Here is a 57,671-nt window from a genome sequence, read left to right as displayed (position 1 = left end):
GGCGGCGAAGCCCTCGGCGAGGATCAGGTCGGTGCCCAGCGGCAGGTGCGGGCCGTGCCACTCGACCGCGCCGACCGGCAGCACCGCGAAGTCGGCCGCGGCGGCGACCGCCGCCAGCTCCCCGCCGGGGACCCGGGCGACCGGGACCAGCCCGCCGTGGGCGAGCCAGGCGGCCACGTGGTCGCCGGCCGGTGTCGTCACGCCGTCCATCGCGCCGCCTCCCGGGTCGAGCGTCGGCCGCCCGCCAGGCGGCCGGAGACCACCATCACCACGAAGATCAGGACCACCTGGAGCATGCCGTACGCGGCGGCGGTGCCGACCTCGAACGAGTACATCCGGTTGTTGATCTCCACGGAGATGGGCGCGGTCTCCGAGGTGTAGATGAGCACCGAGGCGACGAACTCGCCGACCCCGTGCACGAAGGCGAGCAGCGCGCCGGCCAGCACGCCCGGCAGCATCAGCCGCAGGGTGACCGTGCCGAACGCCCGCCACCAGGACGCCCCGAGGTTGCGGGCGGCCTCCTCCAGCGACGGGTCGAGCTGCGCCAGGGCGGCCGAGCTGGAGCGGAAGACCAGCGGCAGGAACCGCACGAAGTACGCCAGCGGCATGATCCAGAAGGTGCCGATGAGCACCTGCCCGAAGCTGAACGCGTTGCCGGTGCTGAACGCCGAGATGAGGTTGATCGCCACCACCGTGCCAGGCAGCGCCCAGGCCAGCATGACCGCCACGTCCAGCAGGCCCCGGCCGCGGAAGTCCAGCCGGCGCACCGCGTACGCGATGAGCACGCCGACCACGACGCAGGCGACGGTGGCGATGAGGCTCATCTTGAGCGAGTTGAGGATCGGCTGGAACGCCCTCGGCTCCGCGAAGATCGTGACGAAGTTCTGCATCGTGTACTGCGCGGGGATCACCTCGGTGGTCCACGAGCCGTCCCGGGAGAACGCCACCAGGGCGATCGTCGCCACCGGCGCGAGCAGCACGGCCGTGGCCAGCAGGGACGCGGCCAGGGCGAGCCACCGGCCGAGCGGGTTGGTGATCTCCCGCCGGTGGGCGGCGACGCCCTTGGACTGGGAGCGGTAGCTGCGCCGCCCCTCGTACCAGCGCATGCCGAGCAGGAACAGCACCGAGACGACGCCGAGCACGGAGGCATAGGTCGACGCCATCGGCAGGTCGCCGTTGGTGCGGTTGATGTAGATCTGCATGGTCATCGTCTGGTCCACCCCGAACAGCAGCGGGGCGGTGTACGACGCCAGGGACGTCATGAACACCAGCAGCGACGCCGACACCAGCGCCGGGGTGAGCATCGGCAGCAGCACCGTGCGCCACACCCGCACCCGCCCGGCGCCCAGGTTGTAGGCGGCCTCCTCCACCGACGGGTCCATCCCGCCGAGGGCGGCGGAGGCGGACAGGTAGAAGTACGGGTACATGGTGAACGTGTGCACCACCAGCACCCCGGCGATGCCGCTGAACGGCAGCACCGGGTTCTCCGCGCCGAAGAGCTGCTGCAGGCCGCGCGGCAGGATGCCGGTCTCGCTGTAGAGGAGCTGGAACGAGATCGCCCCGATCAGCGGCGGCAGGGCCGCCGGCACCAGGATGATCGCCTCGATCAGCTTGCGGCCGGGGAACGAGAAGCGCTTGAGCAGGAACGCCATCGCCACGCCGACGATCCCGCAGAGCAGCACGCTGGCCGCCGAGATGATCAGCGAGGTGACCAGCGACGACCGGGCCACCCCGTCGCCGGTAAGGAAGCTGCCGTAGTTCTCCACCCCGTCCACGCCGACGCTCTCGGCGAAGGTGGCGAACATGGGCTGCACGACGTACCCGAAGAGGACCAGCGCGAGCGGGAAGACCAGCACGTACGGGAACCAGCGGGAGCCGGTGCCCCCGGCGAACCGGTCGGCCAGCCGGCGGCGCGGGCCCGGCGGCGGCGTCGGCTCCTTCGTGACCGGCGCGACGGTGGCCGGGCTCGGGGTGGCGGGGATGGTGGTCACGGACGCACCACCCACATCCGGTCCCGGTTGAGCCGCAGCCCGACCTGGTCGCCGACGGCGATGCCGGCCGGCACGTCGACGGCGGCCACCTGCATGCGCTCCCCGGCGGTGTCGACGACCAGGTTGGTGGCCATCCCGGTGAACTCCAGCTCGGCGATGCGGCCGGGCAGCGCGCCCGGCTCCGTGGTGGAGGTGAGGCCGATGTGCTCGGGGCGCACCGACACCTGGGCGGTCTCGCCCTGGCGCAGCCCGTGGTCGGCCGGGGCCGGCACGTCGATCTCGCCGCCGCCGGGCAGCCCCACCGTCACGGCCCGTTCCGTGGCGCCCTGCACGGGCAGGGTGAGCACGTTGCTGCGCCCGATGAACCGGGCGACGAAGCTCGTCGCCGGGCGGTGGTAGATCTCCTGCGGCGCGCCGATCTGCTGCACCCGGCCCGCCTGCATGACCGCGATCCGGTCCGACATGGCCATCGCCTCGGCCTGGTCGTGGGTGACGTAGATGCCGGTGGTGCCGGCCTCCTGCTGGATGCGGCGGATCTCCGTGCGGGTCTCCTCGCGCAGCTTCGCGTCGAGGTTGGACAGCGGCTCGTCGAGCAGCAGGGTCTTCGGCCGGATCACCAGGGCGCGGGCCAGGGCCACCCGCTGCTGCTGGCCGCCGGAGAGCTCGTCGATGCGCCGGTCGCCGTACCCGGCGAGGTGCACCTGGCCGAGGGCCTCCTCGACGCGCCGCCTCGACTCGGCGCGGCCGACCTTGCGGATCTTCAGCCCGTACGCGACGTTCTGCGCGACGGACAGGTGCGGGAAGAGCGCGTAGTTCTGGAACACCATGCCGGTGTCGCGCTTGTTCGGCGGACGCCGGGTGACGTCCTCCGTGCCGAACCGGATCCGGCCGGAGGTGGGGAAGTAGAACCCGGCCACCATGCGCAGGGTGGTGGTCTTGCCGCAGCCGCTCGGGCCGAGCAGGGTGAAGAACTCCCCGGCGGCGATGGTGATGTCGACGTCGGCCACGGCGGCGGTGTCGCCGCCGCGCGCGAAGCGCTTGCTCACCGACTCCAGCGTGACATCGATCATGGCGTCCTCTCCTGTATGGCTGGGTGGCTTCCGGGGCGGGCGCTGTGCAAGGAAGGGCCCCTTGTTAACGCCTGCGGTAGAGAAGGGTCCCCTTCTCACCCCGCTGGGCAGGGCCCAGGGCGCGCCGCGCCCGCCCCGGGTGCCGCCGTGGTCAGCCCTTGTTCTTGATCTGGCTGTTCCAGTGGTTGATCCACTCGGTCTCGTTCTTGCCGATCACGTCCCAGTTGACGTCCAGCGGCTTGAGGTTGAGCTCGGCCAGCCACTGCGGCTTCTCGGCGATCTCCACGGCCGGGATCTGGTAGTAGTCCTTGGCCAGGTCGGCGCGGAGCGCGTCGTCGAAGAGGAACTCCATGAACTTCTGCGCGCCGGTGGTGTTGCCGCCCTTGACCGCGGCGATGCCGTCGACGAGCACCGGGGCGCCGGAGGCCGGCATCACGTAGCCGAACGGCATGTTCGACTGGTTGGCCTGGAGCAGGATGTCCTGGAGGTTCCAGGCGCTGAGCACGCCCTGCTGGCGGGAGAGCTTGAGGTACAGGTCGGCGGGGTTGGCCGCGTACGAACCGGTGTTGGCGTCCAGCTTCTTCAGCCAGTCGTAGCCGGGCTGCGGGTTGCTGCCGTCCGGGGACTGCCGCATGATCATCGACGCGTAGATCGACCGCATGGTGCCGGACGCGGCGACGTCACGGATGACGATCTTGTCCTTCCACTCCGGCTTCAGCAGGTCGTCCCAGTCCTTCGGGGCCTGCTCCGGGGTGAGCGCCTTGTTGTTGTACATGATGACCTCGGGCAGCAGGATCTCCCCGAACCAGCGGCCCTCGGCGTCCTTGTACTTCGCGTCCATCTTGGCGGCGAACGCCGGCTGCCAGCCGGTCAGCAGGTCCTCGGACGCGCCCGCGGAGAGCCCCTGCTGGGTGCCGCCCCACCAGACGTCGGCCTGCGGGTTGGCCTTCTCGGCCCGGACCCGCTCCAGGATCTCCTGCGCGCCCAGGTTGAGGATCTCCACCTTGCCCTTGTACTCGGGGTACTTGGCGGTGAACTGGTCCACCACGAAGGTGGAGACCTTCTTGTCGCGGGCCGTGTAGATGGTGAGCTTCTCGGCGCCCGCGTCGCCGGACGCGTCGTCGCCACCGCCGCCGCAGGCGGTGCCTGCGGCGAGGACTGTGGCCAGCGCACCGGCGAGGAGAAGGCGACGTCTCATGGGGTACCTCCGAGGGGTTCGGGTCGGGTGGAGCCAGGGGGTGGGCAGCTGAGGGGCGGAGCTAGGGGGCGGGTAGCAGGGTGGGCAGCCCGGTGGCCGCCGCGGAGAGGGCGTAGCTGACCGCGCCGTGCAGCACGGCCCGGTCGCCGAGCACGGCCCGGCGGACCTCGGTGGTGCTCGGCGCGGCGGCGGCGACCAAAGCCTGGAGCCGGTCGACGGCCGGGTCGTCGAGCTGGGCGGCGGCGCCGCTGAGCAGCACCCGGCCGGGGTCGATGACGCAGACGCAGGAGACGATCAGCCGGGACCAGGCGGTCAGCACCTCGTCGAGGTACGCGGCGGCGCGCTCGTCGGCGCGCGCCAGCTCGACCAGAGCGGCCACCGGGGCGTCGGGCCGCCGGCCGGGGGCCAGGGCCACCACCCGCTCGGCGACGGCGTTCTCCGACCAGCGGGCCTCGAACGGGCCGACCCCGTCGTGGCCCCGGTCGGCCGGGTCCAGCGGCAGGAAGCCGACCTCGCCGGCCGCCCCGCCCGCGCCCCGGCGGACCTGGCCGTCGAGCACCAGCCCCGCGCCGATGCCGTCGGCGACGTGCAGCAGCAGCAGGTCGGCGACGTCGCTGCCCGCGCCGGCTGCGTGCTCACCGGCCGCCATGAGGTTGACGTCGTTGTCCACCACCACCGGCACGCCGAGGTGCCGCTGCACCGCCTCCCCTATCGGCCGGCCCTCGACGAGGCCGACCGAGGGGGCGAGCCGGACGGCGCCGCCGGAGGAGACGCCGGGCGCGGCGATGGCGACCCCGCGCAGCGCCGGCAGGCCGTCGCCGGCCAGCTCGGGCACTGACCGGCAGATGGTGTCGATGATGTCGCCGGCGAGGCGGACGGTGCGGTGGGCGACGACGGTGCCGTCGCTGTCGGCGATCTCGCAGCTGAGCCGGGACGGCTCCAGGGAGACGGCGGCGACCAGCTCGGCGCGCGGGTTGAACTCCAGCATCGCCCGGGGGCGGCCGGCGCGGGACGCCCCGGGCCCCCGCTCGATGAGGTAGCCCTCGGCGATCAGCTCGCGCACGAGTGGGGTGAGCGTGGCGGGGCTCAGGCCGGTGAGCTCGGTCAGCTCGGCGCGGGAGAGCACCCGCACCTGGCGGGCGGTGGAGATCACGGACAACCGCTTGATCTCCTTCGACCGCTCCCGGCTCACCGGGCTCGTTGGTGGCGTCACCACGTCAGTCACACTTCCTTCCTACGGCGAACGAACTATCGAGTCAAGTAACGAAAGCGTCTCGGCCCACCCGAGGAACCCTCACGAACAGGGAAAACGCCCCGCTTCGGCCCCGATGTCGGATCGGGGGCGCGCGACCGGGCCGGCACCCGGAGAGGTGGACCGGCCTGAATTTATTTCTTTTGCAAAGAAAGAAAGACCTTGCAAAGCATTGACGGGCCGCCGCGCCGGTCCCTAGCGTCACCGGGCGAAGGCCTTCCAGTGTGTACGGACACCCGCGCCGCCGCTGTACCCGGTGACGGAGTCCGCGCCGCTGCCGTACCGCCGGTGACGGCACCCCCGCCGTCGCCGTACCGCGGCGTTTCCCGCCGCTGCCCAGCCGGTGGCCCGGCACCGCCGCGGCCACCGGCTCCGCCCCACCGTCCCGCCGCCCGATCAGCGACCCCGCGTCGACGCCGCGCGTCCGACGGCGATGGCCGCTGCCCGGACCCGGGACAGTTCCGGAAGGATCCGCATGCGCATCAAGGCGTTCCTGCTACCCACGGCGCTAGCCCTGGCCCTGTCCGGGGTGCCCGCCGCCGCCCTCGCCTCCCCCGCCGACGCAGCCGCCGACCGCCACGGCGGCCGGGCGGGCGACACCGTCGACCTCGACGTCCTCTTCGTCAGCGCCCACCCCGACGACGAGGCCGGCAGCCTCGCCACCCTCGGGCAGTGGAAGGAGAAGTACGGCGCCAAGGCCGGCGTCGTCACCATCACCCGCGGCGAGGGCGGCGGCAACGCCGTCGGCCTCGAAGAAGGCCCGCCGCTCGGCATCATCCGCGAACGCGAGGAGCGCACCGCGATCGGCCGGGCCGGCGTGGAGAACCTCTACAACCTCGACCGGGTCGACTTCTGGTACACGGCGTCCGCGCCGCTGTCCGAGCGCATCTGGGGACACGACGACACGCTCGGCCAGATCGTCCGGGTGATCCGGCAGACCCGGCCCGAGATCGTCATGACCATGAACCCCTCGCCGACCCCGGGCAACCACGGCAACCACCAGCAGGCCGCCCGGTTCGCCGCCGAGGCGTTCCACGCCGCCGCCGACCCGGCCGCGTTCCCCGAGCAGCTCCGCAAGGAGGGCCTCAAGCCGTTCCGGGCCGCGAAGTTCCTGCGTACGGGCGGCACCGGCACATCGGCCGCCGGGCCCGAGTGCGCGTCCAGCTTCGTGCCGACCGTCCCCACCGACCAGGTCTTCGGGGTCTGGGAGGGCACGCCGAGCGCCACCGGCAAGACCTGGGCCGAGATCGAGGTCGACGCCCGCCGGGAGTACGTCACCCAGGGCTGGGCCGGCACCGCCGCCGCCCCCACCGACCCGACGAAGATGCGCTGCGACTTCTACACCCTGGTCGACAGCCGTGTCCCGTACGACCCGGCGGACGCCTCCCCCGAGGCGATCCTGCGCGGCTCCGTGCTGCCGAACGCGGCCGGCGGGCTGCCCCGGGGCACCGAGCTGTACCTCACCACCGACCGGTTCGACCTCGCCCCCGGCGAGACCGTCAAGGTCACCGCGCACGTGCGAGCGCCCCGGGACCGGGCACTGGCCGCGCCGCGGATCGACCTGCGGCTGCCGCAGGGCTGGACCGCCAAGGGCTCCGGCGCGCTGCGGGGCAGCGTGCCGGCGGGCAAGGAGCGGACCGCGACGTTCACCGTCACCGTCCCCGCCGGCGCCGACACCAACCAGCAGCAGCTCGTCGGCGCGACCCTGACCACCCGGCAGGGCGTCGGGCGCACCGACCGGGCCGTGCGGGTCGTCGCCGACGTGCGTGGCACCCTGGAGCCGCTGCCCGAGGTGGGCGTGTTCCGCGAGTGGGCCGGCGAGGGCGGATACCCGCAGCTCGACACGCTGATCAAGCCGGTGCTCACCATCGGCTCCGGCAAGAGCCGGTCGGTCCGCGTCGACCTGCGCAACCATGGCGAGGCCACCCGCAGCGGCACCGTCACCCTCGGCCTGCCCGCCGGCTTCACCGCCGACGCGGCGACCAAGAGCTACACCGGCCTGGCCCCCGGCGCGACCGGGGCGGTCACCTTCACCGTCACCAACACCGACGCCACCCTGCCCACCGCCAACGCGGGCGGCACCGACGGCGACTACGGCATCACCATCACCACCACCAGCGCCGCCGGCAGCACCGTGGAGACCGGCGCGCTGGAGATCGTGCCGACCACCGAGGTCCCGCAGGCCGGCCACGACCACGCGGTCGACGGCGTGGCCTCGGCCGGCGAGTACCCCGGCGAGGAGCTGGACTTCTCCCGCATCTGGGAGGGTCAGGCCACCACGCCGCAGGACGCCTCGGCGAAGGGCCGCATCGCCTGGACCGCCGACGCCCTCAAGGTGTTCGTCCAGGTCACCGACGACGTGCTCGGCCGCAAGGTCGTGCCGCAGGACTGCAAGCGGCAGCGGCGCACCGACAGCGTCGAGATCATCGTCGACCCGAAGGGGAACTCGACCGACACCTCCACGGTGTTCAAGGCCGGCATCTTCCCCGTCACCGACGACCCGGCCAACGGCGACCCGCCGTGCTGGCAGCGCGACGCCGACAACCGGCAGGGCCCGGGGGCGACGACCGCGCCGGGCATGACCGTGGTCAGCAAGGTGACCAGCCCGTACGCCGGCTACACCATCGAGGCCAGCATCCCGTTCGCGGTGCTGCCCGACGCGGTGGACCCGAACCGGATGGGCTTCAACGTCCTGGTCTACGACTCGGACACCCAGGACCTCAGCTCCCAGTCCCGGCTGGGCTGGTCCACGTTCACCGGCGTACGGGCCGACCCGTACCGCTACGGCCTGGCGACCCTGCCCGGCTACACCCCGGCGGCGCGGCAGCCCAGCGCCCCGGTCTTCCCGGACACCGCCGCGCGCAGCGTGCACAGCCCGCAGACCATCGCCCAGTCGGCGGTCGACGGGGTGGCCCCGGCCGCCGTGGCGCGGCTGCCCGAGAAGGCGCTGCGGCTGACCGACCAGCGCCGGGTCCCCGGCGGGGTGAAGGTCACCCTGCGCGCCGACCGGTCCGGCACGGCCTACCTGTACGCCTGGGACGGCTCCGCCGCCCTCGGTGACCGGACGGTCGAGCTGAAGGCGAACCGGTCGGTGACGGTCGTCGTGCCGGTCGCCTCGGGCCGGCCGACCGCCCTGCTGGCCGCGTACGAGTCGCACGGCGCGGCCGTGGCCCGCAGCCTCCCGCTGCGCTGACCCTCCTGAAAGGAGGGGCCCCTTGTTAACGCATTCTGTTGTACAAGGGGCCCCTCCTAACACCTGGGCCGGGGCGCACGGACCCACCGGGGCGCGCCTCAGCGGAGGCGGTAGACGGCCATCCGGGCGTTCGTGTAGCGCAGGTCGGCGAGCGTGCCCAGGGCCGGGGACTCCGGCGCGACCCGCCGGTCCACCACCAGCCAGCGCACGCCGTACGTGTCGCGCAGGTCGGCCAGCCCCTCGGCCGTGGGGGCGGTGAACGCGGCGTCGTTGGCGCGCAGCCGTCCGGCGTCCCAGAACGGGGCGTACGGGCCACCGGGCAGGCCCACCATCCGGGGCGCGAACGCCCACCCCTCCACCAGCACCGAGCGCTCCGTGTAGGCGCTGACCCAGAACGACCGGGCGTCGCACCAGCCGTTGACCACCGCCCGGCAGTGCGCGTTGGTGGCCACCACGTCGCCGGGCGCGCTGTGCTCCTGCACGTAGCGGGCCGCCGCCACCCGGGTCGCCGGCATCCGCTCCACCGGGTACGCCCCGCCGTTGGGGAACCGGTGCGCGGCGGCGGCGTCCAGCACCAGCCCTGGCGCGCCCGCGACCAGGGCGGCCGTGAGCAGCACCGCCCCGCCCCGGCCGGCGAGCCCCGGCCAGCGCCCGACCAGCGCCGGCCAGCACAGCCCGACCAGCAGCGCCACCGCCGCCAGCGCCGCCGTCCAGGTCAGCAGCGGCAGCACCGGCGCGTACGCCGGGGTCGACGGCGACGCCGCCGGACGCCACAGCTGGACGGCGGTGAGCAGCACGGCGAGCCCGGCCGCGCCCGCGCCGAGCAGCGCCCGGCCCCGCGCGCCCAGCGCGGCGGAGTCGACCAGCTCGGCCCAGCCCCACGCCGACAGGATCACCCCGAACGCGAAGCCGGCCCGGATGAAGTACTGGTTGCTGCTGCCCGGGTGCCCCACCAACAGATAGATCGCCGGGCCGGCGAGCGCACCGCCGAGCAGGAACACCTGCACCGGCTCCAGCCGCCAGCGGCGCAGCCGCAGCAGCGCCACCGCCCCGGCCAGCCGGAGCTGGAGGTTGAGCAGGAACGCGACGAACACCGCCACCCACAGCAGCGCGGTCGTCCCCGCCGGGCGGCCCGTCCCGACGTACGGCCGCAGCCCCGAGAACGGGTCGACCGTCACCCCGTGGCTCTCGAACGCGAACAGCACGGCGGTGGCGAACAGCTGCGCGGCCAGCGCCAGCCCGGCCGCCGCCAGCACCGCCCGGGGCAGGGTGCGCCGGAACACCAGCGACACCGCCGCGGTGAACGCCAGCGCGGCCAGCACCACCGGCACCGAGCTGGCCTTCGCCCCGGTCGAGGCCGCCAGGAACAGCGCCGCGAGCACCCACGCGCCGCGCCCCAGCGCCGGCACCGCCGAGCCCCGGGCCCGCCCGACCAGCTCGCCCAGCGCCGCCACCAGCGGCAGGAGCAACACCCAGCTGTACGTCATCGACGGGCTGCCCCACACGATGAACGTGGCCTGGGTGCCGAAGAGCTGGCGGATCCCGTTCTCGTAGCCGAACTCGCCGACGGTGAACATCAGCGCGGCGGCGGCCACCCCCGCGTACGGCCGGCCGGTGACCCGCCAGCCGACCACCGCCGCCAGCACGGCCGCGAGCGCGCAGAGCGTCGGCACGCCCAGCCGGAAGAACACCGTCGGCAGGTCCACGCCGCTGACCAGGCTGGCCGCCGCGAAGTGGGCGAAGCCGAACCAGTGGTAGTGCAGGGGCTCCCCGGCGACCTGCGGCACGTCCAGCGGCACCTGGTGGGTGGCCGCACCGGCCAGGGAGAGCTGGAACGCGAGGTCGATGTATTGTGCCTGCCCCTCGTCGGTGGGCAGTACCGGGTTGACCCGCAGGAACGACTCGTAGAGATAGAGGGTGAAGCCGGCGACGACCCCCGCGAGGGCCCAGGCCCAGCCCGTCGGCACCGGGGTGTGCCCGGTGGCCCGCGGGTGCCGGCGCAGCCGGGGCACGACGGCGAACGGCACGAGCACCGCCAGGGGCCACAGCCACAGCAGGTGGGGCAGGCCGGCTGCGGTGAACGCCGCCCACCCGGCCAGCTCCAGCACCAGGCCGACGGCCGCGCCGAACGCCACGTCCTCGACGAGGGTGTGCGGGCGGCGGCGCAGCGCGCGGAACACCAGCGTGCCGGGCAGCAGCACGGCCAGCAGCGCGTAACCGGTCCAGCGGGCCACGTCGGGCGCGGGGGTGCCGGTGGCCAGCAGCGCGGCGACGACGACGGCGTAGCCGGCGACGGCCGGGGCGTACCGCAGGGCGGCGGGACGCCGGGCGGGCCCGCTGCCGGCCGCGCCGCCGGTCGCGGGGTCGACGGTCGCGGGGTCGGCGGTCGCGTCGCGGCGGGGGCCGGCCGGGTCGGTGCCGCCGGAGGCGAGCGCGGTCACCGGAGGCTGTCGGCCAGCTCGGCGGTGCCGCCGGCCGCCGGCCCGTCGGCGTCGGCCGCGCCCGGCCCGCCGGTGTCGCTCGCCACGAAGTACGCCGGGCGGCCCTGCACGGCCGTGTAGATCCGGGCCACGTACTCGCCGAGCAGGCCGAGGCAGAGCAGCTGCACCGCGCCGAGGAAGAGGATCGCCACGTACAGCGAGGGCCAGCCGGTGACCGTGGAGCCGGCCAGCCAGGCGGCGACGGCGACGACCACCAGCACCCCGCACACGGCCACCCCGACCAGCCCCAGCCAGGTGGCCACGCGCAGCGGCGCGGCGGAGAAGCTGGTGACGCTCTCGGCGGCCAGCCCGGCCATCCGGGACAGCGGGTACTTGGTGCGGCCGGCGGCCCGTTCCTCGCGCTGGTAGGTGACCTCCCCGCTGGGGAAGCCCAGCCACGGCACCACCAGCCGCAGCACGGGGCTGCGCTCGGGCAGCTCCCGCAGGGCCTCCACGGCCGCCCGGCTGAGCAGCCGGAAGTCGCCGGCCTGGGCGGGCACCTGCTTACCGACCAGGCGACGCATCAGCCGGTAGTAGCCGGTGGCGGTCCACCGCTTGAAGCGGGTGTCGCGGCTGCGGTCGGCGCGCACCCCGTACACGATGTCGAGGCCGTCGGCGCGGGCCCGGCGCAGCATCTCGGCGACGGTCTCGGGCGGGTCCTGGAGGTCGGCGTCGAGGCTGACCACCCACCGGCCCCGGGCCCGCAGCACCCCGGCGACCAGGGCCGCCTGGTGGCCGCTGTTGCGGCGCAGCCGCAGCACCCGCAGCTGCGGCCAGCGGGCGCGCAGCCCGGCCAGGCCGGCGGGGGTGCCGTCGGTGCTGCCGTCGTCGACCACCAGCACCTCGTACGGCTCGCCGAGGGCGTCGAGGACGGCCCGCAGCCGCGGGGCGAACAGCGGCAGCACGCTCTCCTCGTTGAACATCGGCACCACGACCGACAGCGCCGGCTCCGGTCGCGTCACGGGCTCGCCTCCGTCTCGTCTGCGGCGCTCGGACAGCCGCACGCTACCAGCCGGGCCCGGCCCGCAAGGCCCGTGCGCGCCGACCTGCGACCGCCGGCCCGGGTCAGTTTCCGCAGGTCGTCGCGGGCAGCCCCGACACCGGCACCGGGGAGCGGCCGGTCGGGCGGGCCCGGCCCGCGAGCACGTTCGCCAGCGCGGTCATCGACGCGGCGCTGGAGGAGTACGTCGCCAGCAGCGTCGGCGACTTCGCCTTCGCCAGCACGTACGGGGTGTCCATCGCCACGGTCACCGCCGCGTCGGCGGCGAGGTCGCCGTTGCCGTCGCCGTACCCGACGAGGTGCACCCGGGTGCCGCCGCTCGGCACCACCTTCACCCCGGCGGCGGTGAGCGCCTGCGTCAACAGGTCGCGGGTCTTCTCCCGGCCGCCGGAGGAGGTGACCGTGACGGGGGCGGCGACCCCCTTCGTGCAGGAGCCGCGCAGCACGGTGACCGCGCCGGCGGCGAGCGCCTCGGCGGCCCTGCGGTGCTCCGGGTCGTTCAGCGTGGACATCGCCGGGGCGGGCGTGCCGGCCAGGGTGAACTTCATGGTCAGCACCCGGGTCGCCGCCTCGACCAGCCGGGCCCGGGGCAGCGAGCCGTCGCGCAGGGCGGCGAGCAGCCCGTCGTACGCCTGGGTGACGTTGGGCGGCATCAGGATCAGGTCGTTGCCGGCCTTGAGCGCCCGCACCGCCGCCTCCCCCGGCGACCAGCGCTTGGCGGGGGCCATGTTCATGCCGTCGGTGATCACCACGCCCTTGAAGCCGAGCTGGCCGCGCAGCACGCCGGTGAGGACCTTGTGGGAGAACGTCGCCGGGGTGCCCGGGTCGACGGCGGTGACGTCGAGGTGGGCGGACATCACGGCGAGGGCACCGGCGTCGATGCCGGCGGAGAACGGCGGGAACGCCGTCGAGTCGAGGACCTTGCGGCTCTGGCCGATCACCGGCAGCTCCTCGTGGGAGTCGGCGGCGCTCAGGCCGTGGCCCGGGAAGTGCTTGACGCTGGCCGCCACCCCGGCGCCCTGCAACCCGCGCACCGCGCCGGCCACCTGCGCTGAGGCGCGCTTCGGGTCCGCGCCGAACGACCGGGAGCCGATCACCGTGCTGCGGGTGACCAGCACGTCGGCGACGGGGGCGAAGTCGAGGTTGATCCCCATCGCGGCCAGCTCCTGGCCGGCGGCCCGCCAGGCGGCCTCGGTCAGCGCCGGGTCCCCGGCCGCACCGGCGGCCAGCGGGCTGGGCAGCAGGGTGACCCCGTCGGTGATCCGGGTGACCACCCCGTACTCCTGGTCGGTGCCGATCAGCAGCGGGGCCGCGCCGGCGGGCAGCTTCCCGGCCGCGTCGCGCAGCCCGGTGGTCAGCTCGCGGACCTGCTGCGGGTTGTCGACGTTGGTGGTCTCCTGGTTGCCGGAGGTCGGGTCGTCGGCGCTGAAGCCGACCAGGATGAGCCCGCCCAGCCGGTACTTCGCCACCATCTCGGCCGGGGTGTCCACCCCGGCGAGGGCCCGGTTGCCGGCGGCGGAGCCGGTGGAGACCTTCGTGGCGTTGTCGCCGTACGCGTAGGGCATGAGGACCTGGCCGACCAGGTCCTCGTCGGCGAGGGTGCCGACCAGGGCGGCGGCGCGGGCGGCCGGGTCGGCGGTCGCGGTCGGCGCGCCCGACGGGGTCGGGTCGGCCGCGGCGGGGCTGGCCGACGGGGCGGGGCGGGGCCGGTCCGGCTCCCCCGTGCACCCGGTGAGCAGCACGGCGGTCAGGGCGGCGAGCGCGACGCCGGCACGTCGCGGGGAGTTCGACACGCGGTCCATCCCACCAGTTCACCCCTTATCGGGGCAACTCGGCCCGGTCAAGCCGCCGCGCCGACACCGGGGTGACCGGCCGCATCCGGGCGGGGACGCGGCCGGGGCGGCCCTCAGCCGACGCGGGTGAGCAGCGTCACCGGCGCGCCGTCGCCCGCGTACCGGTAGGGCTCCAGCTCGGCGTCCCAGGCCGTGCCGAGCGCCTTGTCGAGCGCGTGCGCGAGGGCCTCGGGGGCCCGCGCGGCGGCCATGATGCCGCGCAGCCGGTCCTCGCCGAGCTGGATGTCGCCAGCCGCGCCGACGGTCGCCCGGAACAGGCCCCGCCCCGGAACGTACATGAAGCGTTCGCCGTCGACGCCCGCGCTCGGTTCCTCGGTCACCTCGAAACGGATCATGGGCCACTGCCGGAGGGCAGCAGCCAGCTCGGCGCCCGTCCCCGGGCGACCGGTCCACCCGCACTCGGCCCGGCGGGCGCCGGGATCGACGGGCTGGGCCGTCCACTGCAGGTTGACCGGCGCGGCAAGGACGCGCGCGATCGCCCACTCGACGTGTGAGCACACGGCGAGCGGGGTCGAGTGGACGTATACGACGCCACGCGTTGGCACGGTGACCTCCCGGAGAGCGAGGTGCGTCTTCCCCTACGACCTCGACACCCGAGTGGCTGTTGGAACACATGATGACTGGTGGGGCGGATGGTGCGCCAGGGAATCGGAAAATTCGCCGCCCCGGACGGGGGACGGAATGCCGGGCCGGCGGCCTCGGTTGTGCCCTCCGACAGTCGCGGTGACCAGCCAGGCATCGTGGTCGTGTACAGTTCTCTCGGCGGCTTGTGCCGCGCACATCTTCGGCGGGGCGAGGCTCTTCCCGGGCGTCCCCCGTCACAGCCCCCGGACGTTCCCCGTCCTCCCGTACGTCTCCAAGGAGTACCTCCGTGGCGAGCAACACCTCTAAGACCGCGCGCGCGTCAGTCCGGGCCGGCCAGGCTGGCCAGGGTGGGGCCCTCAGCGTGCTGGGCGAGTTCAAGTACCTGATCCCGCTCAACGGCGGCAAGCACGCCTACGTGCGGAACCTGACCAACGGCAAGACCGCGCACCTGCGCACCGACTCCGACGCCTTCGTCGAGGAGATCCGGGTGCTGGCCGCCGCCGGCCACGCCGCCAAGATCCGGGCCGAGCTGAACAGCCTCGCGGCCGCCCACCCCGACCACGGCTGGGACGCCACCGAGAAGCGCCTCGCCGAGGCCGGTGTCTTCGGCGGCTGAGCCCGCCGCGACACCCGCTCGACCGCTCCACCTGCGACAACCGCTTCACCTGCGCCACCGCGAACCGCCCGCCGGGCCACCCGGCGGGCGGTTCGCCGTCTGCACCCCGCTCCCGCGCCCCTCTGGGCCGCGGAGGTGAGAAGGGGACCCTTCTCTACCGCAGGCGTTAAGAAGGGGCCCTTCCTTGCACAGGGTTGGCGTGGTGTCATGGCGGGTAGTCGGTTTGTTACTGCTGGGTCACCCGGCGGTGAAGTTTCCGTGGCGGCCCGAGGGGAGGCGGCGATGCCGGAACACGTGGAGGTGCGGCTCACGGACGACGTGCGCCTGCACGTCGAGACGTCCGGGCCGGCCGACGCCGACGTCACCGCCGTCCTGCTGCACGGCTGGACGCTGGACGGGCGCAGCTGGCACCGGCAGCTCGCCGAGCTGCGCGAGCGCTTCGGCGACCGGGTCCGGGTGGTCACGTACGACGCCCGGGGGCACGGCCGGTCCGGCTGCATGGCGCTGCGCACCGCCACCCTGGCCCAGCTCGGCGACGACCTGGCCGCCGTGCTCGACGCCGTCGCGCCGGCCGGGCCGGTGGTGCTGGTCGGGCACTCGATGGGCGGCATGACGATCATGGAGTACGCGCACCGGCACCCCGGCCACTTCGCCGCCCGCACGGCGGGGCTGGTGTTCGTCTCGACCACCGCCGAGGGGCACACCCACACCGTCTACGGCCTCTCCCCCCGCATCGCCCGGCTGATCCGGCTGGCCGAGACCACGGGCGCGGGGGTGCTGGCCCGCTGCGGCGCGTGGCGTCCGCCCCGGGCGCTGCTGCGCGCCCTGCGGCCCAGCATCCGCTGGATGCTCTTCGGCGACCGCTGCGACCCGACCGACATCCGGCTGGTCACCTCGGCGGTGGCCCGGGCCACGCTGCGCTCGATCGGCGGGTTCCGGGCGTCGATCGGGGCCCAGCACCGGCTGGACACCCTCGCGGCGCTGGCCCACCTGCCGGCGGCGGCGCTGGTCGGCGACCGGGACCGGCTCACCCCGCCGCCGTGCGCCGAGTCGATCGCGGCGGCCCTGCCGGCGACGGAGCTGACGGTCTGCCCGGGCGCCGGGCACATGCTGATGATGGAGCGGCCCGAGCAGGTGAACGCGGCCCTGGCCGGGGTGCTGGGCCGGGTGCTGGCGGGCGCGCCGGAGGCGTCCGCGCCGCGCTGACCGGGGGCCCCGACGGGGCCTGGCCGGGGCCGCGGCGGCGCCGACCGGGGGCCCGCGCCGGCCGCCCGGGACGTGGGGTGGATCGCGGCGGCGGCATGGCCCCGCGAAGCCGTCAGCTGCTGGCCGTACCCTCACCCGGTCACCCCGGCGCGCCGCCGCGCCCCTGGCGCGGCCGACGCCGCCGTCTGCGAGGAGCCCGTACGTTGACCGACCGCACGACCCTGGAGCAGGAGATCGCCGCCGAGCAGCGGCACCTCGACCGGGTGTACGCCCGCCTCGCCGAGCTGCGCCGCTTTGCCGCGCAGGCCGAGAAGGACGGCTACCGCCTGGCCCGGGTGGGCAACTTCGGGGCGCTCGTCGAGCGGGACGCGATGGTCTTCCACGCCGCCCAGCGCCGGCACGTGCTCGATGCCGAGCACGAGGGGCTGGTCTTCGGCCGGCTGGACCTGCGCGAGGGGCAGGTGCTGCACGTGGGGCGGCTCGGGGTGCGCGGCGAGGACGCCGAGACCCTGGTCGTGGACTGGCGGGCCCCGGCCGCCGCCGCCTTCTACCAGGCGACGCCCGCCCAGCCGCTGGGCGTGGTGCGGCGGCGCACGATCTCCTCGTCGGCGGAGCGGGTGACCCGGATCGAGGACGACCTGCTGGATCCGGCGGCGGCCCCACCGGACATGGCGGTGGTGGGCGACGGAGGGCTGCTGGCGACCCTGTCCCGGGCCACGGGCCGGGGGATGCGGGACATCGTGGCCACGATCCAGCGCGAGCAGGACGAGGCGATCCGCTCCCCCGCCTCCGGGGTCACGATCGTCTCGGGCGGGCCGGGCACGGGCAAGACGGCGGTGGCCCTGCACCGGGCGGCGTACCTGCTCTATTCCGACCGCAGCCGCTACGCGGGCGGCGGCATCCTGGTGGTGGGCCCGTCGGCGGTGTTCGTGGAGTACATCGCCTCGGTGCTGCCGTCGCTGGGCGAGGAGACGGCGACGTTGCGCTCGCTGGGGTCGATGTTCCCGGGGATGGGCGCGACGCGCACCGACCTGCCGGAGGTGGCGGCGGTGAAGGGTTCCCTGCGGATGCGCCGGGTGCTGGAGCGGGCGGTGCGGGACGCGGTGCCGGGCGGGCCGGGCGAGTTGCGCCTGCTCTACCGGGGTGAGCTGCTGCGGCTCGACCGCCGGGAGCTCGACGGCATCCGGGACCGGGCGCTGGGCCGGGGGGCCCGCCGCAACGAGTCGCGCCGGGCGGGCTTCGACGGGGTGTTCGCGGCGCTGTGGGCGCAGGCCCGGCGGCTGGGCATCGGCCGGCTGCCGGAGCAGCGCGCGTTCGAGGACGAGATCGCCGAGCGGCCCGAGTTCCGCGAGTTCCTCAAGGCGTGGTGGCCGCGGCTGCACCCCCGGCACGTGCTGGGCTGGCTGGCCCGCCCGGACCGGCTGCGGCGATACGCCGCCGGGGTGCTGTCCCAGGCGGAGGTGGGCCTGCTCGTCGAGGCGTACCGGGCGCTGGACGTCGAGGGGCTCACGATCGCCGACGTCGCCCTGCTCGACGAGCTGGACGCGCTGCTGGGCAAGCCGCTGCAGCCGAAGCGGGCGAAGCGCGACCCGTTCCAGCTCGCCGGGGGCGTACGCGAGCTGAGCACGCATGCCGACCGGCAGCGCGCGGCGCGGGAGGCGGCCCGGGAGCGGCCCGAGGACTACCGCGACTTCGCGCACGTGGTGGTCGACGAGGCGCAGGACGTGTCGCCGATGCAGTGGCGGATGATCGGCCGGCGCGGCCGGTTGGCGTCCTGGACGGTGGTGGGCGACCCGGCGCAGACCGCGTGGACGGGGGACCCGGAGGAGCTGACCCGGGCCCGGGACGCGGCGCTGGGCCGCCGCCGGCGGCACCAGTTCGAGCTGACCACCAACTACCGCAACTCGGCGGAGATCTTCGCGGTGGCGGCGGCGGAGATCCGCCGGCTCTACCCGGACCTGGCGCTGCCCCGGGCGGTGCGGTCCACCGGCGTGGCCCCGGTCGAGCTGACCGTGCCGGCGGCCGAGCTGGCGGCGGCGACCGTCGCGGCGGTCGGCGACCTGCTCGGCGAGGTGGAGGGCACGGTCGGGGTGATCACGCCGGTGCCGCGCCGCGACGAGGTGGCGGGCTGGCTGGCGGGCCGGGCCGCGCCGCGCCTGCAGGTGGTGACCAGCCTCCAGGCCAAGGGCATGGAGTACGACGGGGTGGTGCTGGTCGCCCCGGGCGAGATCCGGGCCGACCCGGGGTCGGGCGTGCGGACGCTGTACGTGGCGCTGTCCCGGGCGACCCAGCGCCTCGTCACCGTCGAACCCACGGGCTGATCCGGCGCCCGGCCGTTCCCCGGCCGGACCGCTGTCGATCACTTGCACATATTGCGATGTGAGCATAGATTGGGCCGGGCGGGGATCACGGACGGAGGGTGTGGGCGTGGGCGCAGGTCATGACCACCACCACGGGGCGGCGAACGCGGCGGACCGCCACTCGGGTCGACTCTGGGCGGCGTTCGCGCTGCTCGCCGCGCTGATGATCGTCGAGGCGGTGACCGCGCTCGGCACCGGCTCGCTGGCGCTGCTCTCCGACGCCGGGCACATGTTCACCGACGTGCTCGGCATCGGCATGGCGCTCGCCGCGATCACCGCCACCCGGCGGGCCACCGCCGACCCGCAGCGCACGTTCGGGCTCTACCGGCTGGAGGTGCTCGCCGCGCTCGGCAACGCCCTGCTGCTCAGCGGCGTCGCCGTCTACGTCCTCGTCGAGGCCGTCCGCCGCTTCGGCGACCCGCCCGAGGTCACCACCGGCCCGATGCTCGTGGTGGCGGTGCTGGGCCTGCTCGCCAACGTCGCCGCGTTCGCCCTGCTGCGCAGCGGGGCGAAGGAGAGCATCAACCTGCGCGGGGCGTACCTGGAGGTGCTGGGCGACCTGCTCGGGTCGGTCGGCGTGATCGGCGCGGCGGCGCTGATCATGGCCACCGGCTGGTGGTGGGCGGACCCGGCGGTGGCCGTCGCGATCGGCGTGTTCATCCTGCCCCGCACCTGGCGGCTCGGGCGGGCCGCGGTGCGCATCCTGGTGCAGGCCGCGCCGGAGCACCTCCAGGTGACCGCCGTGCACGACCGGCTGGCCGCCGTGCCCGGCGTGGTCGAGGTGCACGACCTGCACGTCTGGACGCTGACCTCCGGCATGGAGGTCGCCTCGGCCCACCTGACCATGGCGCCCGGCGCGGAGGTCGGCGCGGTGCTGACCGCCGCCCGCACCGCCCTGCACGAGGACTTCCACATCGAGCACGCCACCTTGCAGGTCGAGCCGGGAGCCGCCCGCGACGGCTGCGGGCCGGCCGGCTGGTGAGACCGAGGCTCATCAATTTTCGCGACATTCGTGGCCGAATGACTGACTTGACAGGCTTCATCCGCGTACCCTCCGTCACGGAAGCAGCGCTGGTCCCACGCGCACCGGTAGGCTCGGCCCCGGCCATCGCCGGGCGGCGCCCTCCGGCGCCTGTGGTGGCCGCCGCCTAATCGCCTGCGGGCGAGCCGGGGAACCATGTTTGTGGGGTGCATCCGCTCCAGCGGTAGGGATCTTCCGTCCCGAACCCGTCAGCTAACCCGGTCGGCGGCTGACGGAAGGACATGCATATGCCAGTAGTGGCACCTGTAGGAAGGATCGCCGCCCGGGTGGCGGCGGCGCTGGTGCTGACGCTCGCCGTCGGCCTCGGGGTCGCGCCGGTGACGCCGGCCGGGGCCGCGCCGCCCGTCGGCCTGCTCGCCGCCGCACCCGGCGACGACGAGGAGGGCGGCACTCCCGCCCTGCGCGCCCAGCTCGAGGCGGCGAGCAAGGGCTACCTGGAGGCCAAGACCGCCCTCGACCGGTCGGTGAAGCGGCAGCAGCAGCTCGGCGGCCAGCTCAAGACGGTCGAGGCCGAGCTGGTCACCCGCGGCACCAAGGTCGGCGAGATCGCCGGGGTGGCGTACAAGAAGGGCCGGCTCACCGCCGCCTCGGTGCTGCTCGACAGCAGCTCCCCCGAGGGGTTCCTGGACCGGGCCGCCGCGCTCGACACGATCGCCGCGAACGAGGACCGGGCGCTGCGCGAGCTGCTGACCACCCGGGACGAGGCGACGAAGACCCGGCAGGCGCTCGACGGCGAGATCCGCGAGCAGCGCAAGCAGGTCGCGCTGATGGGCAAGCGCAAGGAGCAGGCCGAGCGGGCGCTGACCGTGGCCAACAACAAGGCCAGCAGCAGCGGCGGCGGGTCCAGCCCGGGCGGCACCTCCAGCGCGAACGCCACCCCCGCGAAGCGCAACTCCGACGGCTCCTGGCCGGCGGAGTCGTGCAGCGTCAACGACCCCACCCCCGCCAACGGCTGCATCACCCCGCGCACCCTGCACGCGCTCAACCAGGCCAAGGCCGCCGGCTTCACCCGGTACGTCTCCTGCTACCGGCCCGGCGGCTCCGGCGAGCACCCGAAGGGGCGGGCCTGCGACTTCGCCGCGCAGAAGGGCGGCTTCGGCGGCGTGGCCAGCGGCGGGGACCGCACCTACGGCAACAACCTGGCGGCGTACTTCGTGCGCAACGCCGACCGGCTCGCCGTGCTGTACGTGATCTGGTTCAAGCAGATCTGGCTGCCCAGCAGCGGCTGGAAGGCGTACAGCGGCGGAAACGGGGACCCGTCCAGCGACCACACCAACCACGTGCACCTGTCGGTGATCTGACCCGCGCCCGCCCCGGCGGCCCTCCCCCGACGGGACGGTCGCCGGGGCGCTACGCCGCCCGGCCGAGCACCTCGCCGAGCCGGCGGGCCAGCCCGAGGTGCGCCGAGCGGGCCTGCCGGAAGGCGTACGCGAACAGCGGCGTCGGTGCGACCAGGGTGATCTCCACGTCGACGCGGACGAGGCCGTCCGGCTCGTCGCGCAGCCGGGTGTGGTTACGCACCGTCGTGGCCGGCCGCTGCCGGGCCACCGTGACGATCTCGTCGTCGGTCACCACGAGCACGTCCGCCTGGTACGTCACGCCGAAGCGCACCGGCCCGGCGGCGAGCTGGTCGGTGATCGCGTAGCTGGCCAGGGCGCCCGGTCGGGACGACAGCCGGCGCACCCGCGTGATCAACGGATGCAGCTCGGTCTGCCGGGCGGGATCGCTGAGCAGCGCCACCGCCTCCGCCCGCGAGCAGCGGGCCTGGACCGAGTACTGGAAGCTGTCGCGCCGGGGCATCCGTCGATCGTCCCCCACCCGGGGGCGTGGGGGAAGGGTCGAAGGCCCCGGCGCGTGGACCAGCGCGGGCGGCCGCGTCAGGCGCCGGGCAGCACCTCAGGGGTGGCCGTGCCCGCGAGGTAGGGCTCCGGGGCACCGAAGAGCCCGAGCAGGCCGGTCACCCAGAGCTGCCGGTGCACGAACCGGCTCGGCTCGGTGACGACCAACTTCACCCCGCTGACCTCGGCGGTCTGGAAGCCGGCCACCATCGCGCTGATGCCGACCGAGTCGATGAAGGTGACGAGACGCATGTTCAGCTCGATGCGGGCGGGCCGCCCCTTGGTGAGCACCTCGGCGATGGCTTCACGCACCTCGTACGCGGTGTCGACGTCGATCTCACCGCGCGGGGCGATCTCGATGACACCACCGGAAAGAACCGACTTCACGATCGACAGGCTCACGCGAGCACCTCCACTCGCCCGTTGACGGGCGCCTCATCAGTACGCGGGCCGCGACCGAGAGTATTCCTCCGATGGCCTCGGTCGCCACCCCTCGGGATGAGCAATTCGTGGATCAGGGCAAAACACGTTGCCCTTATCCGGACTTTTCAGATCCTGTTTGCCGCACGACCGGCCCGGGGGCCGGTGTCGCCGACCCAGGGTAGCGGTCCCCTCCGACCTTTGCGCGCACCCCGCTCCCCGGGCGTGTGCCCACCCGGCCGCCACCGGCGGGACCCGCCACCGTTGCCCGCCCCGCCTAGCATCGGCGACGTCCACACCCGTAGCTCGGAAGGGACCACCCCATGATCCGGAGACTGGCCGGCCTGGCCGGCGTCGGCGCGCTGCTCGCACTCATGCTGGCCTGCGGCTTCGGCGGCGCCGGGGACGACGACGATGACGACGACGACGACTTCGCCCGGGGCGCGGCGGTGGTGTCCGTACGCTGAGGGCACGGCCGGCGCGCCGGGGGTTTGCGGTGGCGTCGGGTGGGGCACTGCCCCGGTGGGCGGACCGCGCCGGGGCAGACCCCGGGCGACCGCCCACCGGACCCACGCCGCAGTCCGAAGTGGCCGCAAGCTTCGGCACCCGAGGAGGTAGCACGATGTTCGGAACCAACCTGCTGGAGCGCCGCAGCAAGCCCGAGCGGATAGCGGACCAGGCGTGGCAGCACCTGGCCTCCGCCGTCGCCTCCGCCGGGGACAGCGTCCGCGACACCGCCCGCTCCGCCCGGCGCAGCGGCTCGGGCCTCGCCGACGAGGCGGGTGACCTGGTCGGCTCGGCGGCCGACGAGGCGCGCCGCCGGGCGGTGCTGGCCTTCGACGCGCTCGCCGGTCGCCGGCCCGCCCTGCCCTGGGCGCTGCTGATCGGGGCCGCCCTGGCCGGCGCGGCGATCGGCTGGGCCGCCGGTTCGGCGGCGCGCGCCGCCGGGCGCCGGGGCGAGCGCGACGTCGAGGAGATCGAGTTCGTCGACGTCGACCGGCCCAACTCCCCGGTCGGCCTGGACGGCTGAGCCCTGGGCGGCTGGGCCCTGGCGGGCTGAGCATCCCCGGCCGGCCGTCGCCGGCCCTTCGAGACGCGAACCGGGCCGGCCTCCGTGCGGGGAGGCCGGCCCGGCGTTTCGGGACCGCGCGGGGCGGTCAGTGTGCGGTCAGTTGGCCGTGCAGGTCAGGATCGCCGGGGTCGAGTTGGCTCCGGTCCCGCTGGCGACGAAGCCGAAGGTGGTGCTGCCGCCGACGGGCAGCGTCCCGTTCCAGCCCGCGTCCCGCACCACGACCTGCGCCCCGGTCTGGGTGTAGGTGCCGCCCCAGAGCTGGGTGATCTGCTGGCCGCCGGGGAAGTTCCAGACCACACCCCAGAAGCTCTTCGCCGAGCCGCTGTTGTTCTTCACGGTCACCTCGCCCTGGAAGCCACCGGACCAGGAGGTGGTCACCTTGTACGTCGCCGAGCAGGCCCCGGCCGGCACGGGCGTGCCCGTCGGGGTGGCCGGCGGCGTCGTGGCCGGGGGCGTGGTCGCCGGAGGCGTGGTGGCCGGGGGCGTCGTCGCGGGCGGCGTGGTCGCCGGCGGGGTGGTCGCCGGGGGCGTCGTGGCCGGCGGGGTGGTGGCGCCGCCGAGCCGGTCGGCGACGATGATGCCCCGCCCGTTGGTGCCCAGGTAGGCCCGCCCGTAGACGCGCGGGTCGCCGGTCAGGGCCTCACCCGCGTTGCCGTACTGGTGCTTGTCGTCGTTGATCCGGACCCAGGCCGCGCCGGTGTTGTCCGACCGGAACAGGCCGGCCTGCCCGTCGACGGTGCCGAAGACGAACAGCGCCGGGTACGTCTGCCCGGGGGCCGCCTTGCCGAAGCCCACGTTCACCGCCGACGACACGCCGGCCTGCTTGGCGAAGGTGGCCCCGGAGTCGGTCGAGCGCCACAGCCCGCCCTCGCCGGCCAGCCAGATCTCGCCCTCCTTGCCGGGCAGCGCCTTGAACTTGACGTTCCCGGTGCTCGGCAGCCCGGTGGCCGCCGACGCGGTGAAGCTCGCCCCGCCGTTGGTGCTGACGTAGAACTTGCCGCCGGAGAAGCCGTAGAACTTGTTCTTGTTGACCCGGTCGGACTCGACGACGGCGTTGGCCGGGATCCCGGTCGCCGCGGTCCACGAGTTGCCGAAGCCCACCGAGCGGACGACCTGCTGGCCGGCGTCGCCCGGCGACCAGACGAACTGGCTGCCGTCGGCGGACGCGGCGACGGTGCCGCCGTTGTTGATCCCGCCCGGCTCGCTGCCCTGGAACCAGTTGGCCCCGCCGTCGGTGGAGAACGCGACGTGGCTGTCGTTGGGGCGGTCGGCGTCGGTGAAGTTGCCGGCCCGCACCATCGTCGCCGGGTTGCTCTCGGCGTAGTCGATGCTGGTGGTGCTGGTGAAGACCGGCTGGCTGAAGATCTTCGCCGGCACCGCGTCGAGGTCGGTGTGCCGGAAGCCGCCGAGGTCACCGAGCGCGCTGACCAGCGGGGCCCCGGTGGGCGGGCTGATCAGGTCGAGCACGGCGGTCTCCTCCAGGCCCTTGACCATCGGCTTGATGGTGAGCTGACCGCCGGTGTCCCACTTGGTCAGGTCGGTGCTGCCGTAGATGGTCGCGCCGGTGCCGTACATGAACCGGTTGGAGTCGTGCGGGTCGATCTCGACCGACTCGTTCATCCAGCCCAGCTTCGGCGTCTCCTCCGGCGGGGCCGGGTTCGTGCCGAAGGTCAGCCACGGCACCGAGGAGATGTCCATGGTGTACTTCTTGCTGCGGTCCGGGTAGCTGGTGAACTCCCAGATCCGGGACCAGGTCGCGCCCCCGTCGGTGCTGCGCCAGAAGATCGCGTCCGGCCACCAGGAGATCTGGGTGGCCACCATCAGGGTGTTCGGCTTCTGCCGGTCGATGGTCAGGCCGGAGTAGCCGAAGTACGCGTCGGCGCTCGACGACGGGATCGGGCTGATCTGCGTCCACGCGCCGGTGGCCCGGTTGAACTTCCACACGTCGCCCTTGGCGCCGTCGTACGGGCCGCCGGTGTCGCTGGTGGCGATGTAGAGGTAGCCGCCCACCGGGTCCACGACGCCCTTGTGGGCAAGGTAGCCGGTCGGCTGGCCGGGGATCCGCTCCCAGGTGGTGCCGCCGTTGGTGCTGCGGTAGACCGGGTTGGCCTTGTCGGCCACGCCGACGTAGATCGTCTGGGTGGTGTTGCCGGCCGTGCCCGTGCTCTTGTCGAACGACACCCAGGTCAGGCCCTGGTTCTGGCTCTGGTAGCCGGTGGTGTCGTTCGGGTCGGCCTGGTAGTTGCCGACGTTGGGGAAGTTCGCGACCTTGGCCCAGGTCGCCCCGTAGTCGGTGCTGCGCCACAGGCCGTTGCCGCCCTCGGCGCCGTAGTAGATCGTGCTGTTCTTGTTCGGGTCGACGGCGAGCCGTTCACCCATGCCCCGGCCGGGCATGTTGCCGCCGTTCTTGAACGGCAGCTCGGTGACCTGCCAGGTCGCGCCCTTGTCCGACGAGCGCAGGATCGCGCCCTTGTTCGGGTCCCAGTCGTTGGTGTACATGCCGACGGCGGCGTACACCCGGTTGGTCTGCACCGGGTCGGTGGCGACGCTGACCACGCCGTTGTAGCCCCACTTGTCCGCGCCGACCCAGTCCAGCAGCGGCGTCCAGGACTGGCTGGCCTGCTCCCAGCGGTACAGTCCGCCGATGTCGGTGCGGGCGTAGATCAGGTTCTTCTCGGTGGGGTTGTAGACGATGCCGGGGACGAAGCCGCCACCGTCGATCCGTACGTTCTTGAAGGAGTACGGCTCCGAGGCGGCCGCGACCGCCTCGGTGGACGGGGCGACGGTGAACTGAACGGCCACGACTGCCGTGGCAGCGGCCAGCACGGTGGTGACCGCGCCGACGAGACCTCTCCGCATCTGCGGTTTCCTCTCGGGGATGCCCGTGGTGGTGGGACGAGCACGACGTCGGCGGTCGACGGACGACCGTGCCCAGGCCCGACGTCGGGGCGCGGGAAGCCTGCCCTGGCTTCCCACCGGCGCGCGTGGCTCCCGCTGCCGAGGAAGGCATTCACGGTAACCTCTACCGGGCCGAGTTAGGAAGCACTCCCAACAAACTCGCCCGGCCGGCGGGCCGGCGGCGGCCGATCAGTCGAGGTGGTAGACGTACCCGTCGCCGACGGCCTCGCGCCGCACGCCCAGCCCGTCCACCGGCCGGGTCTCCGCGCCCTGCCACGGCGTGCCCGCCGTGTACGCCGGCAGCACCACCACCGTGCGCACCCCGACCCCCCGCAGGTACGCCACCGACGCGGCGTCCGGGAAGCCCGCGCTCGCCGCCCGGATCTCCTGCTGCTTCGCCGGGACGAACGACGCCAGCCCGTTGACGATCTTCGGGAAGCCGTCGGTGGACCAGAGCATCACGTGGAACTCCCGGATGCCGTCGCTGGGCAGCACCAACGCCGGTCCCTGCAGCCCGTGCATCGCCGCCGGCGCGACCGGGGCCGGCACGTGCGGGGTCCGGTTGACGCCCTCGGCGAGCACCAGCAGCACCGGCAGCACCAGCACGAGCCGCCCCCAGCGCCGCCACCCACCGCCGGACCTCCCCGCCGCCGCAGCCGGCTCCGAATCGGTGTCGATGGTCAGCGCCCCGGCGGCCAGGACGCCCAGCAGCAGCGTCGTCCACAGCACCAGCCGGCCCGGGGTGCGCACGCCGTCCCAGCCCGGCACGTGCTCCACCAGCGTGACGTACCCCGGGTCGCCGTCCCCGCCCAGCGTGCTGCCGGCGGCCAGCGCCACGGTCACCAGCACCCCGACGGCCAGCGCCACCCGGTGCCGCACCCGCCACGCCGACACGAACAGCCCGGCGGCGGCCAGCCCGATCAGCACCATCCCGGGCAGCAGCGTCATCTCCCCGGCGAAGCTCAGCGAGGCCCGCGCCGTCTCGTGCCGCTCCCCCCACAGCCACGACTCCGGCGGCGCGGTGAGGAACCCGCGCAGCGGCGGGGAGAACATCGCGATCTGCTCGACCGTGCGCCGGCCGTCCGGGTGCCGGGCCACCACCTCGAAGTAGGGCGCGGCCATCAGCAGGGTCACCCCGGCGAAGAACACCCCGCCGGCCAGGTCCGCCACCAGCAGCCGGCGGCCGAACTCCGGCCGCTGCCGACGCCGCCACCACGACCAGCCGTACCCGCCGGCCGCGCCGAGGCAGAGCAGCGCCAGCGCGTACGCGAAGGGCAGGCCGATGCCGAAGCCGAGGCTGACCTGCCAAGCGGCGACCGCCCAGCCGGCCCCCGCCCAGCCGGGGCGCACCCGCTCGGGGCGGTAGCCGTGCCGCAGCGACCAGCCGTGGCCCCGGGCCAGCATGGCCAGCGCCAGGGCGATCCCGCCGATGCTGAGCACGTGCAGGTGCCCGGCCTGGGCCAGCTTCCACGGCGCGTACGCGAAGGACGCCCCGGCCACCGCCGCGCCCGCCCGGCCCGCGCCGAGCTGCCGCGACAGCGCGTACGCGCCGACGAAGGCGAGCGCGTGCACCAGCACGTACAGCAGGTTGTAGCGGGCCACGGCGGCGACCGGCCCGTCGCCGAAGAACCCGAACGGGGCGTAGCCGAGCAGCGTGTCCGAGTACGCGTACGTGTACGGCTCCGGCCAGAACGTGTTGGAGTGCCAGAGCTGCGTCGGGTTGGTGAGCACCGCGTGCCCGCCCCAGGCGACCTGCCACGCCTGCAACGTGGGGTCGCCGACGTCCTGCGGGATGGTGCCGGTCAGGTCGCGCACCGTCGGCCAGGTCAGCACCACGGCCAGCACCAGCGACCCGAGCACCGCGAGGGTCCACTCGTGCCGGGCGAACCGGGCGAGCCGGTCGGCGACCGCCCGCCCCCGATCGGCGGTCGCCGGTGGCCCGGCGACGTCGACCGGTGCCGCCTCGCCAACCTCACCCATCGCCTGCTCCCCGCTCCCGACGGTCAACGCCGCCCCAGATCGTGCCGGACCGCGCGCCGTCTTGTCGACCACCATCACTGTAAGGAAGGGCCCCCTGTTAACGCTTTCTGCATAGGAAGGGCCCCCTCCTAACCGCCGGCCCCGAGGCCGGCGGAGCGGGGGCGGTGGGGGTGGGCCGTCAGATCAGGTGCAGCTCGCGGGCGCGGCGGACGGCCTCCCGGCGGCGGGTCGCGTCCAGCTTGCGGTAGATGTTGCGCACGTGCGTCTTGACGGTGTTCACCGACAGGGACAGCTCGGCGGCGATCTCCACGTTGGACAGGATGCTCTGCAGGTAGCGCAGGATGGTCAGCTCCCGCTCGGTCAGCGGCTCGTCCAGCTCCCGGCCCGGCTCGGTGCCCGGCCGCGCGGGCGGCTCCTGCGCCACCCGGACCAGGTCGCTCACCGTCGGCCAGTGCGCCGTGCCGGAGTCCAGGTGCGCGGCGAGCAGGTCCCGCACCCCGGGCTCGGCGCGGGTGAACGGGCGGCGGAACCCCTCGGCGGCGGCCAGCTCCAGGACCCGCTCCAGCGTCCGCCCGGCCCGCCGGGCGTCCCCGGCCCGCCCGGCGAGCACCGCGTCGAGCAGGCCGGCGTCGAGGCGTACCGGCAGCGGCCAGGCGGCGGCCTCCGGGCCGTCCCAGGGCGGCAGGGCGCGGGCGGCGGCGGCCGGGTCACCGGCGCGCACCTCGACCCGGGCCAGGGCCACGGCGGGCGCACCGGCCGGCGTGCCGGTTAGCAGCTCCCGGGCGGCACCGGGGTCGCCGTGCGCGGCCCGCAGGTCCGCCTCGGCGGCCAGCAGCCAGGCGGCCAGCTCCCCCGCGCCGCCCCGCCCGGCCTCCAACGGGGCGCCGGCGGTCGGCGACGCCCACCGGTCCCCGGCCGACAGCGGCGCGGACCCGGGCGCGCCCTCGGCCCGCGCGGGCCCGTCGCCGGCCGCCAGCGGCGCGAGGGCGTCCCGGGCCGCCGACAGCAGGCGCAGGCCGGTGGCCGGTTCGCCGCGGTCGCGCAGCAGCGTCGCCCGGCACAGCGCGGCGAGCGCCGCCACCGCCGGCTCGTCGGCGGTCGGGCCGGCCAGCGCCAGGTGCGCCTCCGCGTCGTCGGGGAGGTCCCGGTGCAGCGCGACGACGGCCAGGGCCAGGTGGGCGTACGCGCAGTCGGTGCGGCAGGACCAGCCCTGACAGGGCGGCATCGCCAGGGCCTCCCCGGCGGCCCGCTCGGCCGCCCGCAGCTCGCCGAGGGCCGCGTGCAGCAGGGCGGAGCGACTCACGCAGAGCAGCTCGGTGCGGGCCCGACCGGCCGCCCGGGCCGCCGCGAGCGCGGCGTCGAACTCGGCCGCCGCGCCGCGCAGGTCGCCGCCGGAGAGCGCGACCAGGCCGAGGGCCGCCCCGGCCGCCGCCGCCACGTCGGCGTCGTCGGCGGCCCCGGCGCGCGGGTCGTCCGCCGGCCCCCCGGGGGTACGCGTGGCGAGCAGGCGCGACGCCGCCCGGCGTACCTCGTCGTGGTCGCCGGTCAACCGGGCGAGGGTGACCTCCACGGCGACGGCCAGCCGGCGGAACCGGTCCCGGCGCGGCACGGGCAGCGACCGGGCGTGCCCGGCGGCCCGGCGCAGCTGCGCGGCGGCGGCGTCGGCGTCGCCCGCGTGGGCCCGTTCGGCGGCGGCGGCCAGCGCCAGCTCCGGGTCCCGCCGGACCTCGGCCTCCGGTGGCGCGGCGGGGACGGGCCCGCCCGCACCCTCGGCGTCGTACGGCACGAGTTCCGGCCAGCCGGTGACCAGCAGCTCGGTGGCCGCGTCCCAGCGACCGGCGGCGAGGGCGTGCCGCAGCGCCTCGGCGGGGCGGGCGTGCCCGGCGTACCAGTCGGCCGCCCGCCGGTGCAGGTCCCGGCGTTCCTCGGCGGTCAGCTCGCCCAGCTCGGCGCGGAGCAGGTCGGCCAGCAGCGGATGGCAGCGGTACCAGGGGGGCCGGCTGTCGTCGCGGTCCACGAAACCGCCGGCCGTGGCCAGCGCGGTCAGCGCCCGCTCGGCGTCGCGGCGGCCCGTCAGCGCGTCGACCAGGTCGGCGCTGACGGCGTCGGCCACCGCGCCCCGGCGCAACGCGTCGCGGGCCGCGTCGTCGAGCGGGGCGAGCACCTCCGCGCGCAGGTAGCCGGCCACGTCCGGCTGGTCGCCGCCGAACTGCTCCAGCCAGCGCACCGGGTCCGGCCGGTCCCGGGCGGCCAGCGCGGCCAGCCGCAGCCCGGCCGGCCAGCCGCCGGTACGCGCGCGCAGCCGGGGCACCGCCGCGGCCGGCAGGAACACGCCGTGCGCGACGAGCAGGTCGGCCACCTCGTCGTCGGTGCAGGCCAGCTCGGCGGGGCCCACGGTGGTCAGCTCACCGGCGAGCCGCAGCCGGTGCAGCCCCGCCGGCAGGTCGGTGCGGGCCCCGGCCACCACCCGCAGCCGCCCCTCGGTGTGGCGGAGCAGGAACTCCAGGCCCGTCAGCGCCGCCGGATCGGCGACCCGGTGCACGTCGTCGAGGACCAGCAGCACCGGGCGCTCGCGGGCGGCGAGCGCGGCGGCCAACAGTTCCAGCCGGTCGGGCCGGGGCGGGTCCCCGGGCGGCCCGCCGGGCGCGTGCGGGCGCAGGGCCGCCGTCAGGTACGACCAGAGCCGCGCCCCCGTGTCGCCCGCCTCGACCGACACCCACGCCGGTGCCGGCTCGACGGTCCGGGCCCACGACCCGAGCAGCGTGGTCTTGCCCCAGCCGGCGGGCGCGGTGACCAGGGTGAGCGCCCCGGCCGCGCCCTCGTCCAGCCGGCGCAGCAGGCGGGGCCGGACCAGCACCGGCTCGGGCAGCGGGGCCGGCGCGAGCCGGGACGCCAGCAGCGGCGCCGCGTCCTCCGCGGCGGGAACGGGGTCGACCCCGGCCGCCACCCTCGCCCCGGCCACCTCGTGCTGCGTCATGCGGCACCCCCACGCCACGCGTCCCTCCCCGGCTCGTGCGGCGGGCGGTTACCCGGCCCCGGCCGGTTCACCCCTTCGGGGGGATCCCGGTTCACCCGGCCGCCGCCGACGCTGGGGGCACCGGCCGTCGGGCCCGCCGACGGCTGCACGGCGACGAGAGGCTGCACCGGCGACGAGAGGCGGGTGGGACGGATGGGACGGGGCAGGCGGGGCGGTCGGGCGCTGGCCCGTACCGCCGGGGTGGTGGCCGGCGCGGTCGCCGGGGTGACGGTGGCGCGGGTGCTGCGCGGCCCCTTCCGGGGTGGCCGCCCGCGCACGGGCGGCCCGCGCGACGGCTGGCAGGTGGTCACGATCGACCGGCCGCCGGAGCGGGTGCTGCCCGGCGGCCGGTGGCCGGAGCCGCTGCGCCGGCTCGACGGCGCGGTGGAGGTGGCGCAGGGGCCCGCGCCCGGCGGACGCGGCACCGAGCTGGCGGCCCGGCCCGTGCGGGGCGTGCCGGTGACCGGGATGGCCGCCCACCTCGTCGGCGGCGGCGACCCCGCGCCGCTGGTCCGCGAGGCGCTGCGCCAGGCCAAGCAGCTCGCCGAGACCGGTGAGCTGCTGCGCGCGGACCGCTCCCCGCTGGAGGGCCCCCGACCGAGCGGCCCGGTGGGGCCCGGCGACGGCCCGGTGGTGCCCGGATGAGGGCGCTGTGCTGGCTCGGCGCGGACGGCCTGGCGGTGCGGCAGGTGCCCGACCCCGAGCTGCGCAACTCCGCCGACGCGATCGTCCGGGTGCGGCGCAGCGCCACCTGCGGGGCGGACCTGCCGCTGCTCGCCGGGCGGGCCCCGGCGCTGTCCGTCGGCGACGTGCTCGGGCACGAGTTCCTCGGCGACGTGGTGGAGGTCGGCCCCGGGGTCCGGCGACACCGCGTCGGCGACCGGGTGGTGGTCTGCGCCGCCGTGGCCTGCGGCAACTGCTGGTACTGCCGGCAGGGCCTCTACGCCTGCTGCGACAACGGCAGCACCGGGCCGGCGGCGGCCGAGGCGGCGTGGGGGCAGCCCACCGGCGGCTGCTACGGCCATCCCCGCTCGGCCGGGGGCTTCGCCGGCAGCCACGCCGAGTACGTCCGGGTGCCGTACGCCGATGTCGGGGCGTTCGCGGTGCCGGAGCCGGTCGACGACGACCGGGCGGTCTTCGCCTCGGACGCGGTGCCGGCCGGCTGGCTCGCCGCCGAGCTGGGCGAGGTGTCCCCGGGCGACGTGGTGGCGGTCTGGGGCGCGGGCGCGGTGGGCCAGATGGCCGCGCAGGCGGCCCTGCTGCGCGGCGCGGACCGGGTGGTGGTGATCGACCGGTACCCGCAGCGGCTGGGCCTGGCGCAGCGGCACGTCGGCGCGGAGACCCTCGACTACCTCAGCGTCGACGTCCCGGCCGAGCTGCGGGAACGCAGCGGCGGGCGGGGCCCCGACGTGTGCGTGGAGGCCGTCGGCATGGCGTGGGACGGCGCCGAGCCCCGGTCGCTGGCCGAGCGGTTCGCCGCCGCCGCGCTGCCCGGCGCCGCCCCCGACCGGCCGATCGCGGTACGCGAGGCGGTGCACGCCTGCCGCAAGGGCGGCACGGTGGTGGTGCTCGGCACGTTCACCGGCTTCGTCGACACGTTCCCGCTGGGCGCGGTGATGCAGAAGGGGCTGACCGTGCGCGCCGCCCGGCAGCACGGGCAGCGCTGGATCCCGATGCTGCTGGACCGGATGGCGCGCGGCGAGATCCACACGGGGCACCTGGCCACCCACCACCTGCCCCTGGAGCAGGGCGCGCTCGGCTACGACCTGTTCCGCACCCGCGCCGACGGCTGCCTGCGGACGGTCTTCACGCCCTGAGCGCCCATCGTGGTGCCGGTGCCGCCCGGCGGTGGCAGACTCGCGGGATGCGTGAGGATCGGGCGTACGACGTCGTGCTGTTCGGGGCGACCGGGTTCACCGGCGGGCTCACCGCCGAGTACCTCGCCCGGCACGCGCCGCCGGGGCTGCGCTGGGCGCTGGCCGGGCGCAACCCGGCCAAGCTGGCGGCCGTCCGCGGGCGGCTGGCCGGCATCGACCCGGCCCTGGCCGGGCTGCCGCTGCTCACCGCCGACGTCACCGACCCGGAGTCGCTGCGCCGGGTCGCCGGGGACGCCCGCGTCGTCGCCAGCACCGTCGGGCCGTACGTGCACCACGGGGAGCCGCTGGTCGCCGCGTGCGCGCGGGCCGGCACCGACTACCTCGACATCACCGGCGAGCCGGAGTTCGTCGACACCATGTACGTGCGGCACCACGCCGAGGCCGTGCGCACCGGGGCCCGCCTCGTGCACGCCTGCGGCTTCGACTCGATCCCGCACGACCTGGGCGTCTGGTACACGGTCACGCAACTGCCGGCCGACGGGCCGGTCACCGTGGACGGGTTCGTCCGGGCGGGCGGCCGGTTCTCCGCCGGCACGTACCATTCGGCGCTCACCGCGTTGTCCCGGGCCGCCGAGGCGGGCCGGGCGGCGAAGGCGCGGCGGGCCGTCGAGCCGCGCCCGCCGGGCCGCCGGGTCCGGGCGGTGCCGGGCAGGGTCGGCCGGTCGGCGGAGCTGGGCGGGTGGGCGGTGCCGCTGCCGACCATCGACCCGCAGGTGGTCCGCCGGTCGGCGGCGGCCCGGCCGGAGTACGGGCCGGACTTCCGCTACCGGCACTTCGCCGCCGTGCGGCGGCTGCCCACGATCGTCCTCGGCGCGGTCGGGCTCGCCGGGCTGACCGGGCTGGTGAAGGTGCCGCCGGCCCGGCGCTGGCTGCTCGGCCGGCTCGCCTCCGGGCAGGGGCCCAGCGCCGAGCAGCGGGCGAAGTCGTGGTTCCGGGTGCGCTTCGTCGGCTCCGCCGGCGACCGGCGGGTGGTGACCGAGGTGGCCGGCGGCGACCCCGGCTACGACGAGACGGCGAAGATGCTCGCCGAGTCCGCCCTCTGCCTGGCCCTCGACGACGACCTGCCGCCCGTCGCGGGCCAGGTGACCCCGGTGACCGCGATGGGCGACGCGCTGCTGCGCCGCCTGACCGCCGCCGGCCTCACCTTCCGCACGCTGCAGATGTAAGGAAGGGCCCCCTGTTAACGCTTTCGGTATAGGAAGGGTCCCCTGCAAACAACGCCGCCCGGCGGGCGGCGTGCGCGGCGTGGGCGGCGTGGGCGGCGGCTTGACCCTCGACCTGGTGGAGGGCACAGGATCCTCGGCGTGGAGAGCGAACTGCGCAGCATCGGCGAGCTGGCCCGCGCCAGCGGCCTGACCGTCAGCGCCCTGCGGTTCTACGACCGCTCCGGGGTGCTGGTGCCCGCGCTGGTCGACCCGGTCACCGGCTACCGCTGGTACGCCGACGACCAGGTCCTGCCGGCCCGGCTGGTCGCCGGGCTGCGCCGGGTCGGGATGCCGCTGGCGGAGATCGCCGCCGCCGTGCGGCACCGGGCCGAGCCGGCCGTGGTGGGCCGGCTGCTCGACGCGCACCTGCGCCGGCTGGAGGACGGCCTCACCGACGCCCGCCGCGAGCTCTCCCGGGTCCGAGCCATGATCGACCACGAGGAGCACCCCATGACCACCCGTCTCGTCCTGTCCCGCGCCGACCTCGCCGCCGCGATCGACGCGGTCCGCTTCGCCGTCGGCACCGACCCGGAGCTGCCGGTGCTCTCCGGCGTCCTGTTCGACGTGGCCGCCGACGGCGTACGCCTGGTGGCCACCGACCGGCACCGGATGGCGGTGGCCCGGGTCCCCGGCGCGGTCGACGGGCCCGTCCGGCGGCTGCTCGCCCCGGTGGCCCTCGTCGACGCCGTCCGCGAGCTGCTGGGCGGCAGCACCGGCGACGGGCGCGAGCTGCTGGGCGGCACCGGCGACGGGCGCGGGCTGCTGGGCGGCACCGGCGACGGGCGCGCGCTGCCGGGCGGCACCGGTGACGTGGGCGCGGTGCCGGGCGGCACCGGCGACGGTGTCCGCGAGCTGTCGGGCGTCGACGGCGGGGCCGATGCCCACCTGCGCCTGGACGGGGCCGGCCTCACCGTCACCGTCGCCGGCCGGGAGGTCGGCGGGGCCGCCCTGCCCGACGAGTTCCCCGACTACCAGCGGCTGCTGGGCACGCGCGTGCCGGCGTACCGGATCACGGTGGACGTGCCGGCGCTGCGCGCGCAGGTCGCCGGCCGCCCGCCGGCGCGGGTCCTGCGGCACGAGGGCGTCGACGTGCCGGTGACCGTGCTGGGCCTGGACGACGCGGGCGGCCTGCGGGTCCTCGACGGCGCCGCGCTGGCCGACGCCGCGCCGGACGCGGTGCGGCTCGGCGTCAACGGGCGGTACCTGCTCGACGCCCTCGACGCGGGCGACCGGGGGCAGCTCCTGCTGGAGCTGGACGGGCCGATCGCCCCGCTGGCGGTGCGCCGCCCGGACGACGCGGACGCGTACTCCATCCTGATGCCCGTCCGGCTCTGAGCCCGCGCCGCGCCGCGGTGCCGGCGCGCCGCGCCGGTGCCGGCGCGACGGTCCCGGCCGGTGGGCTCACGGCCGGGGCCGGGCGGGGGAGGCGGCGACGGTAGCATCGGTGGGTTCCCACCTGAGATTCCCGGACGGAGGCGTACGGAGCGCATGCTCGACATGGAGTTGATCCGGAAGGATCGCGAGGCGGTGGCGACCGCGCTGGCGAAGCGACTGGATCCCGCCGAGGTCAACCGGGCGCTGGACGAGATCCAGCGGCTCGACCAGGAGCGCCGCGCCCTCATCACGGAGATCGACGCCGAGCGGCAGCGCCGCAAGGCCGAGGCGCGGGCGTACGCGGCGGCGAAGCGGGCCGGCACCGCGCCGGAGAGCGTCGCCCCGGAGGCCGAGCGCAAGCAGCTCGCCGAGCTGGAGTCCCAGCTCGACGAGGTGCAGTCCCGGCTGCGTGAGCGGATGAGCGAGCTGCCGAACCTGCCCGCCGACGACGTCGTCCCCGGCGGCAAGGAGGCCAACCGGGTCGTGCGGACGTTCGGCGAGCCGCCGGCGATCGAGAAGGTCCGGGACCACGTCGAGCTGAGCCGCCTGCTGGGTCTGGTCGACCACGAGCGGGGCGTCAAGCTCGGCGGCTCCGGCTTCTGGATGTACACGGGGCTGGGGGCCCGGCTGGAGTGGGCGCTGCTCAACTGGTTGATCGACCAGAACATCGCGGCCGGCTACGACTTCCTGCTCCCGCCGCACCTGCTGCTGGACACCGCCGGCTTCGCCGCCGGCCAGTTCCCCAAGTTCTACGACGACGTCTACCACCTCGACCGGGAGTCCGCCCCGCGCGGGCAGTTCCTGCTGCCCACGGCGGAGACGGCGATCCTGGGGGCCTACCAGGACGAGATCCTGGACACCGCGACCCTGCCGTTGAAGCGGTTCGCGTACACGCCGTGCTACCGGCGGGAGGCGGCCGGTTCGCACTCCGACGAGCGCGGCACCGTGCGGGGCCACCAGTTCAACAAGGTGGAGATCTTCCAGTTCACGCTGCCCGAGCAGGCCGCCGCCGCGCTGGAGCAGATGGTCGCCCACGTGGAGGGGCTGGTCGCCCGGCTCGGCCTGCACCACCAGACCAGCCTGCTGTCGGCCGGCGACGCCAGCGCCTCGATGAAAAAGACCCTCGACATCGAGGTGTGGATGCCGAGCACCGGCAAGTACAAGGAAGTGTCGTCGGTGTCCTGGGCCGGCGACTACCAGGCCCGCCGGGCCGCCATCCGGTACCGGGAGGCGGGCGGCAAGCAGACCCGCTTCGTGCACACGTTGAACGGCTCGGCGCTGGCCACCAGCCGGCTCTTCCCGGCGATCCTGGAGCAGTTCCAGCAGGCCGACGGCTCGGTGCTGGTGCCGGAGGTGCTCCGCGACCGGGTCGGCACCGACCGGCTCACTCCAGGTCGCTGACCGCCACACTGTCGGCGGGGGTCGGGGTAACCCGGCCCCCGCCGCTTTCGTTACGACCCCGTGCCCTGCCGGAGGTGTTAAGAAGGGGCCCCTGCTCTACCGAATGCGTTAACAGGGGGCCCTTCCTTACCCCGAGCGCAGCGAGGGCGACGAGGGCGACCGCCAGCAGGGCCGGGCCGGCCGCGTCCAGGGCACCGACGAGGGCCTGCTGGACGCGGGCCGCGGCGACCACCACCGGGTCGCCGAACGCGTCGTGCCGGCCCTCGGCGAGCCGCACCTCGTACCAGCCGTACCAGGCGACGTAGCCGCCGGCGGCCAGCAGCACCAGGCCGCTGAGCCGGGGCACCCACCGGCCGGCCCCGCGCAGCCGGGCCACCACCCGGTCGCGCAGCAGCGCCACGCCGAGGGCGGCCACGGCCACCACGAGACCCATCCCGAGGGCGTACGCGACGAACAGCGCCAGCCCGCGCGGCGTCGAGCCGGCCTGGAGGCTGGTCGCCACGATCGCCAGGAACGGGGCGATGGAGCAGGTCAGCGACGCCAGCGCGTACGCCGCGCCGAACAGCACCATCGACGGCAGCGTGCGGGTCAGCCGGGGCGCGCGGGCCAGCGGGCGCGGGGTGGGCAGCCGCCGCCCGGCGAGCAGCCAGCAGCCGAGCAGCACCAGGCCCACGCCGAGGGTGACGGTGAGCCAGGGCAGCCGGGGGCGCAGCCAGCCGGCCAGCGGCGCGAAGGCCAGCCCGAACGCGCCGAAGACGAGCACGTATCCGCAGGTGAGGCCGGCGGCGGCGGTGAGCGCCCGGCCGAGTGCGGCGCGTCCGTCGCCGGGCCCGGCCACCAGGATCGACAGGTACGCGGGCAGCATCGCGAACCCGCACGGGTTGACCGCGCCGAGCATCCCGGCGGTCAGCGCCAGCAGCAGCGGGGCGTCCATCAGGCGGCCGAGGCGGTCAGCAGCGGGGCGGCCAGGCCGACCGGCGGCAGGAGCGGGGCGGCCATCAGCCGGCCTGGGTGGCCAGGGCGGCGACCCGGCGGGTGAGGTCCTCCCCGTCGAGGAAGCCCTGGTGGATCACCTTCCCGTCGCGGTCGATGATCAGGAACGTGCTCTGCTCGACGACCTCGAAGCGCCGCCACAGCTTCCCGGCCGCGTCGTCGAGCTGGAGGGTGCCGCCCAGCTCGAACTCGGTCACGAAGTCCCGCATCGCCGTGCGCTGCCCGAGGCCGGCGACGCCGACGATCGGCACCCGGTCGCGGTACTGCGGGGCGATCTCGGCGACCGTCCACGCCTGGCTGGCGCAGGTGGCGCACCAGGGGGCCCAGAACCACAGCACCACCGGCCGGCCGGCCAGGTCGGCGGCGGCGAACGGCTTCCCGTCGAGGGTGGTGCCGGTGAACCGGAGGCTGTCCGGCACCCGGGCCGGGGCGGCCGGCGTCGGCGGCGCGCCGGTGGGCGTACCGGTCGGGGTCGCCGTGGGGTCACCGGTGCCGGCGGGCGCGGCGGCGGCCGCGTCGACCGGCGGCCCCGGGGGGTCGACGGCGCAGGACGCCGCGCCCAACAGGGCGACGGCCAGGGCGGCGACCAGGGTGGCTGTCCCGGCCCGCCGTCGGCGGGGCGACCGTCCACCCGGGCCGGTCCGGCGGCGCGACGGCCGGCGGAACAATCGCATCCGCGTCTCCCTTCGGTAGCGGGCCGCGCGGGGCGGGGCACCACGGCGGCGCTCCGGCGTCCGACGGTCCCGGGGTGCGCTACTCGGCCTTGACCAGCCGCAGCGCGAGCTCGGGGCACACCTTGACGGCCTTCATGGCGCCCTCCCGCAGCCAGGTCGGCACGGGGGTGGTGGGGAAGGCGGGGTAGCCGTTGCCGTCCAGCCGGATGAAGTCGGGCACGACGTGGGCGCAGAGCCCGTGGCCGTCGCAGCGGGACCAGTCCAGGGTCAGCTTCCTCGGGTCGGCGTCGGGGGCACCGGGCAGGCCCATGACGCCCTTGGTCCGCTTGCCGCACCCCTCGCCCGTGGTGTGCAGCTTCAGGTCGTCGGCGAAGACCTCCATGGCGGAGAGGGCGAACCGGGCGGTGCCGTCGGGGTGGCTGCACGCGCCGCGGCCCTTCACGTCGCCGGCCGCGGCGCGGACGATCTCGACCGGGGCGCTGCCGGAGACGGCCAGGTCGACGGCGCGGGCCAGGTCGGGCAGGCCCATCTTGCAGGGGCCGCACTGCCCGGCGGACTCGCCGGCCAGGTAGCGGACCACCTGGGCGGCCTCGCCGAGGGGGCAGGTGTCGCGGGCCAGCGGCACGATGATGCCCGCGCCGAGGGTGCCGCCGACGGCGGTGAGGCCCTTGCGGGACACCTCGGCCCGCTGCGCGGCCTCGGCGGTGATCCACTTGCCGTGGTACCCGCCCATGAGGATGCCCGGCCCGTCGGGCACCTCGCACAGTTCGAGGATGTCGCGCAGGGGGGTGCCGGCGGCGCATTCGACGACGGCGGGCCGCTTGGCCGCGCCGGTCACCGTGAGCAGGACCGTGCCGGGTTCGTCGTCGGTGCCCAGGGCCGCGTACTCGTACGGGCCGAGCCGGGCGGCGACGGCGAGCTGCGCGTACGTCTCGGCGTTGGACAGCAGGGTGGGCAGGCCGCCGACGCCGGAGTCGCTGGAGCGCTTCTTGGTGCCCGGCGGGATGTGCGGCAGCCCGTTGATGCCGTTGACCAGCGCGCCGCCCTCGCCGGAGATGAACCGGTGCGGCACGGTCACGATGCTGGTGGGCACCGGCATCCGGCGTTCCTGGAGCGCCTCGGTCAGCGACGGCCGACCCACGTCGTCGTCGGCGACGCCGATGACGATCTCGTCGGCGTCCAGCGCGTACGCGACCAGGGCCGCGCCGTCGAGGATCAGGTGCGGGGCCCGGGTGAGCAGCACCTTGTCCTTCCAGCTGGCCGGCTCGCCCTCGGTGGCGTTGACCACGACCATGGCGGAGGCGTCCTGCCGCTCGCAGGACTCCAGCACGGCGCGCAGCTTGCGGGCGAACGGGAAGCCCGCACCGCCCTTGCCCTTGAGCTGGATGGCCTCGGCCAGCCGGAGCAGGTTGGCCGGTTCCATCGGCCCGATGGGGCCGTGCACCTCCTCGTGGGCCATCAGGTCGAGGCGGCCGAACTCGGCGAAGCCGGCGGTGAGCCGGGGCTCGCCGACGCACGCCACGGGGGGCACCGTCGTGCGCATCACTTCGCCTCACCCCGCAGCCCGGCCCAGTACGCGCCGTCGATCGCGTCGGCGTTGGCCCGGTCGCGGTCACGGTCCCGGTCGCGGTCCCGCTTGCGTCGGCCGGGCTTGCCGTCCCCGGCGGCCCGCAGCGCCCGCCGCGAGGCCAGGTCGACCAGGGTGGGGGTGTCGTCCATGGGCGGCAGGTCCTCGGCGACGAACCGGGCCGGGGGCCGCCAGTAGTCGGGCTCCTCCGGGACCTCGTCGTCGACGCTGTGCCGGCCGGACCCGCTGCGCGGGGCCGCGGAGATCGGTTCGGCGGAGACGGGCGTCGAGGACTCCCAGCGGCGCGGGCTGTCCCAGGGCTCCTCGGGCTCGTCGGCGCGCTGGGGCGGCGAGGAGTAGCGGGCGACGAGGTCCTCGTCGTCGCGCCGGGAGCGGCGGCCCGGCGACACGGGGGCGACGTCCTCGTCGCGCCGGGAGCGGCGGGGGCTGGAGACCGGGGCAACGTCCTCGTCGTAGCGGGCCCGGCGACTGCCCGAGACGGGGGCCACGTCCTCGTCGTAGCGGGCCCGGCGACCGCCGGAGACCGGGGCGACGTCCTCGTCGTAGCGGGCGCGGCGGCCCCCCGACACGGGGGCCACGTCCTCGTCGCGCCGGGAGCGCCGGGGGCTGGAGACCGGGGCGACGTCCTCCTCGGAGCGCGAGCGGCGGGGGGCGGAGACGGGGGCGTCCGCGTCGCGCCGCCGCCGGCTCGACCGCTCCTCGGCGGAGTCCGCGCCGCGCCGGGTGGCGGGCTCGGCGGTACGCCGGGCGGCCGACGTCAGCTCGCGTTCGCCGCGGCGGGCCGGGGCGTCCAGTTCCCCGTCGCGGCGACGGGTGGCCCGTACCGGCTCGCGCAGGGTGCCCGGCTCGGGCACCACCGGCACGGTGAACCGCTCGGGGTCGCGTCGCCCGCGGGCGGTGCCGGTCGGCATCGCCCAGGAGCCGGTGGTGGCGGTGGTCTCCGCCCAGCCGCCGGCGGCACGGGTCCGCCCGGTGCGGCTCTCCCGCTTCTCCTCGGCGTCGTCGCGCTTGCGGCCGATCTTGCCGAGCAGCATCGTGGTCGTCTTGCCGTCGTCGCTGGACTTGCCGGCCATCGCCTTGTTCAGGGCGGCGGCCTGGTGCTGCTCGCGGCTGCGCTTGCCGAGGTGCACCGAGAGTCGGACCATCAGCGCCAGCACCACGAGCAGCACGCAGGCGAAGTAGCTCAGGGTCACCCAGGACGCCGCCGGCCGGCCCGCGTTCAGGCCGTGGAACAGGGCGAAGGGCCAGGACAGGTACGCCATCGAGTGCAGCCCCCGCCAGAACCACTTGGGGCCGACGCCGACGAACCGGGCCCGGATGATGCCGGTCCACAGCACGCTGACCATGAGGAACGACGCCACCGTGCCGAGCCCGACGTAGAGCCCCCGCCCCCCGATGAACGGCACGAGGGCGTCGGTCGGCCCGGCCCGGCCGATGGCGATCTTGGTGATGACGTGGAACACCAGCCCGGCGACGCCGAGGATGCCGGTGGCCCGGTGCGCCGACTGCAACAGCACCCGGTGCGGGATGCGCAGCACGAGCCGGTCGGTGGCGAGCAGGCCCATCATCACGGTGAGGCTGAGCGACACCAGGGCGACGACGCCGGCGAAGAACTCGGTGAAGAAGAAGCCGTACGCGTACATCGCCGTGCCGGCGCCGGCCAGCTCGACGCCGGCCCAGACGATCGCGAGCGCCGACCCGGCCATCAGTGCGATGGAGGTCTTGGACCTGGTCCGCACCCCGCGGCTGCTGCTCGTGGTACGGACGGTCGTGGCCTTGGTGTTCTGCTGTGCCCGAGCCATCTGCTCCTCGATCGTGTAGCGGCGGCGCCCCCACCGGCCGACCCTGCTCCCCCATCGAGTACGGAGCACCGGGTTCAACGGATCAGCCCCGGTCGCGAAATTTCCTGGGTTTTTCTGCGGCACCGTCGAACCGTCCCGGCGTGGGCTGCGTGTAGGGCGTCCCGCGCAGCGACGCCCGTCCATCCGTTGACACCCGCCGCAACGCGCTTGTAACCTTTCCGAAAATTTCAACACTGACTGCAAGATGCCGGCAAGCAGCAGTTCAGACCGCCCCCTCCCCCGACCCCCGTCAGGAGTCCCCGATGCATCGACGTCGATGCCGCTCGGCGGTCCTCGCCCTGGGCGTGATCGCCGGCCTGCTCGCACCGACCGCCGTGGCGGCACCCCCGGCCGCCGCCGCCCCGTCCGGCACGAAGAAGGTCATCGCCAACCTGTTCGAGTGGAACTGGCCGTCGGTGGCCAGCGAGTGCACGAACGTGCTCGGCCCGAAGGGCTACGGCTACGTGCAGGTCTCCCCGCCCCAGGAGCACGTCCGGGGCAACCAGTGGTGGCTGGCGTACCAGCCGGTCAGCTACCGCATCGAGTCCCGCAAGGGCACCCGGGCGCAGTTCCAGGCCATGGTGAACACCTGCCACGCCGCCGGCGTGAAGGTGATCGTCGACGCCGTCGTCAACCACATGTCCGGCCAGGACGCCGGCGGCACCGGCTGGGCGGGCTCCTCCTACGGCCACTACGACTACCCCGGGATCTACCAGACCCAGGACTTCCACCACTGCGGGCGCAACGGCGGCGACGACATCGCCAACTACAACGACCGGTACGAGGTGCAGAACTGCGAGCTGGTCAACCTGTCGGACCTCGCCACCGAGTCCGACTACGTCCGGTCGAAGATCGCCGGGTACCTCAACGACTTGCTCTCCCTCGGCGTCGACGGGTTCCGGCTCGACGCCAGCAAGCACATGCCGGCCGCCGACATCGCCGCCATCAAGGGCAGGCTGTCCCGCTCGGCGTACCTCGTGCAGGAGGTCATCTACGGCGCGGGCGAGCCGATCCAGCCGACCGAGTACACCGGCAACGGCGACGTGCACGAGTTCCGGTACGGCAAGGATCTCGCCCGGGTGTTCCGCAGCGAGAAGCTCGCGTACCTGAAGAACTTCGGCGAGGGGTGGGGCCACCTGCCCAGCGGCTCGGCGGCGGTCTTCGTCGACAACCACGACACCCAGCGCGACGTCGGCGGGGTGCTCACCTACCGCGACGGCGGCATCTACGCGCTGGCCAACGCCTTCATGCTGGCCTGGCCGTACGGCTCCCCCACGGTCATGTCCAGCTACACCTTCAGCAACCGGGACGCCGGCCCGCCCTCCGACGCCAACAACAAGACCCTGAACACCACCTGCTACTCGGGCTGGGAGTGCGAGCACCGCTGGCGGGTCGTCGCCAACATGGTCGGCTTCGCCAACGCCACCCAGGGCGCGGGCGTCGCCAACTGGTACGACAACGGCAACAACCACATCGCGTTCAGCCGCGCCGGCAAGGGCTACCTCACGATGAACGACGAGGACGGGGCGGTCACGGGGCGCTCGTACTACACGGGGCTGCCCGCCGGCCGGTACTGCGACGTGATCCACGGTGACTTCACGGGCGGCACGTGCAGCGGCCCGGTGATCACGGTGGACGCGAACGGCTGGTTCACGGCGAACGTCCCGGCCCACGACGCGATAGCCATCCACACCGCCGCCAAGCTGAGCTGAGGTGTAAGGAAGGGCCCCTTCTTAACGCTTTCTGTATAGGAGGGGCCCCCTGCAATCACCCCCGCCACCGGCCACCCACCGCCTACAGTGCTTTTGTGCTGTTTGACCGGATTGTGTCGCGGTGGGGGCTGGGCTGGCTGGCCGCCGCGCTCGGCGTACCCCTGTTGTTGGCGACCGGGCTGGTCACGGCCCGGGCGCTCACCCCGGAGCCGGCGCGGGTCGCCCCGCCGCCCGCCGCCCCCACCGCGCCCGCCACGGCGGCAACGCCCACCGGCGAGCCGGTGCCCGCCGCCGCGCCCGCGCCGGCCACCCTGCCGGCCGTCACCTACGACCCGGCGCCCGCCGGCTTCCCCGCCGACCCGCGCCCGTCCGATGCCACCCCGCTCACGGAGGGGCTGACGCCGACCCGCAAGGTCGCCGCCTACGACGCGCCCGGCGGCCGGCCGCTGGCCTTCCTCGCCCCCACCATCAACGGCGTCGAGGTGACCGTGCCGGTCGTCGAGCGCCGCACCGGCTGGACGGCCGTCCTGCTCCCCTCGGCCACCCGGCGGATCGCCTGGCTGCCGCCCGACGGCGACTGGGCCACCGTGCCGCTGCGCGACCAGATCGTGGTGGAGCGCCGGCCGCACCGGCTCACCTGGTACCGCGACGGGCACGCCCAACGATCGTGGCCAGTCAGCCTCGGCATGCGCGGCCAGGAGACCCCGCTGGGCCGCACCTTCGTCCTCGGCCGCACGCCTCCCCCCGAGCCCGTGTACGGCGGCGTCGACGTCTTCGCCCTCGGCGCGATCCCCGACGACCCGGACGCCATCCCACCGGGCCTGGCCGGCGCGCACATCGGCCTGCACGCCTGGGAGGACGACGACACCCTCGGCGAGGACGTCACCAACGGCTGCATCCGGCTGACCCGCAGCGGCCAGCGCCAACTGCTCGACGAGGTGCGGCCGGGCAGCGTCGTGCTCGTCGTGGACGCCCTGCCCACCCCGCCCGCCACCGCGTGACACCGGCCCCGGCCGCCGGGAGACACCGCACGCTCACCGCCGCCCCGGCCGGCGGGAACACGCGCCGTCGTGGTCCGGCCGCAGCAGGCACCGCCGGCCACCGGCCATGATCCGGTCGCAGAAGACCCAGTGTCGTACGTTCTGGTCGTCCTCCCGCGACACGGTCGCGCCCCCGGGCTCGGTCTGCGGCAACACGTGCGTCCAGTGCGCCACCACCCGGGCCAGCCGCTGGGCCGAGAGCAGGTCGTTGGCGACCACCGGCAGGTGGATGACGAACCGCTCGCTCACCGGCCCCACCCCCGCTCGTTACGGGCGGGCGACGCCTCGGAGCGCAGCCGGCACAGCGCAAGCTTGACCTCGCTGGCCTCCCGACGGCTCTGCGCGAGCGCCTCGTGCGCGGCGGCCAGCTCGACGGCGACCCGCTCCAGGAACTCCCGCACCTCCTGCGGGTCGAGGCCACGCCGACCGAACCGGGCCGACCGGAACCGCCGCTCACGCACCTGCCAGGGCAGCAGCCGGCGACCCGCCGCCGGCTGACGCCCGGCCGCGCCGTGGACCGGCGGCCAGCGACGCGGCCGGGACCGGCGGAACAGGAAGACGCGCATGACAGACCTGCCTCTCGTCGAGATTGACCTGTGGAGGAACGGGTCCGCCGGCCCGCACCGCACCGGCGGATCCGCCCGGCACCTGCCACCGCAGCCTTCGATCAGCGAGTACGACAGCAGGGCACCCATGGCCACCGCCGGCCCAGGGAGACGAGATCGTCACCCAAGAGGTTGATGGCTTCACTCATCGTGCACAGAACTAGTCCCGATCCGCAACTCCCGATTCGGGCCAGACCCGTTGCGCACCGGGTCCACACCGGTCCACAATGCTCGACATGACTGGAAGCCCGACCGTTCGTCGGCGTCGGCTGGCCGCCGCCCTTCGCCGCCTCCGTGAGCAGACCGGCATGACCGCCGACCAGGCGGCAAAGGAGATCGGCATCTCGAAGTCCGCTCTGAGCCGGATCGAGAACGCGCAGGTCTCGGTGATGCCGCCGGTCGCCCGCGGCCTCCTCGAGCTGTACGGGGTCGAGGGCGAGGAGGTCGACGCCCTCGTCCAGGTTGCCCGTGACGCCCGCAAGCGCGGCTGGTGGCAGGCGTACGACGACGTGCTACCCGACTGGTTCGAGGTCTACGTCGGACTCGAAGCCGAGGCATCGGAGATCCGCGCCTTCCAGCCTCAGTTGATTCCGGGCCTGCTCCAGACCGCCGACTACGCCCGCGCGGTCATCCGCGCCGAGCACCCGGACGCCAACAGCGAGGAGGTGGAGCGGCGGGTGGAGTTGCGCATCCGCCGACAAACTACGGACACCCCGCCTGACCTCTGGGTGGTACTGGACGAGGCGACCCTGCGGCGGCCCGTCGGCGGGTCCGAAGCGTTCAAGGCGCAGCTACAGCGACTGGCCGACGAGGCCGATCGCCCTGGTCGAACCATCCAGATCTTGACCTTCGCTGCCGGCGAATACGGGTCGATGGGCAGTGCCTTCAGCGTGCTGGCCTTCCCCGAGCCGGCCGATCCCGGGGTCGTCTACGTCGAAACCCGTGCGGGTAGCCTCTATCTCGAAGGCCAACAGGTCAGGGAGTACAGCCGCGTCTTCGAACACTTGGTCGCCACGGCGGCCGGCGCTCGGGAGTCGCGCGACCTGATCCAGGAGGCGATCGACGGGCTGTGAGAGGACGGCGCGGGTGGAAGAGATCAACCAGGCCTCGGCGACCTGGCGAAAGAGCACCCGCAGCAACGGCTCCGGAGACTGCGTAGAGGTCGCGGGCCTGCCAGGCAAGATCGGCCTCCGCGACAGCAAGGACCCGGCTGGTCCGGTATTGATCTTCGAGCAGGCCCCCTGGGCCGCCTTCATCGAAGGAGTCAAAACGGAAGGGGCCGGCCGCGAGTAACCAACGGTTGAGCCGGCATGAGGCCTGGTGTTACCCCAGCCCTTGCTTAGCCCTCCCGACAGCAAACGGCGTCCAGCCCATCCGTTGCACTCGACCGAACAAGACAGCCGACAGCGGACGAGGTGATCTTGGCAGGCAAAGTGAATGAAATTGACGGAGTTGATCTATAGCGCCGCAGGTCAAGAAGCCTGTTCCCCGCGCACGCGGGGGTGATCCTGAGCGCCATGCCCTTGATAAGACCACCACGGTTCTGTTCCCCGCGCACGCGGGGGTGATCCGTCGATCATCGTCTACCCCGTGCGGTCCACGGTCTGTTCCCCGCGCACGCGGGGGTGATCCTCTGCGTCACGATCTCCATCTGCGTAGCCGAAGCTGTTCCCCGCGCACGCGGGGGTGATCCCAGGGCTCACGATACGCCACAACCGGTAGGTATCTGTTCCCCGCGCACGCGGGGGTGATCCCAGTCTCCCGAGCCGCCGCCGCCGCCGCAGCTGTTCCCCGCGCACGCGGGGGTGATCCGAGTGCCTGCACGTCGTGGTCGACCCGGACCACCTGTTCCCCGCGCACGCGGGGGTGATCCTCGCACGGTCGATTCCGTGGCCCCCGCCTGCATCTGTTCCCCGCGCACGCGGGGGTGATCCGAAGGAGATCGAGGCGCTGACCGGCTCGTACCGCTGTTCCCCGCGCACGCGGGGGTGATCCCGGCTACGGGTGCGCGCGGGCCAGAGTGCCGAACTGTTCCCCGCGCACGCGGGGGTGATCCCGGCTACGGGTGCGCGCGGGCCAGAGTGCCGAACTGTTCCCCGCGCACGCGGGGGTGATCCCGCCTCCGGCAGCTGGAGCCCCTTGCGGCCGTCCTGTTCCCCGCGCACGCGGGGGTGATCCCGTGATCTCGACGTGGGTGCGGGTGTGCGTGCGCTGTTCCCCGTGCACGCGGGGGTGATCCCGTGCTCCGCCGAGCCCGACCCGGCCGCCCTCGCTGTTCCCCGCGCACGCGGGGGTGATCCTAACGCGAACACCGCGTGGGGAACCTGCACCGGCTGTTCCCCGCGCACGCGGGGGTGATCCCAGACGGGCGTCTGTCGCCGACAGCGTCCTCGCCGAGCAGGGCGCGGGGCAGTTCCCACGCACACGGGGGTTGATCCCTTGACCGTCAACTGGCCGGGCCCGCCGGGCCCCTGCTCACCGCGCACGGGCCAAGGCAGTCCTGTCGTCGAAACTTGCCCGGCTCACCCATCAACGCGCGATATCCACGGCAGGGGAGAATGGCATCATGCAAGGCGTCCCCGACGAGAGGTGGAACAGTGTCTCGAACCATCATTGTTGCCGATGACCAACCGCTCGGGGAGGCGGCGAAGATCCTCGGCGCTACCATCAAGAGGATCACCACTAGCGCGGCGCTGAAGTCGGCGGTCGACCGAAAAAAGCGTCGGGAGTTCGCCGACTGGCTCAAGAGCGGCGGCCTTCCCGGCTTGGCAGAACCGGTCGTCGGCGAACGGAACAACGCGTGAGTCACGTGAGCCTCCCCCCTGCGCGACAAGTCGACATTGGCCCACTAGCCGAAGCTGGCCGCACACGCCTCGCCTTTGGGCACCGAGGTCATCGGAACATGCGATCCTGCCCAACGAAGTGAATGAAGTCCGTGCAGTTGATCTACGGAACCCCAGGCCAAGGAGTCCGTTCCCGCGCACGCGGGGGTGATCCTCGCGGTCATCGCCCGCGTGGTGCCGAGTCAGCACCCCGCACCTGCCGCCAACACAGATCTTGGACGGTTGTTGTCATCGATGAACGTCAGTTGTCCAAGTTCTCGCCGCACGTCCCGCCGCACCCGGCACCGACCACGCTGCTCGCGTTGTCGACCCGATCCAACTGAGTCCGAGCGGGATAGACGCGGAGTGAACGTCGAGTCGGCACGCCCCCGCAGGCCCGACTCGTTGCCAGCCGGGCACCCCGGCATAGCGGGGCGGCACCCCCAGAGCACGCGGCAAAGGGCACACGACAAAGGGGCACGCAGCAACAGGGCACGCAGCCATGATCGTCTGCTGATTATGGAGACGGGCGGCGGCGTGTCGTCTCTGGAAACGACAGACGATCATGGCTGAACCGACGGCACCCCCACAGCGAAGACGCCAGCCGGCCGGGCAGAAGCAGGGCGAAGCTATGCCGGCCCGCCCAGATGCCGCCAGAGGAACTCCAGGGTCAGGGCCCACACGAACGCCCGCTGCGCGTTGTTCGCCGCCGCGCCGTGCCCGCCCTCCACGTTCTCGTAGTACGCCACCTCGTGCCCGCGTTCGCGCAGCCGGGCGGCCATCTTGCGGGCGTGCCCGGGGTGCACCCGGTCGTCGCGGGTGGAGGTGACCAGCAGCGTCGGCGGGTACGCCCGGTCCTCGTCGACGTTGTGGTACGGCGAATACTCGCGCAGGTAGGCCCAGTCGGCGGGGTCGTCCGGGTCGCCATACTCGGCCATCCAGGACGCCCCGGCGAGCAGCTTGTGGTAGCGGCGCATGTCCAGCAGCGGCACGTGCGCGACGACCGCGCCGAACAGCTCGGGATAGCGGGTCAGCATCACGCCCGCCAGCAGGCCGCCGTTGCTGCCGCCCTCCATGCCGAGGCGCGCCGGGGTGGTGATGCCCCGGGCCACCAGGTCGGCGGCGACGGCCGCGAAGTCCTCGTACGCCCTCGGTCGGTTCTCCCGCAGCGCGGCCCGGTGCCACGCGGGGCCGTATTCGCCGCCGCCCCGGATGTTCGCCACCACGTAGCTGCCGCCCCGGGCCAGCCAGCCCCGGCCGACGATGCCGCTGTAGTGCGGCAGCTCGGGGACCTCGAAGCCGCCGTACCCGGTGAGCAGGGTCGGCCCGCCCGCCGCGTCGGGGTCGCCCACCAGGAAGTACGGCACCCGGGTCCCGTCGGCGGAGGTGGCGAAGTGCTGGCGTTCGGTCAGGCGGGCGGCGTCGAAGAACGCCGGTGCCCGCTTGAGCGTCTCGACCGGGCCGCCGACCTGCCCGAGCCGCAGCGTCGCCGGCTGCCGGAACCCCTCGGAGGCCAGCAGGTACGCGTCGCCGACGTCCGGGTCGGTGTCCACGAGCCGGGTGTGCTCGAACTCCGGCACGCCGGCGAGCGGCTCCCGCCGCCAGTGCCCCGCCGGGCCGGGAGCGCCGGGGACGCCGGGGGTGAGCACCTCCAGTCTGCTGCGCACGTCGGCGAGGGTGGCCAGGATCAGGTGGCCGTGGGTCCACGCGTGGTAGCTCAGCGCGGTGCGCTCGTCCGGCGTGAACAGCGTCGTCAGCTCCCGCGCACCGGCGAGGAACGCGTCGAACGGGGCCGCCAGCAGCGCGCCCGCGGGATGGGTCACCCCATCGACCGTCCACGGCGAGCGCAGGCCGATGACCAGCCACTCCCGGTGCGCGTCCCAGTGGGCGTCGGACGGCACGTCGATGCGTACCTGCTCCCCGGCCGGCGTCAGCAGGTACGACTCCGAGCGGAAGAAGTCGAGGCGGCGGCCCACGAAGGTGCGCTCGAAGCCGGGCGTGTGGTCGTGCGAGGCGTACGCGGAGACGTCGTCGGCCTGGCCGGCGAAGACGACCTCGGCGGACGGCAGTGGCGTGCCCCGTCGCCACCGGCGGACCGTGCGGGGGTAGCCGGAGGTGGTGAGCGAGCCGGGCCCGAAGTCGGTGGCGACGAGGATGTGGTCGGCGTCGACCCAGGTGACGTCGCTCTTGGCCTCGTCGAGGGTGAAGCCGTCGGCGACGAAGGCCCGGCGGACCAGGTCGAACTCGCGCACGACGGTGGCGTCAGAGCCGCCCCGGGAGAGGCTGACCAGGCAGCGGTCGTGCCCGGGGCGCAGCACCGTCGCCCCCTGCCAGATCCAGTTCTCGCCCTCCTGCGCGGCCAGCGCGTCGACGTCGAGCAGAACGTCCCAGTGCGGCTCGGGCCGGCGGTACTCGTCTCCGGTGGTGCGCCGCCAGATCCCCCGGGGGTGGGCCGCGTCGATCCAGAAGTTGTAGTAGAGGTGGTCGCCGCGCCAGGTCGGGTAGGGGACGCGGTCGTCGGCGTCGAGCACCTCGCGGATCTCGGCCCGCAGGGCGGCGAACCGGTCGCCGCCGGTGAGGGCGGCCATGGTCTCGGCGTTGCGGTCGCGCACCCAGCCGGCGGCGTCCGGGCCGTCCAGGTCCTCCAGCCAGCGGTACGCGTCGTCATCCTCGTCGATCAGCCTCGTCACGTTTGCCACTATTCCCGGCCGGGTCAACCCCCGGCGACGCCGCTGGTGACGCGGGTGCGGGGGACCATCGGCCCTGGCATGGGCCGCGTTTCGCGGGGTATGACGGGCAGATGAGGGCGAGTTTCCGGATCGGCCGGATCGCGGGCGTACCCGTCGGGGTCAACTGGAGCGTCCTGGTCATCTTCGGGCTGATCGCCTGGGGGCTGGCGGGCAGCCAGTTCCCCCGGTCGTATCCGGACCGGCCGACCTGGGCGTACGTGCTGGCGGGGCTGAGCGCGGCCGTGGTGTTCTTCCTCGGGCTGCTCGCCCACGAGGTGTCGCACGCCGTGGTCGCCAAGCGCAACGGGCTGGAGGTCTCCGGGATCACCCTGTGGCTGTTCGGCGGGGTGGCCGAGCTGCGCGGGGAGGCCCGCGACCCGGGGGCGGAGCTGCGCATCGCCGGCGTCGGGCCGCTCGTCAGCCTGATCATCGGCGTGTTCTTCGGCGGCGTCGCGGCGCTGCTCGCCCTGGCCGGGGTGCACGGGCTGCTGCTCGGCGCGCTGGCCTGGCTGGCCGGCATCAACATCCTGCTGGCGGTCTTCAACGTGCTGCCGGCCGCCCCGCTGGACGGGGGCCGGCTGCTGCGGGCCGCCGTATGGAAGGCCACCGGCGACCGGACCCGGGCGTCGGTGGTGGCGGCCCGCGCGGGCTGGGTCCTCGGCGCGCTGCTGATCGCGCTGGGCCTGTGGCAGTTCCTGCGCGGGGCCGGGGTCGGCGGGCTGTGGCTGGCGCTGATCGGCTGGTTCCTGATCGGGGCGGCCGGGATGGAGGAGCGGCAGGCCCGGATGGGCAGCGCGCTGCGCGGGGTGCGGGTCGCCGACGTGATGACCCCGCAGCCGCAGACCGCGTCGGGCGACATGACCGTGGCCGACTTCGTCGACCACTACCTCTTCGCGTACCGGCACTCGGCGTTGCCGCTGACCGACGAGGGCCGGCCGGTCGGCCTGGTCACCCTCGACCGGGTACGCGGCATCCCTGCCGACCGCCGGTCGGCGACCACGCTGGCCGAGGTGGCCTGCCGGGCCGACCAGCTCGTGCTGGCCGACCCGGACGAGCAGCTCACCGACCTGTTGCCCCGGCTCAGCGAGTGCGCCGACGGCCGGGCGCTGGTGGTGGCCGGCGGGCGGCTGGTCGGCATCGTCTCGCCCAGCGACATCAGCCGGGCGGTGCAGCGCGGCAGCCTCCGCGACCAGCCGACGCGGGCAGGCGGCTGAACGGGCCGGTCAGGAGTGCGGGCAGGTGTCGCGGTACTCCTCGATCGCGCTGCCGCGCGGGGCGGGGCAGAGGAACTGCTCGTAGCGGGTGTCGTCGTCGACGAACCGCTTGAGCCAGGAGATGCTGTACTTCGCGATCGTCACGTTCGGCGAGGTGGGCGCGGAGTGGCTGGCGGCGTTCAGCTCCAGGTACGCCTTGTCGAGGCTGGCCGGCAGGCTGGTGTAGAACGGCTCGGAGTGTGAGGTCACCGGGGCCACCGTGTCGTTCTCGGCGCCGACGACGAGGGTCGGCACGCGTACGCCGGACCAGTTCTTGGTGGTGTGCCAGCCGGTCAGCGGGATCGCCGCCTGCAGGGAGGGCCGGGTGTTCGCCGCCGCGAGGGTGCCCCCGCCGCCCATGGAGTAGCCCATGACGGCGAGCCGGTTGCGGTCGATGCGGCTGCGCACGGCGCTGGTGCCGACCAGGTAGTCCAGGGCCGCGAGGAGCTGGGTGCCCCGGCTCGCCGGCTGGTCGTACACCGAGAGGGTGTCGATGGTGGCCACGACGAAGCCCTGGGAGGCGAGGCGGGGGCCGAGCCAGGCCACGGCGGACTGGGTGTTGGTGAAGCCGGGTGCGATGGCGACCGCGCCGAAGGTGCCCTCGGCGGTGCTCGTCGGATACCACACGGTCGCGCCGCCGAAGCCGGTCACGGCGGAGCGGGCGACGGTGAGCTGGGCGGTGGCGAACGGGCCGGTGGTCGCCTCGATGCTCGCCACCGTGGGGTCGGGGCCGCGCTCGTAGGGGTTGTCGGCGTGGGCGGGGGTCGGGCCGGCGACGGCCAGGGCGAGGGTCGTGGCCAGCGCGGCGACGACGCGCCACGGGCGACGGGGCGCTGCCGGCCGGGAGCGGCCGGGCACACGGGGGGCGGACAGCACGCCAGGATAAATCGACATGCATCATTTTTCCCCGCAGCGGCCGGGCCGGGCCAATCCCGTCGCGCTCCTGTCACGGGGTTATGCCCGGGCCCCGCCCCGCGCCGTCAGCGGAGCAGGTAGCGGTCCAGCAGGTCGGTGCGGAACTTCCCCGCCGGGTCCAGCTCGCACGCCAGCGCCGCGAAGTCGGCGAACCGGGGGTACGCGGCGGCGACCGCCGCCGGGTCGAGCGTGAACACCTTGCCCCAGTGCGGCCGGGGCGCGAACGGGGCGAGCGCCCGTTCCACCTCCGCGAGCACGGGGGCCACCGCGTCGCCGTCGCCGATCCAGGTGAAGTGCACGGCGAGGCTGTCGCGCCCGTACTGCGGGCTCAGCCACAGCTCGTCGGCGGCGACCGTACGCAGCTCGCAGACCTGGAGCACGGCCGCGATCCGGTCCGCCAGCGGGTCCAGCGCGGCCAGCGCCCCGGCCGCCGCCGCCCGGGGCAGGTGGTATTCCGACTGGAGCTCGTCGCCGCTGCTCGGGGTGAAGCCGAGCCGGAAGTGCGGCAGCCGCTCGTGCCACGGCCCCGGCTCGCCGAGCTGGGCGGTGCAGTTCTGGGCCGGCATGCCCGGCACCGGGTGCACGGGCCCGGCCGCCGCCGTGGTGCCCAGCCAGTCGGCCGGCGGCGGCGGGGCGTCGGCGAGCTGCTTGCGCCACACCTGGTCGATCCGGCCGGCCGCGCCGCGCGGGTCGTCGGCCCCGCCGCGCCAGTCGGTGAAGAGGCTGACGCTGTACGCCGACGCGAACGCCTCGTCCAGCGCCGCCCTCGGCAGGCCGAGCCGGACGTACTGCCGCACCTCGAAGGCGGGCACCACGTCCAGGGTGAGCCGGGTGACCACGCCCAGCGCGCCGAGCGCCACCACCATCCCGGCGAACCGGTCGCCGTCGGCGTCCCGGCGTACGGTCAGCAGGTCCCCGTCGGCCGTGACCAGCTCCAGCGCCGAGACGGCGGTGGCCAGGTTGCCGATCCCGTCGCCCGAGCCGTGGGTGGCGGTGGCCACCGCGCCGGCCACCGAGATGTGCGGCAGCGACGCCATCGTCGGCAGGGCGAAACCGGCGGCGTGCAGCCGGGTGGCCAGGTCGCCGTAGCGCATGGCGGCGGCGACGGTGACCGTCGCCCGATCCCGGTCGACCTCGACCGTCTGCGGCAGCCCGGCCAGCGAGACCAGGTCACCGGCGGTGTCGCCGAGCCGGTTGAACGAGTGGCCCGTGCCGACCGCCCGGATCCGGTCGCTGCCGGCGACGAGGCGGCGCAGCTCGTCCAGGCCGGTCGGGCGGTGCCGCCGCGCCGCCGCGTAGCGGACGTTGCCGGCCCAGTTGCGCTCCGGCACGCCGGTGCCCGGCCCGTTCCCGCCTGGCTTCCCGTCGGTCGCGTCCACGTGCCCTCTCCCGTCACTCGGCGTCGTCGGGTCGACACCCGGGCGGCACCGGCGGGCCGGGCACTGGTTGCCCGGGGCGTCGTCGGGGAACCATACGCCCATGAGCAGCTACCCGGATCCCGCCCTGCGCGGCGACGTGTACCCGTCCGAGGAGGAGATCGACCCGACCGGCGTCGGCCCGGACCCGCAGAACGACGCGCCGCTCGGGGCGTACCCGCAGGTCGCCCCGGTCGTCGGGGCGTACCCCGCGCCGTCGCCCGCACCCGGGCCCGCGCCGAGGCCGGCACCCGGGCCGGTTCCCGCGCCGTCGCCGGGGCCGGCCCCGCGCCCGCCGGTCGAGTCGCACTCGATCGTCACCCACCACCTCGACGGCTCGACCGAGGTGGTCACCGACCTCGACGGCGACGGCATCGCCGACGTGGTGCAGTTCGACCTCGACGGCGACGGCGTCCCGGACATCACCTACCTGGACAGCGACCGGGACGGCCGCCTCGACACCGTCGTCCGCGACCCGCGCCCGACGGGCTGAGGGGCAGCGCCACCGCCGCCTTCCGCCGCCCGGCGCCGGGGCGTTGCCGGCCGTCCCTACCCTCACGGCATGGCCGACAAGGCGAACATGTCCACCCGGGGATTCGAGATCACGCTCTTCGTCGTCGTCGCGCTCGTCTGCTGCGGCACGCCGATCAGCGGCTTCTATCTCCAGCGCAAGGACAAGGCGGACGAGCCGGGCATGCGCGCCGCCAGCGAGGCATACCTCGGCGCCGCCGTGCGGGGCGACAACGGCACGGCGTACGACCTGCTCTGCGCGGCCGGACAGCGCGGGCGGTCCCGGGCGGACTGGGACGCCACCGCCAGCGCGATCGTCGACCCGACCGGATTCCGCATCACCGATCTCGCCGTCCAGCGGAGCAGCGAAGCCCCCACGCAGTACGTCGTGACCGCCGACATCACCTACCCGGGCCTCCCGAGCAGGGAGGTGCAGTTCCACCTCAAAAAGCAGGACGGCGGCTGGAAGGTGTGCGGCCCGCCGCCGCTGTGACCCACGCGGGCCCGCGCCGGCCCGCCCCGCCCGGCGCTCCCGTCGGTCAGCGGCCGGGCACGCAGATCGGTCACCTGCCCGGCACGCAGACCCGGCCCGTGAACGCCGGGTCCGGCTCCCGGACGTCCGCCCACGCCGGATTGGCCGAGATGTCCAGCGGCGGCGCCTGCCAGGCGGCGGTGAGCCGCTGGATCAGCGTGTACTCGGCCCGGGTCCGCTGCACCGACGCGCCGGCGAGAAAGGCGACCAGGTTGTCCCGGACCTGCGTCCGGTCGAGCAGGCCGCCGTGCACGCCGATGGTCTGGAAGACCGGGATGCCGGTGTAGTCGCCGGGCGGCGCCTCGGCGGCCGTCGTGTACGGCAGGAAGGCCACCATCCGCACGCCGGACACCGGGCACATGAACCCGTTGCGGTAGAACGGCGCGTCGTCGAGCAGCGAGCGGATGAACGGCTCGTCCGGCCCGTTGCCGGGCCCGCCGCTGAGGCGGACGGGTTCGAAGAGGGCCCGCAGGTACCAGCCCGTGACCAGCCCCCACCCCCGGCGCACGCCGGGCGGCGGATAGTAGGCCCGGCCGGCCCCGATCAGCGGGCTGAACATGGCCAGCGCGTCGACCGCGGGGTGGGGCCGCTCGGCGAGGTAGGTGCGGGCCACGAGCGCCCCCTCGCTCTCCCCGACCAGGGCCACCTTCCGGCCGGTCTGCCGGTGCAGCCGGTCCACCTGGTCGGCGAGCAGCCGCACGCTGTCGGCCATCGAGATCGTGGTGTCCGTCGGCCCGTAGGGCCGGGGCCTGCCGTCGGGGTCCAACCCCCGGTAGGAGAACCACTGCACCCTCGGGTCGTTCGGCTGCTCGCCCCCGTACGCGGAGCCGTAGCCGGCCAGCACGACCACCGCCTGGGTGATCTCCGGTGGCAGCGGCCGGTCGAGCAGCACCTGCTCGGCCCGCAGGCTGGCCGGCACCGCGTCCACCGCCAGCGGGATCAGCACCGGCACGGCGAACGCGACCAGCACCACGAACGGCGTCACGGGCACCCGGGCCCACCTCGGCGGCGGCGCGAGCAGGGCCACCCGGAGGATCCGGATCCACAGCAGCCCGTTCACCACGCCCGCCACGGCGGAAACCGGCACCGTCCACCAGCTCGGCACGCTCCACGCCACCGCGCCGGCCAGCGTGAGCGCCACCAGGTTCAGCAGCGACCAGCCGACCAGCCGGATCGACGGCAGCCCGCCCCACCACACCTTGACCATGGCGGCCCGCTGCATGAACGGGGCGATCAGGAACATCGGCAGCAGCGACGCGAGCAGCACCCAGGACAGCGCCACCACCGACGCGGCCACCGAGATCACCGCCCACGGCGAGACGACGACCGTGACCACCACGGCCAGGAGGAAGCCCCGCCGGAGCATCCAGGGCACCGACGGCATCGGCATCCCCTCCGGCCACGCCAGCCGCACCATGAGGGTGTGGTAACCGGTGCGGGCCAGCACCACCAGCCAGAACGTCGTCAGGAACTCCGGCCACGACTGGTGGTAGACGAACATCCACCGCAGGTCGTGGTAGGTGTCGTACGGCCAGACGGCACCGGTCTGCGGCGCGAGCCCCTCGGCGGCCACGAAGCCCATCGCCACCAGCACGATGGCCTCGACGGTGGGGAACAGGCCGGTGAGGACGAGCAGCCCGACCTGCCTGCGGCCCACGCGCCCCCACCTCCGCCCGAAGCTCCCCTCGCAGGTTCCACCAGCGGGGCCCCGGTGTCAGCGAATCCGGCGAACTCGCCCAGGCGGCGGGCCCACCCGGGTGGCTGGACCTCCCGCCCCGGTGGCCGGTCCCGCCCGGTGGCGGCCGTCAGAGCTGGGGCATCACCTCGGCGGCGACCAGCTCGACGTGGTCCAGGTCGGCCAGGTCGAGGACCTGGAGGTAGATCCGGCCGCTGCCGGTCTCGGCGTACCGGCCGATCCTGTCGACGACCTCGGCGGGGGTGCCGGCGAGGCCGTTCTCGCGCAGCTCGGCCGGCTCCCGCCCGATCGCCTCGGCCCGCCTGCGCACCTCCGCCTCGTCCCGCCCGCAGCACAGCACCAGGGCGTTGGACCAGTTCATCCCGGCCGGGTCCCGGCCGATCTCCGCGCACGCGGCGCGGACCCGCTCGAACTGCGCG

46 protein-coding genes, 1 CRISPR repeat array and 1 riboswitch (2 of these 48 cut by a window edge) are annotated in these 57,671 nt (G+C 74.7%); of the genes, 21 read left to right on the top strand and 25 right to left on the bottom strand.

The features are described from left to right. The 5 genes from LPA42_RS23720 to LPA42_RS23700 all read right to left on the bottom strand — a co-directional run. A protein-coding gene (locus tag LPA42_RS23720; protein WP_228986864.1) for a creatininase family protein crosses the window boundary here: on the bottom strand, positions 1–210 show its 5' end (the start). The gene continues 744 nt to the left of window position 1, outside the view; only the first 210 of its 954 coding nucleotides appear in the window; it begins with the start codon at positions 208–210; the stop codon falls past the left edge of the window. Further along, a complete protein-coding gene (locus LPA42_RS23715) occupies positions 198–1,991 on the bottom strand; it encodes an iron ABC transporter permease (protein ID WP_228986863.1) in 1,794 nt (597 codons plus the stop codon). The genes LPA42_RS23720 and LPA42_RS23715 overlap by 13 nt, the downstream gene beginning before the upstream one ends. Then, complete coding sequence (locus LPA42_RS23710; protein ID WP_077938858.1) at positions 1,988–3,061, bottom strand: ABC transporter ATP-binding protein; 1,074 nt, start codon at positions 3,059–3,061, stop codon at positions 1,988–1,990. Before LPA42_RS23710 ends, LPA42_RS23715 begins: the two co-directional genes overlap by 4 nt. A gap of 151 nt (positions 3,062–3,212) precedes the next feature. After that, on the bottom strand, positions 3,213–4,259 hold the full coding sequence (locus tag LPA42_RS23705) for an extracellular solute-binding protein (protein WP_077938857.1): 1,047 nt from the start codon (positions 4,257–4,259) through the stop codon (positions 3,213–3,215). A 61-nt stretch (positions 4,260–4,320) separates the two neighbouring features. Then, a complete protein-coding gene (locus LPA42_RS23700; protein ID WP_091275251.1) occupies positions 4,321–5,484 on the bottom strand; it encodes an ROK family protein in 1,164 nt (387 codons plus the stop codon). 502 nt (positions 5,485–5,986) lie between these two features. On the opposite strand from LPA42_RS23700, the gene LPA42_RS34220 reads away from it, so the two are divergent. Then, positions 5,987–8,704, top strand: a complete 2,718-nt coding sequence (locus tag LPA42_RS34220; protein ID WP_077938855.1) for a sugar-binding protein — start codon at positions 5,987–5,989, stop codon at positions 8,702–8,704. Positions 8,705–8,802: 98 nt separating this feature from the next. Here LPA42_RS34220 and LPA42_RS23685 read toward each other — a convergent pair whose 3' ends face one another. The 4 genes from LPA42_RS23685 to LPA42_RS23670 all read right to left on the bottom strand — a co-directional run bounded on the left by LPA42_RS23685 (position 8,803) and on the right by LPA42_RS23670 (position 14,582). Beyond that, positions 8,803–11,145, bottom strand: coding sequence for a hypothetical protein (locus LPA42_RS23685; protein ID WP_077938854.1), 2,343 nt, complete (start codon positions 11,143–11,145; stop codon positions 8,803–8,805). Continuing rightward, positions 11,142–12,146, bottom strand: a complete 1,005-nt coding sequence (locus LPA42_RS23680; RefSeq protein ID WP_255378735.1) for a glycosyltransferase family 2 protein — start codon at positions 12,144–12,146, stop codon at positions 11,142–11,144. The genes LPA42_RS23685 and LPA42_RS23680 overlap by 4 nt, the downstream gene beginning before the upstream one ends. Before the next feature lie 103 nt (positions 12,147–12,249). Then, the gene (locus tag LPA42_RS23675; protein ID WP_228986862.1) at positions 12,250–13,986 is read right to left on the bottom strand and encodes a glycoside hydrolase family 3 protein; all 1,737 of its coding nucleotides are present in this window, start codon (positions 13,984–13,986) and stop codon (positions 12,250–12,252) included. A 104-nt stretch (positions 13,987–14,090) separates the two neighbouring features. Beyond that, the gene (locus LPA42_RS23670) at positions 14,091–14,582 is read right to left on the bottom strand and encodes a DUF3145 domain-containing protein (RefSeq protein ID WP_043966937.1); all 492 of its coding nucleotides are present in this window, start codon (positions 14,580–14,582) and stop codon (positions 14,091–14,093) included. Positions 14,583–14,908: 326 nt separating this feature from the next. Between LPA42_RS23670 and LPA42_RS23665 the strand changes: the two genes are divergently transcribed. From LPA42_RS23665 to LPA42_RS23645, 5 genes are all read left to right on the top strand, one after another. After that, positions 14,909–15,238 carry a hypothetical protein gene (locus LPA42_RS23665; RefSeq protein ID WP_074474676.1) on the top strand — a complete coding sequence of 110 codons (330 nt, stop codon included), beginning with the start codon at positions 14,909–14,911 and terminating at the stop codon, positions 15,236–15,238. A 282-nt stretch (positions 15,239–15,520) separates the two neighbouring features. After that, complete coding sequence (locus LPA42_RS23660; protein WP_043966933.1) at positions 15,521–16,444, top strand: alpha/beta fold hydrolase; 924 nt, start codon at positions 15,521–15,523, stop codon at positions 16,442–16,444. Between the two features lie 203 nt (positions 16,445–16,647). Continuing rightward, the gene (locus LPA42_RS23655; protein ID WP_077938852.1) at positions 16,648–18,765 is read left to right on the top strand and encodes an AAA family ATPase; all 2,118 of its coding nucleotides are present in this window, start codon (positions 16,648–16,650) and stop codon (positions 18,763–18,765) included. A gap of 106 nt (positions 18,766–18,871) precedes the next feature. Then, positions 18,872–19,786 (top strand): cation diffusion facilitator family transporter, encoded by a 915-nt coding sequence (locus LPA42_RS23650; protein ID WP_043969258.1) that lies wholly within the window; start codon positions 18,872–18,874, stop codon positions 19,784–19,786. Between the two features lie 153 nt (positions 19,787–19,939). Further along, positions 19,940–20,069, top strand: a riboswitch (cyclic di-AMP (ydaO/yuaA leader). A gap of 4 nt (positions 20,070–20,073) precedes the next feature. Continuing rightward, positions 20,074–21,147: a hypothetical protein gene (locus tag LPA42_RS23645; protein WP_077938851.1), complete on the top strand. Its 1,074-nt coding sequence runs from the start codon at positions 20,074–20,076 to the stop codon at positions 21,145–21,147. A gap of 49 nt (positions 21,148–21,196) precedes the next feature. Here the strand turns inward: LPA42_RS23645 and LPA42_RS23640 are convergent, their stop codons facing one another. Beyond that, positions 21,197–21,646 carry a hypothetical protein gene (locus LPA42_RS23640; protein WP_077938850.1) on the bottom strand — a complete coding sequence of 150 codons (450 nt, stop codon included), beginning with the start codon at positions 21,644–21,646 and terminating at the stop codon, positions 21,197–21,199. 77 nt (positions 21,647–21,723) lie between these two features. Continuing rightward, complete coding sequence (locus LPA42_RS23635) at positions 21,724–22,086, bottom strand: STAS domain-containing protein (RefSeq protein ID WP_043966924.1); 363 nt, start codon at positions 22,084–22,086, stop codon at positions 21,724–21,726. Positions 22,087–22,427: 341 nt separating this feature from the next. Here LPA42_RS23635 and LPA42_RS23630 point away from each other — a divergent pair, with 341 nt between their 5' ends. Next, a complete protein-coding gene (locus LPA42_RS23630) occupies positions 22,428–22,571 on the top strand; it encodes a hypothetical protein (RefSeq protein WP_158229444.1) in 144 nt (47 codons plus the stop codon). A 155-nt stretch (positions 22,572–22,726) separates the two neighbouring features. Then, the gene (locus LPA42_RS23625; RefSeq protein ID WP_077938849.1) at positions 22,727–23,134 is read left to right on the top strand and encodes a hypothetical protein; all 408 of its coding nucleotides are present in this window, start codon (positions 22,727–22,729) and stop codon (positions 23,132–23,134) included. A gap of 138 nt (positions 23,135–23,272) precedes the next feature. Here the strand turns inward: LPA42_RS23625 and LPA42_RS23620 are convergent, their stop codons facing one another. The 3 genes from LPA42_RS23620 to LPA42_RS23610 form a co-directional block, all read right to left on the bottom strand. After that, a complete protein-coding gene (locus LPA42_RS23620) occupies positions 23,273–26,035 on the bottom strand; it encodes a cellulose-binding domain-containing protein (protein ID WP_077938848.1) in 2,763 nt (920 codons plus the stop codon). 228 nt (positions 26,036–26,263) lie between these two features. Next, positions 26,264–28,054: a hypothetical protein gene (locus LPA42_RS23615; RefSeq protein ID WP_077938847.1), complete on the bottom strand. Its 1,791-nt coding sequence runs from the start codon at positions 28,052–28,054 to the stop codon at positions 26,264–26,266. Between the two features lie 178 nt (positions 28,055–28,232). After that, complete coding sequence (locus LPA42_RS23610; protein ID WP_077938846.1) at positions 28,233–31,031, bottom strand: LuxR family transcriptional regulator; 2,799 nt, start codon at positions 31,029–31,031, stop codon at positions 28,233–28,235. A gap of 192 nt (positions 31,032–31,223) precedes the next feature. On the opposite strand from LPA42_RS23610, the gene LPA42_RS23605 reads away from it, so the two are divergent. From LPA42_RS23605 to serS, 5 genes are all read left to right on the top strand, one after another. Beyond that, positions 31,224–31,715, top strand: coding sequence for a hypothetical protein (locus LPA42_RS23605; protein WP_077938845.1), 492 nt, complete (start codon positions 31,224–31,226; stop codon positions 31,713–31,715). Further along, on the top strand, positions 31,712–32,887 hold the full coding sequence (locus LPA42_RS23600; protein WP_077938844.1) for an alcohol dehydrogenase catalytic domain-containing protein: 1,176 nt from the start codon (positions 31,712–31,714) through the stop codon (positions 32,885–32,887). The genes LPA42_RS23605 and LPA42_RS23600 overlap by 4 nt, the downstream gene beginning before the upstream one ends. 47 nt (positions 32,888–32,934) lie before the next feature. Then, entirely contained in the window at positions 32,935–34,113 is a 1,179-nt protein-coding gene (locus LPA42_RS23595; RefSeq protein WP_077938843.1) for a trans-acting enoyl reductase family protein, read from the top strand. Positions 34,114–34,263: 150 nt separating this feature from the next. Then, entirely contained in the window at positions 34,264–35,487 is a 1,224-nt protein-coding gene (locus LPA42_RS23590; RefSeq protein ID WP_228986867.1) for a MerR family transcriptional regulator, read from the top strand. Positions 35,488–35,640: 153 nt separating this feature from the next. Next, positions 35,641–36,927, top strand: a complete 1,287-nt coding sequence (serS, locus tag LPA42_RS23585) for a serine--tRNA ligase (RefSeq protein WP_077938841.1) — start codon at positions 35,641–35,643, stop codon at positions 36,925–36,927. On the opposite strand, the gene LPA42_RS23580 is transcribed toward serS, so the two are convergent. The 4 genes from LPA42_RS23580 to LPA42_RS23565 form a co-directional block, all read right to left on the bottom strand. Beyond that, positions 36,911–37,861, bottom strand: a complete 951-nt coding sequence (locus tag LPA42_RS23580) for a cytochrome c biogenesis CcdA family protein (protein WP_077938840.1) — start codon at positions 37,859–37,861, stop codon at positions 36,911–36,913. The two genes, serS and LPA42_RS23580, sit on opposite strands and share 17 nt — an antisense overlap. A gap of 64 nt (positions 37,862–37,925) precedes the next feature. Continuing rightward, the gene (locus tag LPA42_RS23575; protein WP_077938839.1) at positions 37,926–38,594 is read right to left on the bottom strand and encodes a redoxin domain-containing protein; all 669 of its coding nucleotides are present in this window, start codon (positions 38,592–38,594) and stop codon (positions 37,926–37,928) included. A 79-nt stretch (positions 38,595–38,673) separates the two neighbouring features. Further along, positions 38,674–40,140 carry an NADH-quinone oxidoreductase subunit NuoF family protein gene (locus LPA42_RS23570; RefSeq protein WP_043966916.1) on the bottom strand — a complete coding sequence of 489 codons (1,467 nt, stop codon included), beginning with the start codon at positions 40,138–40,140 and terminating at the stop codon, positions 38,674–38,676. Next, complete coding sequence (locus LPA42_RS23565; RefSeq protein WP_077938838.1) at positions 40,137–41,984, bottom strand: hypothetical protein; 1,848 nt, start codon at positions 41,982–41,984, stop codon at positions 40,137–40,139. The genes LPA42_RS23570 and LPA42_RS23565 overlap by 4 nt, the downstream gene beginning before the upstream one ends. A gap of 302 nt (positions 41,985–42,286) precedes the next feature. Here LPA42_RS23565 and LPA42_RS23560 point away from each other — a divergent pair, with 302 nt between their 5' ends. Beyond that, positions 42,287–43,735, top strand: coding sequence for an alpha-amylase family protein (locus LPA42_RS23560; protein WP_077938837.1), 1,449 nt, complete (start codon positions 42,287–42,289; stop codon positions 43,733–43,735). A 95-nt stretch (positions 43,736–43,830) separates the two neighbouring features. After that, on the top strand, positions 43,831–44,736 hold the full coding sequence (locus tag LPA42_RS23555) for a L,D-transpeptidase (protein ID WP_228986861.1): 906 nt from the start codon (positions 43,831–43,833) through the stop codon (positions 44,734–44,736). 33 nt (positions 44,737–44,769) lie between these two features. Here LPA42_RS23555 and LPA42_RS23550 read toward each other — a convergent pair whose 3' ends face one another. Together LPA42_RS23550 and LPA42_RS23545 are read right to left on the bottom strand one after the other, a co-directional pair. Continuing rightward, complete coding sequence (locus LPA42_RS23550; protein WP_077938836.1) at positions 44,770–45,024, bottom strand: hypothetical protein; 255 nt, start codon at positions 45,022–45,024, stop codon at positions 44,770–44,772. Next, positions 45,021–45,341 carry a DivIVA domain-containing protein gene (locus LPA42_RS23545; RefSeq protein WP_077938831.1) on the bottom strand — a complete coding sequence of 107 codons (321 nt, stop codon included), beginning with the start codon at positions 45,339–45,341 and terminating at the stop codon, positions 45,021–45,023. Before LPA42_RS23545 ends, LPA42_RS23550 begins: the two co-directional genes overlap by 4 nt. 275 nt (positions 45,342–45,616) lie before the next feature. On the opposite strand from LPA42_RS23545, the gene LPA42_RS23540 reads away from it, so the two are divergent. The 3 genes from LPA42_RS23540 (at position 45,617) to LPA42_RS23530 (ending at position 48,184) form a co-directional block, all read left to right on the top strand. Next, positions 45,617–46,453 carry a helix-turn-helix transcriptional regulator gene (locus LPA42_RS23540; protein ID WP_077938835.1) on the top strand — a complete coding sequence of 279 codons (837 nt, stop codon included), beginning with the start codon at positions 45,617–45,619 and terminating at the stop codon, positions 46,451–46,453. A 13-nt stretch (positions 46,454–46,466) separates the two neighbouring features. Continuing rightward, on the top strand, positions 46,467–46,673 hold the full coding sequence (locus LPA42_RS23535; protein ID WP_077938830.1) for a DUF397 domain-containing protein: 207 nt from the start codon (positions 46,467–46,469) through the stop codon (positions 46,671–46,673). Positions 46,674–46,861: 188 nt separating this feature from the next. Next, positions 46,862–47,818: direct repeats of the CRISPR family, unit length 28 nt; unit sequence CTGTTCCCCGCGCACGCGGGGGTGATCC. 159 nt (positions 47,819–47,977) lie between these two features. Beyond that, complete coding sequence (locus tag LPA42_RS23530; RefSeq protein WP_077938829.1) at positions 47,978–48,184, top strand: DUF2191 domain-containing protein; 207 nt, start codon at positions 47,978–47,980, stop codon at positions 48,182–48,184. Between the two features lie 647 nt (positions 48,185–48,831). On the opposite strand, the gene LPA42_RS23525 is transcribed toward LPA42_RS23530, so the two are convergent. After that, positions 48,832–50,892 (bottom strand): prolyl oligopeptidase family protein, encoded by a 2,061-nt coding sequence (locus LPA42_RS23525; RefSeq protein ID WP_077938828.1) that lies wholly within the window; start codon positions 50,890–50,892, stop codon positions 48,832–48,834. 110 nt (positions 50,893–51,002) lie between these two features. On the opposite strand from LPA42_RS23525, the gene LPA42_RS23520 reads away from it, so the two are divergent. After that, positions 51,003–52,145, top strand: coding sequence for a site-2 protease family protein (locus LPA42_RS23520; protein ID WP_077938827.1), 1,143 nt, complete (start codon positions 51,003–51,005; stop codon positions 52,143–52,145). Between the two features lie 9 nt (positions 52,146–52,154). Here the strand turns inward: LPA42_RS23520 and LPA42_RS23515 are convergent, their stop codons facing one another. Both LPA42_RS23515 and LPA42_RS23510 read right to left on the bottom strand, forming a co-directional pair. Then, entirely contained in the window at positions 52,155–53,078 is a 924-nt protein-coding gene (locus tag LPA42_RS23515) for a dienelactone hydrolase family protein (RefSeq protein WP_228986860.1), read from the bottom strand. Positions 53,079–53,164: 86 nt separating this feature from the next. Then, positions 53,165–54,430 (bottom strand): D-arabinono-1,4-lactone oxidase, encoded by a 1,266-nt coding sequence (locus tag LPA42_RS23510; protein WP_077938833.1) that lies wholly within the window; start codon positions 54,428–54,430, stop codon positions 53,165–53,167. 148 nt (positions 54,431–54,578) lie between these two features. Between LPA42_RS23510 and LPA42_RS23505 the strand changes: the two genes are divergently transcribed. After that, positions 54,579–55,007 carry a hypothetical protein gene (locus tag LPA42_RS23505; RefSeq protein ID WP_077938826.1) on the top strand — a complete coding sequence of 143 codons (429 nt, stop codon included), beginning with the start codon at positions 54,579–54,581 and terminating at the stop codon, positions 55,005–55,007. A 69-nt stretch (positions 55,008–55,076) separates the two neighbouring features. Beyond that, on the top strand, positions 55,077–55,517 hold the full coding sequence (locus tag LPA42_RS23500; RefSeq protein WP_077938825.1) for a hypothetical protein: 441 nt from the start codon (positions 55,077–55,079) through the stop codon (positions 55,515–55,517). Between the two features lie 70 nt (positions 55,518–55,587). Here LPA42_RS23500 and LPA42_RS23495 read toward each other — a convergent pair whose 3' ends face one another. Together LPA42_RS23495 and LPA42_RS23490 are read right to left on the bottom strand one after the other, a co-directional pair. Then, positions 55,588–57,213 carry a hypothetical protein gene (locus LPA42_RS23495; RefSeq protein WP_077938824.1) on the bottom strand — a complete coding sequence of 542 codons (1,626 nt, stop codon included), beginning with the start codon at positions 57,211–57,213 and terminating at the stop codon, positions 55,588–55,590. Positions 57,214–57,361: 148 nt separating this feature from the next. Beyond that, a protein-coding gene (locus LPA42_RS23490) for an LLM class F420-dependent oxidoreductase (RefSeq protein ID WP_043966893.1) crosses the window boundary here: on the bottom strand, positions 57,362–57,671 show its end. The gene runs 620 nt beyond the window's last position; only the last 310 of its 930 coding nucleotides appear in the window; its start codon lies off the right edge, out of view — the gene reads right to left on this strand; it ends in the stop codon at positions 57,362–57,364.

The sequence above is a fragment of the Micromonospora sp. DH13 genome, from assembly GCF_020873825.1.
In the GTDB taxonomy this organism is placed as follows: Bacteria; Actinomycetota; Actinomycetes; order Mycobacteriales; family Micromonosporaceae; genus Micromonospora; species Micromonospora haikouensis.
The sequence above is the reverse complement of the archived record's forward strand: the minus strand, read 5'-3'. Positions and strand labels throughout refer to the sequence as shown.

What these genes read in the sequence shown, in the direction of transcription:
- LPA42_RS23520 (WP_077938827.1), top strand. Translation starts at nt 51,003, where the DNA reads ATGAGGGCGAGTTTCCGGATCGGCCGGATCGCGGGCGTACCCGTCGGG.
- LPA42_RS23625 (WP_077938849.1), top strand. Translation starts at nt 22,727, where the DNA reads ATGTTCGGAACCAACCTGCTGGAGCGCCGCAGCAAGCCCGAGCGGATA.
- LPA42_RS23580 (WP_077938840.1), bottom strand. Translation starts at nt 37,861, where the DNA reads ATGGACGCCCCGCTGCTGCTGGCGCTGACCGCCGGGATGCTCGGCGCG.
- LPA42_RS23660 (WP_043966933.1), top strand. Translation starts at nt 15,521, where the DNA reads ATGCCGGAACACGTGGAGGTGCGGCTCACGGACGACGTGCGCCTGCAC.
- LPA42_RS34220 (WP_077938855.1), top strand. Translation starts at nt 5,987, where the DNA reads ATGCGCATCAAGGCGTTCCTGCTACCCACGGCGCTAGCCCTGGCCCTG.
- serS (WP_077938841.1), top strand. Translation starts at nt 35,641, where the DNA reads ATGCTCGACATGGAGTTGATCCGGAAGGATCGCGAGGCGGTGGCGACC.
- LPA42_RS23630 (WP_158229444.1), top strand. Translation starts at nt 22,428, where the DNA reads ATGATCCGGAGACTGGCCGGCCTGGCCGGCGTCGGCGCGCTGCTCGCA.
- LPA42_RS23595 (WP_077938843.1), top strand. Translation starts at nt 32,935, where the DNA reads ATGCGTGAGGATCGGGCGTACGACGTCGTGCTGTTCGGGGCGACCGGG.
- LPA42_RS23710 (WP_077938858.1), bottom strand. Translation starts at nt 3,061, where the DNA reads ATGATCGATGTCACGCTGGAGTCGGTGAGCAAGCGCTTCGCGCGCGGC.
- LPA42_RS23705 (WP_077938857.1), bottom strand. Translation starts at nt 4,259, where the DNA reads ATGAGACGTCGCCTTCTCCTCGCCGGTGCGCTGGCCACAGTCCTCGCC.
- LPA42_RS23500 (WP_077938825.1), top strand. Translation starts at nt 55,077, where the DNA reads ATGGCCGACAAGGCGAACATGTCCACCCGGGGATTCGAGATCACGCTC.
- LPA42_RS23615 (WP_077938847.1), bottom strand. Translation starts at nt 28,054, where the DNA reads ATGGGTGAGGTTGGCGAGGCGGCACCGGTCGACGTCGCCGGGCCACCG.
- LPA42_RS23515 (WP_228986860.1), bottom strand. Translation starts at nt 53,078, where the DNA reads ATGTCGATTTATCCTGGCGTGCTGTCCGCCCCCCGTGTGCCCGGCCGC.
- LPA42_RS23645 (WP_077938851.1), top strand. Translation starts at nt 20,074, where the DNA reads ATGCCAGTAGTGGCACCTGTAGGAAGGATCGCCGCCCGGGTGGCGGCG.
- LPA42_RS23605 (WP_077938845.1), top strand. Translation starts at nt 31,224, where the DNA reads ATGGGACGGGGCAGGCGGGGCGGTCGGGCGCTGGCCCGTACCGCCGGG.
- LPA42_RS23640 (WP_077938850.1), bottom strand. Translation starts at nt 21,646, where the DNA reads ATGCCCCGGCGCGACAGCTTCCAGTACTCGGTCCAGGCCCGCTGCTCG.
- LPA42_RS23565 (WP_077938838.1), bottom strand. Translation starts at nt 41,984, where the DNA reads ATGGCTCGGGCACAGCAGAACACCAAGGCCACGACCGTCCGTACCACG.
- LPA42_RS23545 (WP_077938831.1), bottom strand. Translation starts at nt 45,341, where the DNA reads ATGCGCGTCTTCCTGTTCCGCCGGTCCCGGCCGCGTCGCTGGCCGCCG.
- LPA42_RS23675 (WP_228986862.1), bottom strand. Translation starts at nt 13,986, where the DNA reads ATGGACCGCGTGTCGAACTCCCCGCGACGTGCCGGCGTCGCGCTCGCC.
- LPA42_RS23575 (WP_077938839.1), bottom strand. Translation starts at nt 38,594, where the DNA reads ATGCGATTGTTCCGCCGGCCGTCGCGCCGCCGGACCGGCCCGGGTGGA.
- LPA42_RS23560 (WP_077938837.1), top strand. Translation starts at nt 42,287, where the DNA reads ATGCATCGACGTCGATGCCGCTCGGCGGTCCTCGCCCTGGGCGTGATC.
- LPA42_RS23610 (WP_077938846.1), bottom strand. Translation starts at nt 31,031, where the DNA reads ATGACGCAGCACGAGGTGGCCGGGGCGAGGGTGGCGGCCGGGGTCGAC.
- LPA42_RS23540 (WP_077938835.1), top strand. Translation starts at nt 45,617, where the DNA reads ATGACTGGAAGCCCGACCGTTCGTCGGCGTCGGCTGGCCGCCGCCCTT.
- LPA42_RS23620 (WP_077938848.1), bottom strand. Translation starts at nt 26,035, where the DNA reads ATGCGGAGAGGTCTCGTCGGCGCGGTCACCACCGTGCTGGCCGCTGCC.
- LPA42_RS23505 (WP_077938826.1), top strand. Translation starts at nt 54,579, where the DNA reads ATGAGCAGCTACCCGGATCCCGCCCTGCGCGGCGACGTGTACCCGTCC.
- LPA42_RS23600 (WP_077938844.1), top strand. Translation starts at nt 31,712, where the DNA reads ATGAGGGCGCTGTGCTGGCTCGGCGCGGACGGCCTGGCGGTGCGGCAG.